This is a genomic window from Methanoculleus sp. SDB (assembly GCA_001412355.1).
Classification (GTDB): domain Archaea; phylum Halobacteriota; class Methanomicrobia; order Methanomicrobiales; family Methanomicrobiaceae; genus LKUD01.
Genome location: LKUD01000033.1, coordinates 1 through 56754, shown reverse-complemented (window position 1 = coordinate 56754; position 56754 = coordinate 1). Strand labels below are relative to the sequence as shown.

Annotated in this window: 60 protein-coding genes and 2 tRNA genes; 32 read left to right on the top strand and 30 right to left on the bottom strand. The window is 58.8% G+C overall.

Annotated elements, in window-relative coordinates:
• Positions 1 to 100: 100 nt before the first annotated feature.
• Together APR53_09230 and APR53_09225 are read left to right on the top strand one after the other, a co-directional pair.
• The gene (locus APR53_09230) at positions 101 to 730 is read left to right on the top strand and encodes a phosphate transport regulator (GenBank protein KQC04977.1); all 630 of its coding nucleotides are present in this window, start codon (positions 101 to 103) and stop codon (positions 728 to 730) included.
• A 6-nt stretch (positions 731 to 736) separates the two neighbouring features.
• Complete coding sequence (locus tag APR53_09225; GenBank protein KQC04976.1) at positions 737 to 1915, top strand: phosphate transporter; 1179 nt, start codon at positions 737 to 739, stop codon at positions 1913 to 1915.
• On the opposite strand, the gene APR53_09220 is transcribed toward APR53_09225, so the two are convergent.
• The 3 genes from APR53_09220 to APR53_09210 form a co-directional block, all read right to left on the bottom strand.
• Positions 1874 to 2560 (bottom strand): endonuclease III, encoded by a 687-nt coding sequence (locus APR53_09220; protein ID KQC04975.1) that lies wholly within the window; start codon positions 2558 to 2560, stop codon positions 1874 to 1876. The two genes, APR53_09225 and APR53_09220, sit on opposite strands and share 42 nt — an antisense overlap.
• 5 nt (positions 2561 to 2565) lie before the next feature.
• Positions 2566 to 2640, bottom strand: a tRNA-Pro gene (locus tag APR53_09215).
• 49 nt (positions 2641 to 2689) lie between these two features.
• Positions 2690 to 3394, bottom strand: a complete 705-nt coding sequence (locus tag APR53_09210) for a uridylate kinase (GenBank protein ID KQC04974.1) — start codon at positions 3392 to 3394, stop codon at positions 2690 to 2692.
• 99 nt (positions 3395 to 3493) lie between these two features.
• On the opposite strand from APR53_09210, the gene APR53_09205 reads away from it, so the two are divergent.
• From APR53_09205 to APR53_09190, 4 genes are all read left to right on the top strand, one after another.
• Complete coding sequence (locus APR53_09205) at positions 3494 to 5140, top strand: hypothetical protein (protein ID KQC04973.1); 1647 nt, start codon at positions 3494 to 3496, stop codon at positions 5138 to 5140.
• A 63-nt stretch (positions 5141 to 5203) separates the two neighbouring features.
• Positions 5204 to 5383 (top strand): hypothetical protein, encoded by a 180-nt coding sequence (locus APR53_09200; GenBank protein KQC04972.1) that lies wholly within the window; start codon positions 5204 to 5206, stop codon positions 5381 to 5383.
• Between the two features lie 17 nt (positions 5384 to 5400).
• Entirely contained in the window at positions 5401 to 6414 is a 1014-nt protein-coding gene (locus APR53_09195) for a radical SAM protein (GenBank protein ID KQC04995.1), read from the top strand.
• A gap of 34 nt (positions 6415 to 6448) precedes the next feature.
• Entirely contained in the window at positions 6449 to 6922 is a 474-nt protein-coding gene (locus tag APR53_09190; GenBank protein ID KQC04994.1) for a hypothetical protein, read from the top strand.
• Here the strand turns inward: APR53_09190 and APR53_09185 are convergent.
• Complete coding sequence (locus tag APR53_09185; protein ID KQC04971.1) at positions 6919 to 7341, bottom strand: hypothetical protein; 423 nt, start codon at positions 7339 to 7341, stop codon at positions 6919 to 6921. The two genes, APR53_09190 and APR53_09185, sit on opposite strands and share 4 nt — an antisense overlap.
• A gap of 152 nt (positions 7342 to 7493) precedes the next feature.
• On the opposite strand from APR53_09185, the gene APR53_09180 reads away from it, so the two are divergent.
• The 4 genes from APR53_09180 to APR53_09165 all read left to right on the top strand — a co-directional run bounded on the left by APR53_09180 (position 7494) and on the right by APR53_09165 (position 12210).
• Positions 7494 to 7769, top strand: coding sequence for a glutaredoxin (locus APR53_09180; protein ID KQC04970.1), 276 nt, complete (start codon positions 7494 to 7496; stop codon positions 7767 to 7769).
• On the top strand, positions 7769 to 8281 hold the full coding sequence (locus APR53_09175; GenBank protein ID KQC04969.1) for a ferredoxin:glutaredoxin reductase: 513 nt from the start codon (positions 7769 to 7771) through the stop codon (positions 8279 to 8281). The genes APR53_09180 and APR53_09175 overlap by 1 nt, the downstream gene beginning before the upstream one ends.
• A gap of 151 nt (positions 8282 to 8432) precedes the next feature.
• Positions 8433 to 11975, top strand: a complete 3543-nt coding sequence (locus APR53_09170) for a hypothetical protein (GenBank protein ID KQC04968.1) — start codon at positions 8433 to 8435, stop codon at positions 11973 to 11975.
• Positions 11976 to 11991: 16 nt separating this feature from the next.
• Positions 11992 to 12210: a hypothetical protein gene (locus APR53_09165; protein ID KQC04967.1), complete on the top strand. Its 219-nt coding sequence runs from the start codon at positions 11992 to 11994 to the stop codon at positions 12208 to 12210.
• Between the two features lie 8 nt (positions 12211 to 12218).
• Here APR53_09165 and APR53_09160 read toward each other — a convergent pair whose 3' ends face one another.
• Positions 12219 to 12785, bottom strand: coding sequence for a hypothetical protein (locus APR53_09160; GenBank protein KQC04993.1), 567 nt, complete (start codon positions 12783 to 12785; stop codon positions 12219 to 12221).
• A gap of 99 nt (positions 12786 to 12884) precedes the next feature.
• On the opposite strand from APR53_09160, the gene APR53_09155 reads away from it, so the two are divergent.
• From APR53_09155 to APR53_09100, 12 genes are all read left to right on the top strand, one after another.
• Positions 12885 to 13193: a hypothetical protein gene (locus APR53_09155; protein ID KQC04966.1), complete on the top strand. Its 309-nt coding sequence runs from the start codon at positions 12885 to 12887 to the stop codon at positions 13191 to 13193.
• Positions 13194 to 13227: 34 nt separating this feature from the next.
• Entirely contained in the window at positions 13228 to 14025 is a 798-nt protein-coding gene (locus tag APR53_09150) for an ABC transporter substrate-binding protein (GenBank protein KQC04965.1), read from the top strand.
• Between the two features lie 147 nt (positions 14026 to 14172).
• A complete protein-coding gene (locus tag APR53_09145; protein ID KQC04964.1) occupies positions 14173 to 14862 on the top strand; it encodes a polar amino acid ABC transporter permease in 690 nt (229 codons plus the stop codon).
• The gene (gene glnQ / locus APR53_09140; GenBank protein KQC04963.1) at positions 14852 to 15610 is read left to right on the top strand and encodes a glutamine ABC transporter ATP-binding protein; all 759 of its coding nucleotides are present in this window, start codon (positions 14852 to 14854) and stop codon (positions 15608 to 15610) included. The genes APR53_09145 and glnQ overlap by 11 nt, the downstream gene beginning before the upstream one ends.
• 12 nt (positions 15611 to 15622) lie before the next feature.
• Positions 15623 to 16291, top strand: coding sequence for an amino acid ABC transporter permease (locus APR53_09135; GenBank protein ID KQC04962.1), 669 nt, complete (start codon positions 15623 to 15625; stop codon positions 16289 to 16291).
• Positions 16292 to 16520: 229 nt separating this feature from the next.
• On the top strand, positions 16521 to 17717 hold the full coding sequence (locus APR53_09130; protein KQC04961.1) for a hypothetical protein: 1197 nt from the start codon (positions 16521 to 16523) through the stop codon (positions 17715 to 17717).
• A gap of 119 nt (positions 17718 to 17836) precedes the next feature.
• Entirely contained in the window at positions 17837 to 18322 is a 486-nt protein-coding gene (locus tag APR53_09125; GenBank protein KQC04960.1) for a hypothetical protein, read from the top strand.
• Entirely contained in the window at positions 18319 to 19302 is a 984-nt protein-coding gene (locus tag APR53_09120) for an ABC transporter ATP-binding protein (protein ID KQC04959.1), read from the top strand. The genes APR53_09125 and APR53_09120 overlap by 4 nt, the downstream gene beginning before the upstream one ends.
• A 2-nt stretch (positions 19303 to 19304) precedes the next feature.
• Positions 19305 to 20054 carry a multidrug ABC transporter permease gene (locus tag APR53_09115; protein ID KQC04958.1) on the top strand — a complete coding sequence of 250 codons (750 nt, stop codon included), beginning with the start codon at positions 19305 to 19307 and terminating at the stop codon, positions 20052 to 20054.
• A 120-nt stretch (positions 20055 to 20174) separates the two neighbouring features.
• Positions 20175 to 20687, top strand: coding sequence for a hypothetical protein (locus APR53_09110; protein ID KQC04957.1), 513 nt, complete (start codon positions 20175 to 20177; stop codon positions 20685 to 20687).
• 174 nt (positions 20688 to 20861) lie between these two features.
• Entirely contained in the window at positions 20862 to 22112 is a 1251-nt protein-coding gene (locus tag APR53_09105) for a histidinol dehydrogenase (GenBank protein ID KQC04992.1), read from the top strand.
• A gap of 203 nt (positions 22113 to 22315) precedes the next feature.
• The gene (locus APR53_09100) at positions 22316 to 22933 is read left to right on the top strand and encodes a hypothetical protein (GenBank protein KQC04991.1); all 618 of its coding nucleotides are present in this window, start codon (positions 22316 to 22318) and stop codon (positions 22931 to 22933) included.
• A 48-nt stretch (positions 22934 to 22981) separates the two neighbouring features.
• Here APR53_09100 and APR53_09095 read toward each other — a convergent pair.
• The 6 genes from APR53_09095 to APR53_09070 form a co-directional block, all read right to left on the bottom strand.
• A tRNA-Glu gene (locus APR53_09095) sits at positions 22982 to 23054 on the bottom strand.
• A 124-nt stretch (positions 23055 to 23178) separates the two neighbouring features.
• Positions 23179 to 24048 carry a branched-chain amino acid aminotransferase gene (locus tag APR53_09090; GenBank protein ID KQC04956.1) on the bottom strand — a complete coding sequence of 290 codons (870 nt, stop codon included), beginning with the start codon at positions 24046 to 24048 and terminating at the stop codon, positions 23179 to 23181.
• Between the two features lie 89 nt (positions 24049 to 24137).
• A complete protein-coding gene (locus tag APR53_09085) occupies positions 24138 to 25511 on the bottom strand; it encodes a cobyrinic acid a,c-diamide synthase (GenBank protein ID KQC04955.1) in 1374 nt (457 codons plus the stop codon).
• A complete protein-coding gene (locus APR53_09080; GenBank protein ID KQC04990.1) occupies positions 25508 to 26572 on the bottom strand; it encodes a hypothetical protein in 1065 nt (354 codons plus the stop codon). The genes APR53_09085 and APR53_09080 overlap by 4 nt, the downstream gene beginning before the upstream one ends.
• A 5-nt stretch (positions 26573 to 26577) precedes the next feature.
• On the bottom strand, positions 26578 to 27768 hold the full coding sequence (locus APR53_09075) for a hypothetical protein (GenBank protein ID KQC04954.1): 1191 nt from the start codon (positions 27766 to 27768) through the stop codon (positions 26578 to 26580).
• A gap of 7 nt (positions 27769 to 27775) precedes the next feature.
• Positions 27776 to 28177, bottom strand: coding sequence for a sirohydrochlorin cobaltochelatase (locus APR53_09070; GenBank protein KQC04953.1), 402 nt, complete (start codon positions 28175 to 28177; stop codon positions 27776 to 27778).
• Positions 28178 to 28256: 79 nt separating this feature from the next.
• Here APR53_09070 and APR53_09065 point away from each other — a divergent pair, with 79 nt between their 5' ends.
• The 4 genes from APR53_09065 to APR53_09050 are packed head-to-tail and all read left to right on the top strand — an operon-like array spanning position 28257 to position 31255.
• Positions 28257 to 28754, top strand: coding sequence for a Holliday junction resolvase (locus APR53_09065; GenBank protein KQC04952.1), 498 nt, complete (start codon positions 28257 to 28259; stop codon positions 28752 to 28754).
• Positions 28751 to 29887: a hypothetical protein gene (locus APR53_09060; GenBank protein ID KQC04951.1), complete on the top strand. Its 1137-nt coding sequence runs from the start codon at positions 28751 to 28753 to the stop codon at positions 29885 to 29887. Before APR53_09065 ends, APR53_09060 begins: the two co-directional genes overlap by 4 nt.
• Positions 29874 to 30680 (top strand): triphosphoribosyl-dephospho-CoA synthase, encoded by an 807-nt coding sequence (locus tag APR53_09055; protein KQC04950.1) that lies wholly within the window; start codon positions 29874 to 29876, stop codon positions 30678 to 30680. The genes APR53_09060 and APR53_09055 overlap by 14 nt, the downstream gene beginning before the upstream one ends.
• A complete protein-coding gene (locus tag APR53_09050) occupies positions 30668 to 31255 on the top strand; it encodes a hypothetical protein (protein ID KQC04949.1) in 588 nt (195 codons plus the stop codon). The genes APR53_09055 and APR53_09050 overlap by 13 nt, the downstream gene beginning before the upstream one ends.
• A gap of 112 nt (positions 31256 to 31367) precedes the next feature.
• Here the strand turns inward: APR53_09050 and APR53_09045 are convergent, their stop codons facing one another.
• From APR53_09045 to APR53_09020, 6 genes are all read right to left on the bottom strand, one after another.
• Positions 31368 to 31787 carry a hypothetical protein gene (locus tag APR53_09045; GenBank protein KQC04948.1) on the bottom strand — a complete coding sequence of 140 codons (420 nt, stop codon included), beginning with the start codon at positions 31785 to 31787 and terminating at the stop codon, positions 31368 to 31370.
• 52 nt (positions 31788 to 31839) lie between these two features.
• Positions 31840 to 32268 (bottom strand): hypothetical protein, encoded by a 429-nt coding sequence (locus tag APR53_09040; protein ID KQC04947.1) that lies wholly within the window; start codon positions 32266 to 32268, stop codon positions 31840 to 31842.
• 330 nt (positions 32269 to 32598) lie between these two features.
• A complete protein-coding gene (locus tag APR53_09035) occupies positions 32599 to 33042 on the bottom strand; it encodes a hypothetical protein (protein KQC04946.1) in 444 nt (147 codons plus the stop codon).
• Between the two features lie 2 nt (positions 33043 to 33044).
• Complete coding sequence (locus tag APR53_09030) at positions 33045 to 33332, bottom strand: hypothetical protein (GenBank protein KQC04945.1); 288 nt, start codon at positions 33330 to 33332, stop codon at positions 33045 to 33047.
• The gene (locus APR53_09025; GenBank protein ID KQC04944.1) at positions 33325 to 33777 is read right to left on the bottom strand and encodes an AsnC family transcriptional regulator; all 453 of its coding nucleotides are present in this window, start codon (positions 33775 to 33777) and stop codon (positions 33325 to 33327) included. Before APR53_09025 ends, APR53_09030 begins: the two co-directional genes overlap by 8 nt.
• Positions 33778 to 33861: 84 nt before the next feature.
• The gene (locus APR53_09020) at positions 33862 to 34662 is read right to left on the bottom strand and encodes a phosphomethylpyrimidine kinase (protein ID KQC04943.1); all 801 of its coding nucleotides are present in this window, start codon (positions 34660 to 34662) and stop codon (positions 33862 to 33864) included.
• Positions 34663 to 34772: 110 nt separating this feature from the next.
• Between APR53_09020 and APR53_09015 the strand changes: the two genes are divergently transcribed.
• On the top strand, positions 34773 to 36092 hold the full coding sequence (locus APR53_09015) for a hypothetical protein (protein ID KQC04942.1): 1320 nt from the start codon (positions 34773 to 34775) through the stop codon (positions 36090 to 36092).
• Position 36093: 1 nt separating this feature from the next.
• Here the strand turns inward: APR53_09015 and APR53_09010 are convergent, their stop codons facing one another.
• From APR53_09010 to APR53_08955, 12 genes are read right to left on the bottom strand one after another with little or no spacing between them, the layout of a single operon-like run.
• On the bottom strand, positions 36094 to 36810 hold the full coding sequence (locus APR53_09010) for a ubiquinone biosynthesis protein UbiE (GenBank protein KQC04989.1): 717 nt from the start codon (positions 36808 to 36810) through the stop codon (positions 36094 to 36096).
• A complete protein-coding gene (locus APR53_09005) occupies positions 36807 to 37802 on the bottom strand; it encodes a replication protein C (protein KQC04941.1) in 996 nt (331 codons plus the stop codon). Before APR53_09005 ends, APR53_09010 begins: the two co-directional genes overlap by 4 nt.
• A complete protein-coding gene (locus APR53_09000) occupies positions 37789 to 38520 on the bottom strand; it encodes a hypothetical protein (protein KQC04940.1) in 732 nt (243 codons plus the stop codon). The genes APR53_09005 and APR53_09000 overlap by 14 nt, the downstream gene beginning before the upstream one ends.
• Positions 38517 to 39380: a GHMP kinase gene (locus tag APR53_08995; GenBank protein KQC04939.1), complete on the bottom strand. Its 864-nt coding sequence runs from the start codon at positions 39378 to 39380 to the stop codon at positions 38517 to 38519. Before APR53_08995 ends, APR53_09000 begins: the two co-directional genes overlap by 4 nt.
• Entirely contained in the window at positions 39362 to 40513 is a 1152-nt protein-coding gene (locus APR53_08990) for a phosphopantothenoylcysteine decarboxylase (GenBank protein KQC04938.1), read from the bottom strand. Before APR53_08990 ends, APR53_08995 begins: the two co-directional genes overlap by 19 nt.
• Positions 40510 to 41379: a methyltransferase gene (locus APR53_08985; protein ID KQC04937.1), complete on the bottom strand. Its 870-nt coding sequence runs from the start codon at positions 41377 to 41379 to the stop codon at positions 40510 to 40512. The genes APR53_08990 and APR53_08985 overlap by 4 nt, the downstream gene beginning before the upstream one ends.
• A 6-nt stretch (positions 41380 to 41385) precedes the next feature.
• Positions 41386 to 42429 carry an NMD protein affecting ribosome stability and mRNA decay gene (locus tag APR53_08980; GenBank protein ID KQC04936.1) on the bottom strand — a complete coding sequence of 348 codons (1044 nt, stop codon included), beginning with the start codon at positions 42427 to 42429 and terminating at the stop codon, positions 41386 to 41388.
• A gap of 4 nt (positions 42430 to 42433) precedes the next feature.
• Complete coding sequence (locus tag APR53_08975) at positions 42434 to 42727, bottom strand: hypothetical protein (GenBank protein KQC04935.1); 294 nt, start codon at positions 42725 to 42727, stop codon at positions 42434 to 42436.
• Between the two features lie 56 nt (positions 42728 to 42783).
• Complete coding sequence (locus APR53_08970) at positions 42784 to 43608, bottom strand: hydrolase TatD (protein ID KQC04934.1); 825 nt, start codon at positions 43606 to 43608, stop codon at positions 42784 to 42786.
• Complete coding sequence (locus APR53_08965) at positions 43595 to 43930, bottom strand: hypothetical protein (protein KQC04933.1); 336 nt, start codon at positions 43928 to 43930, stop codon at positions 43595 to 43597. The genes APR53_08970 and APR53_08965 overlap by 14 nt, the downstream gene beginning before the upstream one ends.
• 57 nt (positions 43931 to 43987) lie before the next feature.
• Positions 43988 to 46084 (bottom strand): AAA family ATPase, encoded by a 2097-nt coding sequence (locus APR53_08960; GenBank protein KQC04988.1) that lies wholly within the window; start codon positions 46082 to 46084, stop codon positions 43988 to 43990.
• A 34-nt stretch (positions 46085 to 46118) separates the two neighbouring features.
• Positions 46119 to 47105 (bottom strand): Replication factor C small subunit, encoded by a 987-nt coding sequence (locus APR53_08955; protein ID KQC04932.1) that lies wholly within the window; start codon positions 47103 to 47105, stop codon positions 46119 to 46121.
• 316 nt (positions 47106 to 47421) lie between these two features.
• On the opposite strand from APR53_08955, the gene APR53_08950 reads away from it, so the two are divergent.
• From APR53_08950 to APR53_08940, 3 genes are read left to right on the top strand one after another with little or no spacing between them, the layout of a single operon-like run.
• The gene (locus tag APR53_08950) at positions 47422 to 48117 is read left to right on the top strand and encodes a hypothetical protein (GenBank protein KQC04931.1); all 696 of its coding nucleotides are present in this window, start codon (positions 47422 to 47424) and stop codon (positions 48115 to 48117) included.
• 5 nt (positions 48118 to 48122) lie between these two features.
• Entirely contained in the window at positions 48123 to 48893 is a 771-nt protein-coding gene (locus APR53_08945; GenBank protein KQC04930.1) for a phosphoesterase, read from the top strand.
• Positions 48877 to 51561: a DEAD/DEAH box helicase gene (locus APR53_08940; protein ID KQC04987.1), complete on the top strand. Its 2685-nt coding sequence runs from the start codon at positions 48877 to 48879 to the stop codon at positions 51559 to 51561. Before APR53_08945 ends, APR53_08940 begins: the two co-directional genes overlap by 17 nt.
• 32 nt (positions 51562 to 51593) lie before the next feature.
• On the opposite strand, the gene APR53_08935 is transcribed toward APR53_08940, so the two are convergent.
• A complete protein-coding gene (locus APR53_08935) occupies positions 51594 to 52148 on the bottom strand; it encodes a transcription factor (GenBank protein ID KQC04929.1) in 555 nt (184 codons plus the stop codon).
• Positions 52149 to 52250: 102 nt separating this feature from the next.
• On the opposite strand from APR53_08935, the gene APR53_08930 reads away from it, so the two are divergent.
• Both APR53_08930 and APR53_08925 read left to right on the top strand, forming a co-directional pair.
• Entirely contained in the window at positions 52251 to 53918 is a 1668-nt protein-coding gene (locus APR53_08930; GenBank protein KQC04928.1) for an acyl-CoA synthetase, read from the top strand.
• A gap of 109 nt (positions 53919 to 54027) precedes the next feature.
• The gene (locus tag APR53_08925; protein KQC04927.1) at positions 54028 to 55929 is read left to right on the top strand and encodes an acyl-CoA synthetase; all 1902 of its coding nucleotides are present in this window, start codon (positions 54028 to 54030) and stop codon (positions 55927 to 55929) included.
• Positions 55930 to 56754 lie beyond the last annotated feature (825 nt).

Here is a 56754-nt window from a genome sequence, read left to right as displayed (position 1 = left end):
CCTGTAATGCTGCACGGAAGCCGTCCACCGCATTACGAGCAGCCTTGGGGCACAACACATGGTTTATGACTCTGCCGCACCAATCCTACCGTGGTGCGTTGTGGGGATCAAAGAGTGGGTTGTCCCGCAGGACAAGGTTTTTTTCGATCTCTTCGAGGAGCTTGCGGCTAACGTGCGAATAGCCGCCGAACAGCTTGTCGTTCTGGTCGAAGACTATCAGGATATCAAGAACAAGTGCCATAAGATGAAGCAGGTTGAGCACAAAGGTGACCAGATCACCCACTCAATCTACGAACTCCTCAACCGGACGTTCATCACGCCGCTCGAACCCGAGGAGATCTCGCGGCTCGCTTCGGCACTGGACGATATTCTGGATTATATCGACGGCACGGCGAGGCAGATGTACGTCTATGACATCGCGGAATCGGACGAATACATGGTCGAACTCGCAAAACTCATCCTTTTCTCGGTAACCGAACTGGAGAGTGCCGTGAACAGTGTTCGCAACATGAAAAACGCGAAGAATATTGAAGAACGATGCATTGAGGTCAACCGCCTCGAAAACCTCGCGGACGATGTGCTGGGCCATGCACTCCGTAAACTCTTCCACTCGGATGACGCCATCCAGATCATCAAGCTCAAGGACATCTACGGGAATCTCGAGATGGCGACGGACAAGTGCGAAGATGCGGCGAACGTGCTTTCCGACATCGCAATCAGACATACGTGAACCGCCATGGAGATTGTCATCATCGCCGCCGGGATTTTTATCGCCCTCCTGTTCAATTTTGTCAACGGGCTGAACGATGCGGCTAATTCGATCGCGACCATCGTCGCCACGCGGGCCCTCTCACCGTTACGTGCCGTCCTGCTCGCCTCGATATTCAACCTTGTCGGGCCTTTTATCTTCTCGACGGCGATTGCAACAACGATCGGAAAGGGTATCGTCGATCCCGGTTTCCTCACCCCCCACCTCCTGCTGACGGGCCTTATCGGTGCCGTACTCTGGGTGTTTCTCTCGTCATATTTCGGGATTCCCGTTTCAAGCAGCCATGCGCTCGTCGGCGGGCTGGTGGGTGCGGGTATCGGTGCAGGCGGGGCGGCTTCCATACTGTGGCCCGATATCGGGACCGTCACGGCGCTGCTCGCGTATATGGTGATTGGCGGAGTGGCGGGTGCCGCCGTATACACGGCGTTCAATCTTCACCGGGGAAACCCGCTCCGGGATACTCTCGGGACCGGATTTCTGGCGGGAATGTCACTTATCGTGCCGCTGCTGATCATCCCGGGTGTTATCACGGTGAAGGGGATCCTCGCCGTCCTGGTGTTTATCGTGGTCTCCCCAATGCTCGGTTTCCTCTCCGCATTCTTTTTCGGCATTATCATCATGCGATGGTTCCGGAAAGTCCATCCCGCCCGCCTGAACCGTGCCTTCAAACCCCTCCAGATTTTCGCGGGATCCTTTCAGGCAATCGGCCACGGTTCGAACGACGCACAGAACGCGATGGGTGTCATTACGGCAATGCTCGTCGCCGGGGGTTTTCTCACCGATTTTTCCGTTCCTTTCTGGGTAATTCTGGTCTCCTGTCTTGCCATCGCACTCGGCACGCTCTTCGGCGGCTGGAGGGTGGTCAAGAAGATGGCAACGGGGATAACGAAAATCAGGCCGTATCAGGGATTTTGCGCTTCGACTGCGGGGGGCGGGGTGCTGTCGCTGATGACCGCGCTGGGTGTCCCGGTCTCGACCACGCATGCCATGAGCGGGGCGATCATGGGGGTCGGGGCAACCCGCGGATATTCGGCCGTGAAATGGGGGATTGTCCGTGAAATTGTCGCTGCATGGGTGATCACGCTGCCCGCTTCGGCGGTGGTGTCATGGGGCTGTTATCTCATGTATACGTCCCTCATCCCCTGACCGTCCGGACAGGTAGTACCGGCAGTGCCCCGAAACGGGGCATTCCGTGCACCTCGGTTTTTTTGCATCGCAGATACTGCGCCCGTGCCTGATGAAGAGATAATTGATCTCACTCCATGCCTTTCTGGGAAAAAGGACTGTGAGGTCTTTCTCGATCTCGTCGGGGTCTGTTTTTTCGGTGAAGCCGAGACGAGTGGAAACGCGCTTTACATGGGTGTCGACGGCAATTCCCGCGGTTATGTCATAGGCATGGTGGAGCACGATATTTGCCGTCTTCCTTCCCACTCCGGGCAGGAGAAGGAGTTCGTCCATTGAGGACGGGACGTTTCCGCCATGGCGGCTTTCAAGAATACCTGCCGCCCGTATGATATTCCTCGCCTTGGCCCGGAAAAACCCGGTGCTCCTGATAATCCGTTCCACCTCGGCGGGATCGGCCCGGGCGAGTGCGGCGGGATCCGGGTACCGGTGAAACAGCGTGTCCTTTACGGCGTTAACCGTCCGGTCCGTCGTCTGTGCGGAGAGGATGGTCATGACAAGAATCTCGAACGGGTTTTTAAAATCGAGAAAATGGCGCTCTGAAGAGCGGGTGACACCATAATACTCCCGGAGAATGCGATAGACCGTGCAGGCTTCGGACCGCTGCATGAAAATGGGGCAGGGCAGATTCGAACTGCCGTCAAAGCGTCCCAAACGCTCTAGGATGGACCAGGCTACCCTACTGCCCCGGGTGCTAGTATTTGTGGATGCGGTGCATAAAAATAGTTACCGGAATTTTCAGAGCGGCAACGGATTCCTTTTGTCGGGATTGACAACGCTGCCCCGAAACGTCACTCCGAGGAGTGCGTTTTTCAGGGTATCCGGATCCCTCCCGTCGAGCACCACGAGCGGGATCGAACTCCGCTGAATGACCTTTGCCGCCACGATGTCGATGACCGCATTGGATCCGGCATGCAGCCGGTCACCGGCAACGATGGCAATCAGCTCCTCGGGCGTCAGGGCGTCGTAGCGCCGGGCCGAAGGATTGGTCTTCGGATCGGCGCTGTATATGCCGTCGACAGACGTGGCGTTGACCAGCACGTCGGCGTGTACGCATTCGGCGAGAACGGCGGAAACGGCATCGGTCGTCTGGGCCGGCGCAACCCCTCCCATTACGACGATCTTACCCGATTCACCGAAGCGTTTGGCCTCCCGGCAGCTGCCCGGAATTGCCGGGTATGCGCTATCACCGAGCGCTCCTGCGAGCAACGCCGCATTGAGGCGTGTGATCTGGATGCCGAGCTCGTCCGAACCCGCCTCGTCCATCCCGAGGGAACGTGCAACGCTGATATACCGGCGTGCCTCCCCGCCGCCACCGATGACGACGTATAACCGGCATCGTTGTGCAATTTCCCGTAATACCGAAGCATACCGGCTGATATTGTTTGATTCAAGCGAAGGAACCAGAACGGATCCGCCGAGGGAGAGGACAATGGTTTTCATCTCACCTAGTGATTGTCACCCTTTCCATATATGTCTATAAGATGGAGAAGCGGGTGCTCGAAAACGATATGCTTATAAGAACTGCTGAATTTCCCCTTGATGGCAATGAAAACATCATCCGCAAAATCCGGTCCTGCACAAGACCGGTTCCGTGTTCCGGCGACGGTCAGGATCGGAGTCACCGGCCAGCGGACGCTTGCCGATGAAGAGCAGGTGGCAGCGGCGATCCGGCAGGTTCTGGAGCGCCTTGATCAGATCCTTCGCGACACTCCTCACCGGTATGCCGCCATCTCCTCTCTTACGGAGGGCGGCGATCGGCTCCTTTCCGGAGAGGTGCTCGCCTGGCCCGGACGCGGCATGGCGAGCGACGCCGAACTGCGGCTTTTCCTTCCGATGAAAGTCGACGAGTATATCGCCGAATGCTCCACGCATGCTTCGCGTGAAGCGTGCCGGTCACTCGTGGACCGGGCTTCCTCCGTCGAAGTGATGGTGCCGGAAGATACGGACAGGAGAGGTGCCTGTGAAGAGGTCGGGCATGCAATCGTCCGGTACTGCGATGTGCTCGTCGCTATCTGGGATGGAAAACCTGCCCGCATCCCCGGCGGTACGGCAGACATGGTCAAGTATGCCCGCATGGTCGGCCGGACACTCTTCTGGATCGATCTGACGACCGGTAAGGTCATGGAAGAGCGCCATGGTGATGGAATCCTCGAATCGTTCGAGTATCTGAACAGCTTTAACGGAGAAACCGTAGGCGGGGGAGAGATCACAGGCCTGTGCAGGGATATCTACGGCAGGTTTACCGAAAAAGCCAGAATATTCGGGTTGGATCCTGTGGTTATCCGTCCCCTTGCCGAAACACTCCTTCCGCATTTTTCCCGCACCGTTCTCCTGACGAAGCGGTATGAACGGAGATATATGCGTGCCGGCTCGCTCGTGTACGCACTTGCAGCGGCGGCGGTTGCGACTGTAGCAATCCAGACACTCTTCTTTCCCGATTTTTTAGAGCTACTCTGGATCGAAGTGGCGGAGATGGGTACGGTTCTCGTGCTTCTCATTGCGTCCCGTCTCGGTGACTGGCACCGGAAATGGATGGATTACCGGTTCCTCTCCGAAAGGCTCAGGACTGCTCTTTTCCTCTCGCTCTTCTGCGTGCGGGCGGAAACGCCGGATCCTGCCATGAAACCGATGCTTTCCCATACTCCGAACGACTGGATCGAAGCGGCGTTCACGCGGATCCTCGAGACGCGACCTCAGCTGTACTGCGAGCTCACCCCGCCGTTTGAGGAGCTGAAAAATTTCATCATCTCCGCATGGATCGACGACCAGATTTCCAGTTATACGACGATGAGCGGATGGAACCGCCAGAGGCATGAAATTCTGTCGCAGGCAGGAAATACGCTCTTTACCCTGACGCTTGTTTTTGCGGCGATGCATGCCTACGGCCTTGATCATATCTGGGCCGTCGGCCACGGTGACACGTCCTCTCTCCTTGCCGTGCTGACGATCATCTTCCCTGCAGTGGCGGCCGCACTTGGCGCAATCAGGATTAAACGCGAATATCTCCGTAATTCCGAACGATATGCGCATATGGTCCGCCATCTCTCGATTATCGGCCTGCAGATCAAACGGGTCCGCACAATCGGATCGCTCGTGGAAGCGCTGGAGGCCGCCGATGAGGTCACGCTTCGCGAACAGCAGGACTGGCGTGTGGTTTTCCGGTTCCGCGAACTCGAGACGCCGTAAGGCGCGGCGGCGACCACCCCGGAAAGATACTTTTTTGTCGGTTGCTTTCATTCAGACACTCATATGATCTGCTGTCCTGTGTGCGGGAGCACTGAAATGTATCTCGTTGCGGGCGGGTACACCGGCATGCTCTACCGGTGCAAGCAGTGCGGATACGAGGGGGCTCTCGTTGTTGAGGACGATCGCGATACGGAGGAGAGAGGTGCGAACGCACAGGGAAAGAATGAGGAGGATTCGTTGTGACGTCTGACCGCGATTCGATGCATGAGGCAACGCAGTATTCGGTTCTCGAAGGAACGACGGTGCAGTGCTCGCTGTGCAGCCACCGGTGCACAATCCGGGAGGGAGGGCACGGAATCTGCGGCGTCCGGTTGAACCGGCAGGGAATCCTCTATGCAGCGACCTACGGAAAGATCAGTGCGGAGGCGATCGATCCGATCGAAAAAAAACCCCTGTTTCATTATCTGCCGGGAACCACGTCATATTCCCTCGGAAGCGTCGGATGCAATTTTCACTGCCGCCACTGCCAGAACTGGCACATCTCGGCAGCCTCGTTTGAGGATTTCGCGCTTCGTGATCTCCAGCCCGACGAGGGTGTGACACGTGCCCTGGCAAACGGCTGTGCCAGCATCGCGTGGACCTATAACGAGCCCACGATCTGGCACGAGTATACGAGCGATATGGGCGCACTCGCACGCAAGCGGGGTCTCGGGACGGTCTATGTAACGAACGGATACATCACGGAGGAGGCTCTCACCTCCCTCTCCCCCATGCTTGATGCGTTCCGCGTGGATATCAAGGCGTTTTCAGACCCGTTTTACCGGAAAATCTGCGGGGCGCACCTCCAGCCGGTGCTGGACGCCACGGTCCGTGCGCATGAACTCGGGATGCATATCGAGACCGTGACTCTCGTGATACCCGGGCTGAATGACTCCCCCGAGGAGACGGATGCCCTTATCAGGTGGACATATGATACGCTCGGCCCGGACACGCCCATGCATTTCACGGCATTTCACCCGGATTACAAGATGACGGATCGTCCCGCCACTCCGGTGAAGCTGCTGGAGAAGATCTGCGATCGCGCCCGGGAGATCGGCATGCGGTATGTCTATATGGGAAATGTCTTCAGCCATCCGTACGAGCACACGTACTGCCCCGACTGCGGGGAGCTCCTTATCGAAAGGGCGGGATATTCGGTGCATTTCCGGCAGCTTGACGGGACGAATTGCGCCGGATGCGGGGCGAATATACCAATCCTCAGGCATGTCGGCTGACACGAACCCTCCTGTTCGCTTCGTTGCCGACCGGATGCTCGGCACGCTGACGCGGTATCTCCGGTTTCTCGGGTACGACACCCTGAGCGCCAACAGCATCCGCAGGGGAAATTCGCGCGAGGATACCCGGCTCCTCGGTATTGCGGAGACAAGCGGACGTATTCTCTTAACCCGTGACCGCGAACTCGCGCGGCGGGGCGGCCCGGGAGCCCTGCTCATCGAGTCCGAGGACGTTATCGAACAGATCTCGCAGTTAATGCGAAACAGGATCCTTCCCGAATCTCTGACCCTCCGGATGCAGCGGTGTTCGCTCTGCAACACGCCTCTCCGGCCGGCCTTGCCCCATGAAGTGGCGGATACGCCTTACTCGCCGAAGGAAAAGAAGGGAAAAGAATTTTACTGGTGCCCCCGCTGCCGGAAGCTCTACTGGATGGGCTCCCATGCCGAACATCTTGCAAAACGGCTCCGGTGTGCCGCGGATGCCCGCGGGGATCCCGACCGGAGCTAATCAGAGTCGATGGCGATTTCCACCCGGTATCCCTGATCGCATTCGCCGTTCAACCGCTTGACAAAGCTTTTACTTTCACCGGCATTGAACCGGGTAAATAATTCGCTCTCTGAATCGGCCGTTGCACCCGAGTCCTCGTTGACCAGTGATACGAGGACTTTCACGTTCGTTGCCGCCCCGGTGCCGGTGTTCACGAGTTCAATCCGGGTTTCCCAGTAACAGGTGCCTTCGGGAGTGTACCGCTTTTCAAATTCGATTATATTTTTCTCGAATACCGGCCCGGGCGACGGGGAGGGTGTCGCGGTCACCGCCGGAGTGCCTGTCGCAGCCGGTGTCGTCTCCTCGCCGTTCGTGCATCCTGCGGCAGCGAACATCGAGATCATGATGCAGACCAGCAGCAATCCTCGTATCATTCTCATGCATATCATCCCGGTATGCTGCGGTTATGCGGCAGTAGCATACGAAAAGGAATCTTTCGGCTCCTTCTATAATTACCTATCCCTAAATCCGGGGGATGCGCACCTATCATTCCACGGAAAAATCCTTATTCTCTGCCCCGATAGTAATCGCCATGGAATTCGAACGGGTTGAGGGGATCGACCGGGGTAACATCATCCTCTACGCCCTGAGCACGTGCCAGTGGTGCCGGAAAACGAAAGAACTCCTCGGCGAGCTCGGGGTCGCCTTCTCCTATATATACGTCGATCTGCTGGAGGACGATGAGATGAAAGAGGTGCTTGATGACGTCACCCGGTACAACCCCCGCGGGTCGTTTCCGGTGATTCGCATCGGCGACAGGGTAATCGTGGGTTTTCATGAAGACCAGATACGGGAGGCGCTTGCCTGATGAAGAAACTGCCTGACGTCAGTGAGGATGAAATTTCGGCGCGTGTGGCGCGTCTCCGGAACGAGGCTGAACATTCCGGGTACCACCTGAATCCCGATATGTCCGTTACCCGCCATCTTGTCCGGGGCCTGATAGCAAATGAGAAACGATACGGGTATCAGGCGTGCCCCTGCCGGCGTGCGGCAGGAAAGAGGGAGGACGATCTGGATATCGTCTGTCCCTGCGATTATCGTGATCCCGATCTTGCCGAATACGGATCGTGTTACTGTGCCCTGTATGTCTCCGACATGATTGCTGAGGGTCGTGCCGAAGCGGCCCCCATTCCGGAACGGCGGCCTGCAGCATCAGAACGGTCCGGATTCGTTCGCCCGCAGGAGACTGATGTGCCCCGGAAACTCGCATACCCCGTCCTGCGCTGCCCGGTCTGCGGGTACATCTGCGCACGGAACGCTCCTCCCGAACACTGCCCGATCTGCCATGCGACGGGGGAGAGGTTCAGAAAGTTTTTCTGAGCCGTGCGTGCGGGGTAGGCTCGCTCCGTTCTCCACAGTCCCCGAACAGAATATTCAAGATACTCCCCCGACAACAGTAATTTACATATCCGCCGCACAGCCCGGTCTGTTTTTTTACACCCGCCGGTGTGCGCCGGGAGGATGTCGCGGAATGGCGTTTTTTGGCAGATCTGCACCGGATATCAGGAAACTGAAGGATGCAGGGGACATCGACGGTCTCCTGAACATTCTTTCAGGAGCGGATACCGAATACCATCCCGGGGCTGCCACCGCACTCTTTTCTCTCGGTGCGCCTGCGATCCGGGCCGTCGTAGCCCGCCTCTCCGGCGGTTCCGGTTCGTCCGGTCTCGCCCATGCACTCTCGTCACCCGGCCTTCCGGCACTTCCTGCTCTCCTGCATCTCGTGGGGAAGGTGCCCGGGGAGGTTGCGGCAGATATTTCGGATGATGTCGCACGGCTCGGCACGCCGGCATTTGAGGCGATCACCCCGGCACTTATGCACGAATCTGCATCGGTCAGGAAGGGGGCAGCGATCATGCTCGGGTCCCTGGGAAAGAAAAATATGGACGCACTGCTCGCCCTTCGCCATCTCAGCTCCGACAGTAACCGCGACGTCCGGCGTGAAGCCGGCAATGCGCTGGCGCGGACAGGATGGGAACCGGAGGACGACACCGAAAAGGCATACCTCTTCTGTATCCGCGAGGAGTGGAAAGAATGCGTGAAGCTGAAAAAGGCAGCTGTTCCCGTTCTTCTTGAGGCGGCAGGCGATCCGGATCCCGGCGTCAGGATACTCGCCATCCGGTCGCTCGGGAGGATTCATGATCTTCGCGCCATCCCGGTTCTGCAGAAGGGGCTTTCTGATGACGATGCCCACGTACGCGCCGCATCGGCGGAGTCGTACGGGGAACTGGGCGATAACCGGGCACTCCCCGATCTGATGGCGGTGCTGGATGATTCCTATCCTCAGGTGAGGATGGAGGCGGCCTGGGCACTGGACCGGCTCGGGTGGAAGCCGGCGAACGCCCGGCAGCAGATCCGGTACCTGATCGCCAAAGAGCAGTGGAACGAGCTTGCCAGCTTAGGCAAACCCGCGATTCAGCCGCTCATCGAGGTACTGCAGGAAGCCCATTCGGGTGTCCGGCTGGGTGCCGTGGAAGCACTCCGGAAGATCGGTAATCCCGCACATGAAGCGCTGCTGGCCGCCCTCTCAGTTCAGGATTCGGTCCGGAAAGAGTCGGCCCGCCGGGCGATTTCTTCGATAAAAAAGAAAAACGAGGAGGAATCCACCCTCGCACGCAAGAGTGTCGCCGATTCGGAGACGTTCAGGCGCGAGTACGATGATTCAATGGGCGCCCGAAAAAAATTCGATGAGCAGCGGATTTTGGAGGGCAGACTCCCGGTTCGTCCCGGCAAAGCAACGGAGGATGCCCGGCCTCCCTTCCCGAAGCAGGTTCCCAGTCCGGCAGAGCAGAAAGAGCTCCGGCAGATGATTGCCGAGAGCGAACGAAAAGTGAACGAAGGGCTTGCAGCAGCCGAGCGGAAACGGCAGCGTGCGGAAAAGCCGGAGCCTTCGGTGAAGCCGGCGGAGGGTGCCGAACCGACGCCTGAAGACATTCGCGGGATGGAAACATTCCTGAAGGAACGTTTTTCCGCGATTGAGAGGGAGGAGATGGCTGCCGCGCAGGAACGGGCCCGTGCGGAGGCGGAAGACGCCGACGATGTATGGGCCACGCCAGCCGCCGCTCGTGCGGAAGGGCCGGCCGATCTCATCGATTACGACTCGCACACATCGATAACCTTCACCGGCGAGGATCCCGCAGTGAAGGAGGACCCCGTTGAAGTGCTGCTCCGCGCCTTAAAATCGCGGGATGAGTCGATACGTGCCACCGCAATCGAATCGCTTCGTGAAATGGGTGATCCGGCGATTGAATACCTGATCAAAGCGTTGCAGGACGAGACGTACACCGTGCGGCTTGCGGCTTCCGATGCGCTCGGGGAGATGGGAAGCCAGAAGGGCGTGGGTCCTCTCATTCAGGTGCTCCGCGATCCCTATGAGGATGTACGCATCTCCGCCTCTCTCTCCCTCGGGAGCCTGAAAAATCCGCTTTCAATACCGTTTCTCGTGGAGCTCTTCAGTGACGAGTACAACGGCGTACGTTTCGCGGCCGCGGATGCGCTGGTGGAATTCGGCACTGCGGCACTCACTCCCCTCTTAAAAGCGCTGGAGAACTCAAATGCCCTGGTACGAATCAGTGCCGCCCGTGCGCTTGCAAAGCTCGCCGATATCAAATCCATCCCCGCCCTGATCGAACACCTCGGGGACGACGTGGCGGAGGTGCGCTGGGGGGTTTCGCAGGCACTGTCCGAGATTGGAGTCCCTGCCATCATGCCGCTGACATGGGTGCTGAAAAAAGGCCTTTTAAAGGAGCGCCTTGCCGCGCTCGATGCCCTCGGGACGATTTACGATCACCGGGCCGAGGAGGCCATCCTGATCGCTATGCAGGATCCCGACGAGGAGGTCCGCGATAAGGCGGCACGCGTCATGAAAAAGCGCGAAATCCTCAACGTCTGGCGTGATGCGTGGATGAAGCGGGTGGAGGTCGAGGAAGAGCAGCCGCAGCTGATCGGTGCGATGGAAGAGAACGACGCGAAAGAGTTCGACAAGGACGGAGCTCAGGAGATTGAAAACCTGATTATCGCCCTGAAAGATCGCAACGGAACCTCCCAGGTGGCTGTCTCGATGCGGCTGATGATGATGGGCAGGCCGGCGGTCGAAGGGCTCATCCGTGCGTTGAGAAACGAGGATAGTGAAATTAAAAAGGCGGCTGCGGAGCTGCTCGGAGAGATGCGGGAGGTTGCCGTCGATCCTCTCATGAACGCACTCCGGGACGATAATACGTTCGTGAGGACGGTGGCGGCACGCAATCTCGGCAAGATCGGGAACGAGCGATCTATCGACGCCCTGATCGAGGCGATGAATACGGAACGGAATTACCGGGTGCGTGCGGTCATTGCCGAGGCACTCGGGTATATGGGCAACCGGAGCTCGATCGATCCGCTTATTGTCGCCCTCCGTGACCGTGACGAGGAGGTACAGATGGCCGCTGCCCACTCGCTAGGATATATCGGGGATCGGCGGGCAATCGAACCGCTGATACAGGCTCTCAACGATGTCGACTACCGGGTCAGGCACGTTGCACTCGAAGCCCTCAGGGATCCCTCGGGTATCCCGCAGGACCATCTCGTCAATGCGCTGAAATACGGCGAGAAAGAGTTTAAGCAGGGTGTCGCCGAGGCGCTCGATCAGCTTGGATGGGAGGCGGGTAACGATACCGAGTACGCATATTACCTGATAGGCAAGGATCGGTGGGGCGAACTCGACCGGCTCGGACCGGCGGCCATCGGGCCGGTCACCGAAGCACTTCAGGACGAATCGATTGATGTCCGTCTGATCGCTATGAAGACGATGTCCCGCATCGGCGGGGCACAGGTGGTCGCACCGCTTATCGAGACTCTGGGTGACTCCGCACCCGCAGTACGAATGGGTGCTGAGCGGGTATTGATCGAGATTGGCGAGCCCGCGGTGGCTATGCTCCGGGCCGCAGCGGCGATGGATGAGAAGCGTGCGCCTGTTATTGACCGGATAGTAACGGCGATTGAGAAAAAAAGGAGTAGTCCGGTAAACGGAACCTGATGCGGGAGAATGCGGAATGGAGGACGAGGATTGCTATTACTGCCCGACGTGTGAGGAAAGAATGCTCACGGTGGTACACCATGACATCAACAGCGTATTCCTTACATGCCGCGCATGCGGACGGAGTCTGGCACTGAATCGCAGGCTTTGGGCTCTTTTTCTGGAGAAACCCGATGATCGGCTTTCCGATTTTCTCATGCTCGCACATGCGTTCGGGTATACCGGGACGGATTAAGTGAATTTTCAGAACGGGAGTATTCCAAGGTGATCGAAGAGGATTTTCAGGCCGATTCCTATGAGGATGAGGCCTCCACCGGTCTCCGCGTATTCTCCGACATGGTGGCCCCACCTGTCTCCGATGAAAAATCCGCCGTATGATATCAGGGCGGTTATCACGCCGATAAGGAGTGCTGCGGTAAGGATCGGGACATTGAGGAAAGCAAAAGTGAGTCCCACGGCAAGCGCATCGATGCTTGTGGCAACCGACAGGAGAAGGATCATCCAAAGCGTTGCACTATTCAGGTTCTTTTGCTCTTCGTCTTTCCTGCCTTCCCGTATCATATGAACGCCGATGAGCGCAAGGAGCAGGAAGGCGATCCAGTGGTCGATGCCCTCCATGTATGAGCTGACAGCCTCCCCGAAAGCCCAGCCGATTACGGGCATGATTGCCTGAAAAGCTCCGAAGAAGAGTGCAAGAGTCAGGGCGTTTTTCCATCGTGAACCCCGCATGGTAATGCCTCCGGAGATGGATACGGCAAATGCATCCATGGCAAGGCTCACGGCGATGGTAACGAGTGTCGGCAGGTTCATGCGAGCAGATACGCATATGTTCTGTTCCGTAAAATATCCCTCTTTCCCGGCATGCATGTTCTTTCGTGACGAATCTTTGGATTACGGAGGAATAGAGTGATGATCGTCCCCCTCCCTCCGGTGGAGAGATGGGGAAAATTCGGTACCGAGTTCGAGCAGGGCATTCCCGCTGTTATCGGCTCTGCCGTCGGTCCCGGGAATCTCTGGCGTTTTCCCTGCATGGACTGCGAAAACGGCGGTGGTGCATCTCTCATTCCGTATCGGATCGCCCTCCTGTCAGCCGCATCCCCCTCCCGATTATCGAAACGGGTGTGGGGTTATCGGGCGCGTGCGGGTGCTCCGCTCGCGTTTCGGCGCAGGTCCGGGAGAGGAGATGAGGTGAAATTTTCCCTGCGCAACAATTCATAAAAGATAAGTTCCCTTCCTGCAAACACATGGTTCAATGAACATAAAATTTCTTGGTGTGTTGTTGGTCATCGCAGTTGTCGTTTCGGCCGGTATCGCCGGCTGTACGGGCAGCACGGAACAGTCTCCCGCAGAGTCTGGATCGGCGGTTGAGGAAAAACCGATGTACATTGTCGGTGTGGACGGTGAATATCCCCCGTATTCCTATCTTGACAAGGATGGAAATTACCTGGGACTGGATGTCGAATCGGTCCGGTGGATCGCCGACAAAATGGGATTTAATGTGGAAATCAAGGCAATGGCATGGGACGGAATCATTCCCGCGCTGAATGCCGGGAAGATCGACATGGTCTATTCGGGCATGACGATCACCGAAGAGAGGAAGGAGATGGTCAGTTTCTCCATCCCGTACCAGACGATCAACCAGACGTTCGCCGTTCACGACGATTCGGCAGTGACTCTGGACGACATTCTGGCAGGAAACGCGATTATCGGTGCCCAGAGGGGCACGACCGGTGCTTTCTGGGTGGATGAAAACCTGATTGAGACCGGTCTCATGCCCGAGGAGAACCTCAAACTCTATGACAACTTCCCCCTTGTCGTTACCGATCTCCAGAACAAGCGGATTGATGCATCGATCTACGACAAACCCCCGCACGTGAATGCGATTGCGGAGAAGCCCCTGCACATCATCGGGGAGATCTACACCGGAGAGGATTACGGTGTTGCCATCAGGAAGGAGGATACCGAACTCCTCGCAACCATGAACGATGGGCTTACCCTCCTCATGAACGATCCCTACTGGGATGAACTGCTCGTAAAATACGAGATGTAGTGATTTTCTTTCATGAAAAAAGCCTGTTTCCGGTGTGGGGGGTATCCGCATTCCCCGCTCCCGAACGGGCGTGATGGTTATCGCATGATTGTATGAAAGTACTGCGGACGTCCGGAAGACTGCAATCCGCTCTCAGAGAATTTACCCATGGATGCCGTATCGATCCTTATTGAATGGTTCCCGTATCTGCTAAGCGGGGTGGTATTCACACTCGGCCTCGTGCTCGCATCGCTCGGGCTCGGAGTGCTGTTCGGCCTCCCGATGGCCCTCGGACAGGTGTACGGGACACGTTTCGTCAGGGCCTGCGTCGGGATCTTCGTCTGGTTTTTCAGGGGACTGCCGGTGCTGGTGCTGCTGTTTCTCTTCTATTACGGGATATTTCCGAGCCTGCACCTCGATCTGCCGGCGTTCGTCGTCGCCATCGTGGTGCTCGGCCTGCGCGGGGCAGCCTACCAGTCCCAGATCTTTCGCGGCGCCATCCAGTCGATCAGCGAAGGCCAGATGATCGCGGCCCGTTCGCTCGGCATGAGCAGGTTTCAGTCGATACGATCGATTATCCTTCCGCAGGCGATGCGCATTGCGCTTCCCGGATGGTCGAACGAATACCCGAACGTTCTGACGGATACGGCTGTCTGCTATGCGATCGGGGTAATGGAGCTCCTGACACGAACGTCGCAGATCGTCTCGCAGACGTATGTGACGATGCCGATCTACCTCGCCGCAGCCGGCATCTATATTCTCCTGAACTATTCGGGGATGAAGTGCCTGCAGGTAGTTGAGAACAAGATTAAGATCCCGGGTTTCGGGCATCAGAGTGAGGAATCACATGCACGATGACGAGTATATCCTGAAGGTCGAGAACATCCGCAAGTCGTACGGTCAGACGGTCGTGCTCGACTCGGTCTCCTTTAACGTCAGAAAAGGAGACACCAAGGTGTTCATCGGGCCGTCGGGAACAGGAAAAAGCACGCTGCTCAGGTGCATCAACCAGCTGACGGTGCCCGACAGCGGGCATGTCTGGCTGAACGGGGAAGAGGTGACACATTCGGGTTCACGCATCAACTACTTCCGCCAGAAAATGGGGATGGTCTTCCAGAACTTTTACCTCTTCGATCACCTGACCGCTGTCAGGAACGTGGAAATCGCCCTGATCAAGGTGAAGGGGATGCCGGCGAAGGAAGCGCGGAAAAAGGCGCTCCTGGAACTCAGGCAGGTGGGAATGGAAGACTGGGCGGATCACTATCCCGCCGAACTCTCCGGAGGACAGGCCCAGCGTGTATCAATCGCCCGGGCGCTCGCGATGGATCCCGATGTCATGCTCTTTGACGAACCGACGTCGGCGCTGGATCCCGAACTTACCCGTGAAGTGCTCGAAGTGATCAAGAATCTTGCCCGTGACGGAACCACGATGCTCGTGGTGACGCACGAGATGGGATTTGCGACATCGGTCGCGAACGAGATCCTGTTCATGGATAAGGGACGGATTGCCGAACAGGGATCGCCGCAGGAACTCCTATCGGATCCGCGTTTTTCCCGGACGAAAAATTTCATCGGACAATTCCGGGAATTCGACCGGGAAAAGTGACGGGAGGTATTCATGGACACAATGCTATTCATGACGGACGTGCTTATTCCGGCACTGCTTCAGGGGCTGGTCATCACCCTTGAACTGATCGTTGCAGCGGCCCCGTTCGGCTTTGTCTTTGGCATTGCGCTCGCAGTCGGAAGGACCTACGGCGGCCGCCTGACGTCGTATCTCTGTCGGGCATTCGTCGCGTTTGTCAAGGGATGCCCGCTGCTTCTGCTGCTCTTCATCCTGTACTTCGGGCTGCCGTCTGCAGGCATCTCGTTTTCTCCCGTCGTCGCCGCGGTAATCGGATTCATCTCCTGCAATGCCGCCTATAACTCCGAGTATATTCGCGGCGCCCTCCTCTCCGTCAAAGAAGGACAGATGATTGCCGCACAGGCGCTCGGGATGACGCGCCTGCAGGGTATATGGCTTATCGTGCTGCCTCAGGCGCTCAGGCGGGCAATCCCCGGCATCACAAACGAATTCATCTATCTCATCAAGTACTCCTCGCTTGCCTACATGCTGACGGTTATCGAACTCTCGGGCGCCGGAAAGATCGTGGCAACGAAATATTTCACGTACAACGAGACGTTTATGATGGTCGGTGCGATCTACCTCGTGCTGGTGACAATCACCACGATCGCCGCAGACATGATCGAAAAGAAGGTGGCCGTGCCGGGCACCACCGGCCGCTGACACGGGTTCCGGCTCCTGTCGTTACGGGGGAGTGCGGTGGCATTTCCTCCCGTTTCCGCACTATCAGGGAACCTGAACCGATATCCGGCATGCCGGTTCAGAAACTGCTTTCTTCCGCAAGTCACAGATACAGTACAGGTACAGGGAAGATCCTCAGGGCAGGCATCCCTGTTTTTTCCGGTCCGAAAATCACCCCCCGATACGACGGTTCTTGCTTGAAAGGTGCATAATGGCTTCCCGTTCTCCCCGTACTACGATATTCCTTCTTCTTCTGGCCGTCTCCCTGCCGTTCGTGTGCGGCTGTACGGATTATGGCGGACAGGGCGTGGAACAATGGTCCTCCGACATACCCGGCGGCGAAGCCGGTGATGCAGTTTTCAATACTCCCGTACAAAGTGCCTTTACCGGTGAGGATGAATCCGGCACCGGGTTCGCCCTTCAGCGCATCCAACCCGTCATGGACGGGGCTGCCGCTACCGAACCGCGGATGTTTCCCGTCAAATTCGAGACCCGGGAGTATGAAATCGATATTGACGTTAACAGGTCCGTATACGAGGGCGCCCGGACGGTGGATAAGGCGCTCCCCGCTGAGTACTGGTACGACGAGTATCGGATGCTCGGGTACTACTCTTCATTTATCGGCGATCCCGCAATCGTAACATTTCTCGACGACGTGCTCAGCCCCCTGGAACGGATCCGGCGAAGCGACAACCTCAATGACGAGGAGTTTCTTGAGCTGATGGTTACGTTCGTGCAGCAGATCCCCTATGACAGCGGCGCCCCGGTCTACCCCCGGTATCCGGTCGAAGTGATCTATGACGGGAAAGGGGATTGCGATGAAAAGAGCCTTCTCCTTTTGGGAATGTTGTCCCGCGCGGGCTATGATGCGGCATTGCTGCTCTTTCCGGAGATGCATCATGCGACGGCGGGCATTCGGATCAGCACGAATGGAAATCCTCCTTTCCGGACGTTCACGACTTCAAAAAACGAGAAGTATTTCTATATCGAAACGACCGTCCCCACTTATATCGGGCTTTATTCCGAGAATTACGAGGATGCAGAGGCTTTTGTTGTCCCGCTCGGGAACGGTGAGAAGCGTTTTACCCGGGTGAACTACGTCTGCCATATCACGGAGAGCTACCAAAAAATTGCGGACAGGCTTGTCTTCATGGAAGCCACAATGGCCGAGTGGAAACAGGAAATCGAAGATATGAAATCTGATCTGCAGTACGGGACATACGATACGCAGGACGCATGGGACGATGATTATGCGTCATACACTGCGCTTGTCGGGGATTACAATTCCTACGTCGAAAAGTACCGGAAGTACGCGGAAATATATGTCTATATCCGGGACCGCCCGTACGATATCGCCGGTGTCTACCGGCGCATCGAAAACAGTAATGTGATGGATATTACCATCTGAACGGCGCGTCCCGCGTGCTTTTTTCGGCGCCTGCACTCCTGCCGTTCCGGGCATAATAGTTCGAATATGAACGGTTCGGAATCGAAATATTAAAGCCGTCGCCGCCCGCATGAAGTACTGTGAACGGACTGTGGAAATTTGGTGCCGGGAACGGAAAAGAGCGGGGACTCCTTGCTCTGTTTATCTTGCATTCCCTCGACCGGGAACCAAAATCCGGATATGCCCTGCTGAAGGAAATTTCCGATAAAACCGAAGGTCTCTGGATTCCTTCCAAGGGAACGCTGTATCCTGTGCTGAAACAGCTGGAGGAGGACGGCCTGATACATATCGTCGAAACCGGCGCCCGGTCAAAAAACATTTTCGAACCGACCGAAAAAGGCCGGAAGACACTTTTGTCGATAAAAAAACGGAAGAAGGAGTCCCGGGAAAAACTGCTCCGGTTTTCGAACCTTCTGGGCGAAATTTTTGGAAAAGAAAAAATGGCTGCCCGGGGGCTTCTTTTCGACATCAGGGAAGCGATCGAGAATCTGCCTCCCGGGAAAATTCCGGAAGCGGTGGATATTCTTGAGCGGTGCGTCGGCGAACTCCGGGGGATTCAGTCTTGACGGCAGTACACGTTAAGGATCTGACGAAGAAATTCGGAGAATTCGTTGCGGTCGACCGGATATCGTTTGATATACGGAGCGGAGAGATCTTCGGCCTGCTCGGCCCGAACGGGGCGGGCAAGACAACAACGGTGTCCATGCTCGCGACCCTTCTCCGGCCGACCTCGGGCACTGCGGAGGTCTGCGGCTATGACGTGCTCCACGGTCAGGACGCTGTCCGGAAGTCCATCGGCATAGTATTTCAGGACCAGAGCCTCGATGAGGAGCTGACCGCATGGGAGAACATGGATTTTCATGGCCGCCTGTACCGCATTCCCCGGGATGTCCGTGAGAAGAGAATCGACGACCTCCTGGAGCTTGTAGAACTGGACGACAGAAAGGACGGGCTTGTAAAGACATTCTCCGGGGGCATGCGGAGGCGCCTTGAGATTGCCCGGGGGCTCCTCCACGAACCGAAGGTTCTCTTCCTTGACGAACCGACTCTCGGCCTGGACCCTCAGACAAGAAACCACCTCTGGGAGTACATCGGGAGATTGAATTCGGAGAAGGGGATCACCATCATCCTTACCACGCATTATATGGAGGAGGCCGACAGGCTGTGCGACAGGGTCGCTATCATCGACAGGGGAGCAATTGTGGCTCTCGCGACCCCTGAAAAACTGAAGGAAGAGATCGGCGGCGATGTAATCACCATCGCGTCATCCCGGACCGATGACATCATGTCCCTCATCGAGGCGCCCTGGATTACCCGCATGGAGCCGCATGACGGCGTTGTCACGATCCATCTCGAAAACGCTGAAAAACATATCTCCGAAATCATACAGCTTCTGGCGCAGCATGTCATAGATATCGGATCGGTCTCCATACACAAGCCCACGCTCGAGGACGTCTTCCTGCACTTCACCGGGAAGACGATCCGCGAAGAGGAAGCCGACAGCAAAGCGCAGATGCGTATGTTCATCAAAGCGCGGAGGCGCTGATTATGGATATCGTCTATACGCTCTGGCTGCGGAGCATCAAGCGCTACCTCAGGTCCCGGAGCAGGATTGTCGGAAGCCTCGGCATGCCCGTCTTCCTTCTGCTGGTGCTCGGGTTCGGTCTCAACTCCGTCGTGCGGATTCCCGGTCAGGATGCCGGATATATGCAGTTTATTATCCCGGGAATCGTTGCGATGAGCGTGCTTTTCACGTCGGTCTTTTCCGGTATCCAGATCATCTGGGACAGGCAGTTCGGGTTTTTGAAGGAGACGCTCGTTGCACCTGTGTCACGCATGGAGATCATGCTCGGCCAGACGTTCGGCGGTGCGACGACAGCGTGTATTCAGGGGATCATCATCCTCGTGATCTCCCTCTTTATCGGGCTGCAGATATCGAGTGTCGCAGGCTTTTTCATCGCGTTTGCATTCATGATCCTGATCGGGATCTCGTTTTCCGCGTTCGGGATTGCGATCGCCTCGAAGATGGAGGACATGCACGGATTCCAGCTTATCATGAATTTCGTGATATTCCCGATTTTCGGGCTTTCGGGAGCGCTGTTCCCGATAGAGAGCCTGCCGCCCTCCGTTGCGGGACTCACGCTCCTGGATCCGCTGACCTACGGCGTTGAGGGGATACGGTACGGTCTTGCCGGGACATCTCAGATAAATCCGGTGATAAGCTTCATCGTGCTTTCGGTGTTCACCGTTGCCATGATTGCCGTGGGATCATACCTCTTCAGGAACACAACTCTCTGATTTTTACTCCGCGGAGGACGGCTTGGGTCCCCGGAGCCCTGCGGAATACTTCTTTTTTTTCGCTATCTCCCCGGCAGCACCATCTTTATCATCCCTGACCCCGGATATCGAACTGTTGCCATGAATCTTGATGTCTTTGACCGGATGAGCCGGGACGAACTCATACGGTATCTCGAATTTCTCCTCTGGCACTACCGCGTGGTAGACGCGTTCTGGTTCATCTATGTCGCGGAGAAATATGGCCAGCCCACCGCGGAGGAGATCAACGAACGTGTCTGGGGACGGGTCGCCTCGATGGCGGCACGCGACCTCGCCGAGCGGTTTTCCATCACACAAAAAGGGCTCAGGGGATTTGTGGAGGCGGAAAAACTCTTCCCATGGTCCATTATCGTCGATTACCGGTACGACGAGCGGGACGACGAGGTGGAAATCTCGGTTCCGTCATGCCCGACGCAGGAAGCACGGCTGCGCCGCGGCCTCGGGGAGTATGTCTGCCGGGAGATGCACCGGGCGGAGTTTACGAGTTTTGCAATTGAGATTGACGAGCGAATCCGTGTCGAATGCATCCACGCGCCGCCTGACCCTCACCCGGATGATATGTTCTGCCGGTGGCGGTTCACTCTGGAGGAATAATCCCGACGGGTGTACCCATCGGGTCTGCCCGACGCGTGAATCGCCGGAGACGCGCTCCTGCGGATGCGGGCATCCGTCACCTGTCCTGACCGCCTGCCTGCATCAGTACCTGCTCCATTCGTCTTTCCCCAGCGGCACGCATGCTTATGACAGTACACGACCAACCAGATGACGATGTTCAAAGCGCTTGATGTTGATGCCTGGGTCACGGAACGACGCTCCAGCCTTGATGAAGCGAGGGATGCCGTTACCGGGATTATCCGGACCGTCCGGGAGGAGGGTGACGAGGCCCTGCTCCGGATGGCGAGAAAATACGAGCCCGATATCACCTCCGTACGAGTCACGGACGAGGAGCGCGATGCCGCCTATGAAAGCGTGGATGACAAGCTCCTCACGAGCCTTATCGAAGCTGAGGCACGGATCACCCGGTTCCACGAGCTCCAGCGGGAAAGAGACCTCTGGCTCGAGGAGGTCGAGCCCGGGATTATTCTCGGCGTCAAGACAACCCCGCTCGACCGCGTCGGCCTCTATGTTCCCGGGCGGCGGGCGGCTTACCCCTCTACCGCACTCATGACTGCGGTTCCGGCGAAGGTCGCCGGTGTCCCGGAGATGTGTGCCTGCACCCCTCCCCCGGTACTCCCCCTGACACTGGTCGCGCTGGATATTGCCGGCGTGGACGAGATCTACCGGATTGGTGGTGCGCAGGCTGTTGCCGCGATGGCGCTCGGGACGGAGACGATCAGACCGGTGCAGAAGATCGTCGGGCCGGGGAACGTGTACGTGACTGCGGCCAAGATGATGCTGCGTGATCATGCCGAGATCGATTTCCCGGCCGGGCCGAGCGAGATCGGGATCATCGCGGATCGTTCGGCAAACCCGCAATTTGTCGCAATCGACATCCTCGCGCAGGCCGAGCATGATCCCGATGCGGCGTGCGTGCTCATCACCACCGACCCGTCGCTCCCGGAAAAGGTCGAAAAGGAGATCGGCCTGCTGATGGAGAAGGCACCGCGGAAGGAGATCATCACCTCTGCGCTTGCACAATCGGGATATGTCGTCACCCCGGACCTCGACGAGGCGGTCTCTCTCATGGACAGGATTGCGCCGGAGCACCTCTCCATCCAGGTCGAGGATTCGCTCTCCGTCCTCAATGCGGTAAAACACGGCGGCTCCATTTTTGTTGGGGCATACGCGCCCGTCGCGTGCGGCGATTACGCCTCCGGCACGAACCACGTCCTGCCCACGGCGGGCTATGCGAAAATTTACTCGGGCCTTAATGTCGGCCACTTCTGCAAGTCCTCCACAGTCCAGGTCATCGACCGGAGAGGGCTGGAGGCCATCGGGGACGTTATCGAGACGATTGCCGATGCGGAGGGGCTGTACGCCCACGCGGAGTCGGTGCGGATCCGGAGAAAAGGTAAATAATTTTATGCTGTCTGCCGGGACGCTTTTTGTGAAGGTTTTCGGCATGACCGGCTTTTATTGGGCTGACACAGGCAAAGCAGTCCCCTCTCCGGCGACGGGTGCCTTTGGAAATTGATTTAATTATCAAGATAGAAGTAAAATTTAATAAAATATTGGCATACCATGAGCAATTCAGAAAAATCACAATAAAAAAAGGAAAAATTATGGCAAAATATCAGGATTACGTGATAAAAGACGGAGAATTCATCGGAAAATTTGAAGAGATGTACAGGGAATTCGAAGATCCCTGGCATCAGAGCGAGGGACTGGATTTCTCATTTTCCCGAAGTGCAACGATAGGCCTGATAAAGAAATTCGGAATAAAATCGATGGTGGAATTCGGATGCGGACTGGGACATACCACCCATCTGATAAAGGAAAAAACCGGGATTAATATTGCAGGCGTGGATGTGTCCGAAACGGCAATCAAAAAAGCACAGCGTAATTACGCAGATATTGATTTTTTTGTAGACAATATTGAAAATATTGCACACTACGGCGCATATGAAAATATTTTATTCGCAGAGATTACCTGGTACATTCTCGAAGATGATCAGATTTCCAGAATATTTGATAGTATGATGGATAATTTCAAAAACAATTATTTCATCCATAATCTCGTCTTTTATCACGGTCAGCAGAAATATGGAAACAACTATTTCACTTCTCTTGATGAATTCATTGAATTTTGTCCTTTTCAGTATATCGGGTCCGTAATAAGTGATTTTATCGTAGACGAAACATCTGAGACATCCTCAATTTATAAAATAACAAAAAAATAACGTATATTTAGCGGAATACTCTGCAAGAAGGTTTTATCGTTATAAGAGTGCTGCTATGGGGATTTGAACCCCAGTCGTCGGCGTGAAAGGCCGACATGATTGGCCCCTACACTATAGCAGCTCAAAATGAGTTAAGTGCCTTACACTATACGCCGGATTCCGATAAATAGGTTGTGGAATGCGTGCCGGCATCCCGCTCCGGCGGGCCGGGATTCCGGAAACCGGACGGGAGCCGGGGGCCGAGTTCAGGGAAAGATCTCCGTCCCCTCGTTGTCGGCGATGGCCCGGAAGGAGGCCATCAGCTGCTTTGTGATGGGGCCGGGTTTTCCGTTTCCTATCGATCTCCCGTCAATGAGTGTGATGGGCGCGACCTCTGCTGCGGTGCCGGTGACAATGACCTCGTCGGCGGTATAGAGGTCATAGTAGCCGAGGTTCTGCTCTTTTACGATCAGGCCGAGGCTCTCCGCGATCTCGAGCACGACCTGCCGCGTGATTCCCCGGAGGTTGTTGAGAGTCGGCGGGGTGATCAGGAGACCGTTTTTCACGACGAAGATGTTGTCGCCCGAACCTTCGGAGACGTACCCGTTCGTGTCAAACATGATCGCCTCGTCTCCTCCCTTGTAGTTCGCCTCGATCTTTGCGAGGATGTTGTTGAGGTAGTTGAGGCTCTTCACGTTCGGGGGCAGCGATTCGGCGGGGTTTCTCCGTATCGAGACGCCGACGGCGGTCAGTCCCTTCTCGTAGAGATCGCCGTACATGGCGCCCCACTCGATCGTGATGCAGATGACGGTCGGTTTCGGGCACTTGGTCGGATCGAGCCCCATGGTGCCGGGACCGCGGGTGACGATGGGACGGATGTAGGCGTCTTTTAAGTCGTTCCTGCGCAGCGTCTCGAGAATGGCCTCGGCGAACTCTTCCTTGGAGATCGGGACCTTCATGTCGATTGTCTTTGCCGAATCGTACAGCCGGTCAAGGTGCTCCTGGAGGCGGAACACACGGCCATTGTAGGCGCGGATTCCTTCAAAAACCCCGTCGCCGTAGAGAAGGCCGTGATCGAAAACCGAAACCTTGGCTTCGCCCTCGGGGACGAACGCTCCGTCAAGGTATATGAGCATACATTATCTGTGAATCTTCATGATAGGTATTGTTTGCGTTCTGCAACGCCCCGGGTGGTGCACCACCTCAGAAGCGGGCGGTGCTCCGCTCAGTCTCTCGTCCGGCAGATTTCCGTGAACCGGGCGAGCATGCCCCTGCTGGCGACCGGGTGGAGGTGCGTATAGCTGCCCTGCGTACGGCCGATCACGGCACCGTCTAAAGTGTCCCTGATGCCTTTTCCCCGGGTAAGGCGGTAGGCATAGTGCGTGTCCGGTGCGAGGCGCACGTCGGTGTGGTGAAACTCGTGACCGGCGAACCGGGCGGGGCCGAGCGGGCTTGTGTCGTCCGAGAATCCCTCGACATACCCGATCACCCTCCGGGAAGGCATCCGGGTTTCACCCGAAAATACGCCGCACATCTCGTACTCCTCGTCACGGTCACGCTCCTGGTACCCCTTTTTCAGGACGATGCGGTCGGTGAGGTACAGGAGGCCGCCGCATTCCGCGTAGATAGGCACCCCTGCCCGTGATGCGCCGAGGATCGCCTCCCGCATGGAATCGTTCGCCTCCAGCTGCTCCGTGAAGAGCTCGGGATAACCGCCGCCGAGGATATACCCCTCCGCATCGGGCAGCCGGTCGTGGATCGGGCTGAACGGCACCGGTTCGGCGCCGAGGGAGGCGAGCATGTCGAAGAGGTCCGCATAATAGAAGTTGAATGCCTCGTCGACCGCGATCCCGATGCGCAGGTCGGCGGGTGCGGTTTCGTAGATCGGCGGGATGCCTGCGGGAAGAGCGATATCCCCCGCGAGGCCGAGGAGGGCGTCGATGTCCACATGGTTGCCGATGATGTCGACGACCGATCCGATGCGCTCCAGGAAGGTCTCGCTGCCCTTTCCCTCGAGGTAGGGGACGAGGCCGAGGTGGCGCATCGTGAGCTTCATCTCATCGCTCCTCGGGATGGCGCCGATGACAGGAATGCCGCAGTAGTGCTCGATGGCGCGGACCGCCTTGTCCCGGTGCGTGTCGCTCCCGATGTTGTTGAGGATGACACCGCGGATCTTCACGCCCGTGTCGAAGGCGGCGAATCCCTTCACGATTGCGGCGGCGCTTCGCGTGATGCTGGCTGCATTCACGACGAGGATGACGTTCAGGTCGAGCTGTTTCGCGATATCGGCGGTCGTTCCCCTGTCGGAGAGTGCTTCCGCGCCCTCGAAGAGGCCCCGAACGCCCTCGACCATCACGAAGTCGGCACCGGCACATCCGTAGGTAAAGACGTCCCGGATCTGCCCGCTGTCGAGCACGAAGCTGTCCAGATTCCGGCACGGCCGTCCCGTCACCCCAGTGAGGTACGAGGGGTCGATATAGTCCATGCCCACCTTGAAGGTCTGCACCGCCATCGTCCGGGCGAGAAGTGCCGAGAGGGCAAGCGTGATGCTTGTCTTTCCGCTCCCGGAGCGGTCACCGGTGATCAGGAGCCCCTTCATCTCATGCTCCTCACGACGGCTCCGAACTCGCTCTCGACGATATGGCGGACTCCGAGCGTCTTCGGGTGGAGGTCGATCTCGACGACGACGTGGGCATGCCCGATATCCCGCAGCGGTTCGACCTGCCGCGGCCCGTTCGTCACCGAGAAGATCTCGATGCCGCCGGTGTACTCGGGCGGGACGGCATGGGGAACCCCGGCAAGGAGAGCAAAATCGGGCTGAATCTCACGAATTCGCTCTCCGACTGCATCGCCGTTCGCACCGTACTCGTCGAGCGCCCCGAGAAGTTCGGGGACAAGACCGCGCTCTTCCATCCCCTCGCGGATGATTCGCGCATCCATGCGGGTCTTCGGCAGCCCCCGCTCTTCGAGGTTGGCGATATAGGTGATCTCCGCCTCCGGACAGGCCTCGTGGAGCGCGATGAGGGCGTCTGCAAACATGTAGGCGGTTTCTTTTTTTGCGTTCAACACTGCCACACCACGTTTTCCATCACGGGCGAGGGCGAGGAGCCGTCCGGCGACAGTATGCTTGAGATCGCCGCGTGAGGGTTCGATATAGGGTTTGTACGCCGCACCGCGGAGGCGCTCTACCTCGTTTGCCTTCGCGAGCAGCACCTTCTGCCGGGAAAGCTCCTCAGGGGATATCCACCCGGCACCGGCGGCCTCTTCGAGCGTTGCCATGACGCCGTCGATGTTTTCCCGGAATCCCGCATGGATGTCCACCGCGATCGTCGGGGTGGTGACACCGGAGTCGGCGACCGCGGCGTGCATGTCCTCGCCGATGATCATCGACACGCAGGTGCCGACGACGGCCATCCGCGAGGGGTGAAACGTCTCCTCGGCGTAACGGAGCACCTTTTCAAGCGTTGCCTGCCCTCCGAAGATGAATTCGTTGTCTGCAAGGGATGTGGTGAGCACCCGCATCCCGTCCTCCTCGAGCAGCCGTGCGTGCTTGAACGAGCATCCGGACGGCCCGTGAAGCACGGCGACGTCGACGCCGAGATCGCGTGCCGTGTAGAGTGCCGCAACGATGGAACTTGGTCGTGGCTGAATATACTGCATCTTTCTTACCTCCATGTCTTTACTGCAAGGACGATACTTCCTTCCCCCGCTACGGACTGCGCCCGGGCCCGGCCTTTCGCGAAGTCCGCGGCCTTCACCGCGCCCGGAATGTCCGGCAGTTCCGCCGGGTCTCCGACCAGCACCACCCGGGACGGCCGGGTGGTGCGGATGGCGCGTTCGATCTGATCGGGAGGGAACCCTTCGCATATTGTCTGCGCTTCGGCCCCGATCACGAGGGTGACCGCCTCCTCCCCCGAGATTTCCCGGGCGAGACGCACCGCTTCGATCGCCCCGTCGGCATTTGTCCCGCTGTTTGCATTGTCGACGACCAGCATGCCTCCGTCCCGCGATACCGCCATTCTCCCGGGAAGGGCTTCGAACCCGGCAAGCGGGGCGGGATCGATGCCGAGGACACACGCCGCCGTGGCAGCGATCGCAAGAGCCGCCTGGTACCCGGGCACGGCGCAGAGTACGTTTTCAAAACTGCCGGAGATATCGTTCCATGCATAGGAGGCGGTCGTGCCCGACCATGACACGACATCCCCGGCATAGACGGCGTTCTCCATTCCACGGGGCACGCCGGGACCCGCGACGACCGTCCGGCAGCGGGCGAGCGACCGGATCTTCTCGGCACGGGCGCTCCGTTTCCCGGCGGCGATTGGGTAGTCCCCTCCCGATGTCAGCACACCAACCTCCCCGGCACCGCTGACGCCAAGGGATTCTTCGGCAATCAGCCACCCGCCGCTCTCGCGGGCGCGGATGGCGGCATCGATCACGGAGGCGGGAGTGATGCTTCGTTTCCAGAGCAGAGTTCGCTCTGGCATCTCCCACGTTCCCCGGGACGTATGGACGATACCCTTCCCCGGCATCAGCGCGGCAAGGGCGCATGCGGTCGTCGTCTTTCCCTGCATCCCGGTAATCTCGACCATGGGGGCGGGCGGATCTGTGCCGAGGATGCGGCGCACGGCATCGTGGTGGGTGATTACCGGTGTCTCCGCCGCACGAAGCAGAAAATATCCGGGATCAAGGTGAATCGGGGCGATAATCAGGTCATAGGTCCGCGATGCGGCGACGGTGGCCGGTATCCCGGCATGTCCCCGGTATACATCCACCGTATCAACATCATGGCCCCCGGCGCGGAGATGCACGGCGATCGCCTCACCCCCGTGGATGGTGTCAAGCACCAGAATTTTCATGCGATAATCAGATCAGGTCAAGAGCAGTACGGGCGTTCTTAAGCATAAGTTCCGCCAGCAACGGATCGCTGCCGATTGGCTGAGCGTACACGAGCGGGATCTCGCCTGATTTCAGAGCGAATGTCCCGCGATACGTCCCTTCTTCGAGGCCCAGGATTGCAGGGATATCTTTGAGGATATGGACTCCCTTTGCAAGAAAGAGGGGGACGACAACGAGCGCATCGATCTCCTCGTCCCTGAATTCCTCGAGCTTTTCCTCGACGGACGGGGTGTTGATGCTCATGAATCCTGCTTTGACGACATAACCGGACTCCTTCTCGGCAATGATCCGTGCGGTGTCTTCGATGAGTGATTTGTTGAACGGCATTTTGCTGCCGTGGCCGACGAGTAGCAATCCTTTCCTAGCCATATATTACTATGTACTACGATTCGATAATAAAATAATTATCAAATGGTTTTTGGTATTCGGCGTTTTAAAGGTATATGACATGAGTGATTTCGAACGGGAAGTGGCACACTGCATCAACGCCTTTCTCGACGCGCACCATATCCGGGGTTTCGCTTATCGCCTGAAACAGTCCAAGTTCAACACCCAGTACGTGGATCTCCTGGTGGACTCACTGGATCCGCGGTACTATCTTGCTATCGAGTGCAAGTCAATCCGCGGGAAAAAGCTTTATTTCTCCCAGCATTTTCACGAGGACCGCAATAATATCCACCAGATTGATGCCATCACCGAGTTTCTTGAAAAAACGGGACGGAAGGGAATTCTTGCCGTCGAATTCAGGGCGGGGCCGGGACGGCCGAAGGAGGCCTATTTCCTGCCGTGGGAGCGGGTGAGGCAGATGTATGAGCGGCAGCCCGGAATCACAATCGAGGAGTTCAGGGACGGAGTTCCACTTTCCCGGTGCTCTGACCGGTATGTGCTGGATCATCTGTACCCAAAGGACTTTCACGCACCATCGCCAATATCAGGGGAATTATGATGGATCCCTATGATCGGTTCGAGCTCCTGCTGAACGACAGGGTAGTGAAAACCCCGATTGCGCTTGCCTCGATGGCAGGAATTGTTGACGCGGGATATGTGCTTGAGCGTTCCGATCATGCCGGTGCGGCATTCATCGGCGGATATTCGATCGACGAACCGGCGATTGCGGCAAGCCGTGTTATGGCCGGAGAAGGAAGAAAGGAATTTCTTCCCGACGACCCGATCGAGGAGATCGGCCGGCAGCTGCTGCTCTTACACGAATCCGATGTCGTGACCGGTGTCAATCTCCGGGGGGGTTCTCCCGACTCGTTCCGGGCGGTGTCGGAGAGATTCGGTGATCGCGTTATCTACGAGATCGATGCCCACTGCCGCCAGCCCTCCATGATCGGAGCCGGATGCGGAGAGTATCTGCTGCAGCATCAGGAGGCGCTCGCAGCGGTGATCGAAGGGCTGAAAAGTGACGGTGTCACGGTTTCGGTGAAGATACGGGCCGGTGTTGCGAAAAACGATCAGGATCTTGCCCGGACTATCTGGAAGGCCGGTGCGGATATCATCCATATCGACCTGATGGATTTCGGGCACGCAAAGCTCAGGCAGATCCGGAACAGCTGTCCTCTCGCGATCATCGCAAACAACGGCATCACCACGTTCGCCCGCGCGAAGGAGATGTTCTCCCACGGCGCTGATCTGGTCTCGCTCGCCCGCCATGCGGATCCTGCGACGCTTGCGCGGCTCGATTCCGCGATCGCGGAACTTGCCGACGATGTCGGGTGGTACAACGCCCCCAAGCAGCTCTGCCGGGGCGGCGATATCCGGGCGTTCTGCTTCTGCTGCATGCCGGTCAAGGACTGTCCCCTCCTCCCCGCGCTCCGGCGGATCGGGATGGAGCGGAGCGAGTTCATCGTGATGAAACAGGAAGGGGTGATGAATACTCCGCTCGTACACGGGGAACACACCTGTTTCGGAAGCCTTGCCTGGTGCTGCAAGAGTTCGACTCCCTGCATGTTCCGGGATATGACGCTCGGAAAACTGGGGCTTTCCAAGCAGGACTATATGCGGTACAAGCACCGGCTTGCCGATACGATTATGGCGAGGATATTCAGTGACGACAAACCGGATGACACGGGCTGAACGGGCACAGCTCGCGATGATGCTTGAGGTGTGCGCCTATCCGAAGCCCGGGAATGTCGACCGGTGCCATGATTACGACGATACGCGTCTTGAGCATTTTCTCGCCTCGGCGCTTTTCGTCCGCCCGGCATTCGACCGTGCCGAAGAGGGCGGTCCGGGGCTCGGGGCGCTGATCCGGGAGGCCACGTCCCGGACGAGCACCCACGGCGGGGGCAACACGCATTTCGGTGCATACATCCTTCTCATCCCCCTGATTGCGGGGGACGGGATTTCCGGCGCATCGGCGGCCGTGAAGAAGACGACGGTCGATGACGCGCTTGACTTTTATGCGGCGTTTTCAATGACGCAGGTGCGGATGCATCATAGCGACGAACTCGATGTCAACGACCCCGCAACGCTCGGGATCATCCGGGATCGTGGCATGACGCTCTATGATATCATGGCGCACTCGGCGCCGGGGGATATGGTGGCCCGGGAATGGACGAACGGCTTTGCTCTCACGCGCAAAGCTGCCGATCTCCTGCACGAAGCCGGTTGCGGCAGGCATGCGATCGTGGAGGCATTCGTCCGGCTGCTTGCGTCGGAGACTGACACTTTTATCATAAAGAAGCACGGGAGAGAGGTCGCGGAGCGTGTCCGTGAGCAGGCGGCGGAGGTGCTCGCCGGCACCCGCAATCTCGAATCTTTTGACAGCGATTGCATCGCCGCGGGCATTAATCCGGGATCTGTTGCGGACCTGATCATTGCCGGCATCTATGTTGCGCTCGGGGAGGGCTGGAATTGGGACTGCTGAGGGAAGGCATCAACGAGGTGATTGCAACAACGCACCGGAATGCCGCACCCATTGGTTTTATCTGCCGCGACGGCAGGGTGTCGCTCGTGCTCTTCCACGGGAGCCATACGGAGGAAAACGTTCGTGAGCACGGCTGGATTGTTGCGAATATCGTTTTTGATCCGGTGCTGTATGTGCGGACCGCATTTACGGATCTTCCGCCCTCCGCCTTTGTTACGGAAACCGTGGCCGGCATCTCCGTCGAGCGGCTTCGTGAGGCCGAAGCGTGGGCGGCGTTTTCGATTGCGGAGGCCCGCGATACGGGGGAGGCGCTGGTGGTGCGGCTGCATCCGCTCCACGAGGAGATCATTGCCCCGGTGGTCCGTCCGGTCAACCGCGGATTTTCGGCAATCATCGAGGCGACGGTGCATGCAACGCGCTATATCTTTTCCCGCGATTCGGCACTGAAAACCCTCATCGATCACCACGCAGCCCTCGCACGCAAATGCGGCGGCCCGCGGGAGTGGGAGGCGCTTGATCTCCTGCAGGATTTCATCGGGAAGGCTTTAACGGCGGATGAAAAGGAAACTGCCTGAATCGGTCCGGGAATTTAGCCGTACGGTGTATCGGTAGAATCACCGGTGAGGATAGCCGAAGAAACGCCGATGGAAACTTTCGTTTCAGATCAGCGAAGCGAAAAAGAGTGAATCAGACGTATGTGTCGAGAATGACCGCTTCGTCATCATCCCAGTACCGGGCCGTGATGATTACGTGCTCGAGCCCGCCCGTAAGCGGCTGGGCGCTGATAAGATTGTAGGACTGCCCGACAACGGGCCCCGTGATGGTAACCTGGCCTGCCTGGGTGCCGTCCGTCGCATAGAGCGTTGCGGTAATATCGGCAATTTCGTCCGCCCTCGGCGGTCCGATATACGTGATTTTCACGGTAACTGCATCGGCCTGCGCCGCGGAAATGCCGATCGGCGTGTCTGCGTGCAGGTTCTGCGGTACGGCAAGCGTGTAGCCTACCATGACTGCGGCGAGAATGACGGTGATGGCGACCATAAGAATAACGCCGATGACCGGCGAAACCGCCTCTTCGTTTCGTTCTGGTGTGCGGTTGGTGTGCATGAGATCCACCCCGTCAGGGCCATGTCGGAAAGAAAAAATTTTTGTGTTAGGGTTAGAGCAGGTTGTCGTAGATGACCTGTGTGGTACCGTCAGAGAAGGTTGCGGTAACGATAATCTGGTCCTGACCGGTGGTGCCTGCGTTAGCGAGAGCCATCGTACAACCGACAGTTGGTGTAGTAGAAGTAGTGGTTGAGGCGTGCGTGCTGGCGGTGCCCGAGTCATAGAAATAAACGTTGCCGTTGCTCGGGTTCGTAGCCTGAATAGACTGCACGCTTGAATGGTCAGGTCCACCCTGATAGGTAATGTTGACCCAGGTATCCATCTGCTTTGCAGTAACAGCCACAACTTTGGTCGTCTGTACGTCACCAGCCATACCGAACACGAACACAGCGATGACCGCTGCGAGAATGACGGTGATGGCGACCATGAGGATCACGCCGATGACCGGCGAGACTGCCTCTTCTCTCTCATGATAGTTCATATTTTTTTCACCTCGTTCAGGTGCCCCCGGAGGGCATCTTTGCAATTATCTGCTTGTCGAGATTCAATATATAAAGGTTGTGCAGAATTAAGAAATGGAAATAAAATCTCTACATTCTGCTAGTTTTTTGGAAATTATTTTTCCTTTATTCTTTATATTTGAAACATTATTCGATTTGATTGAACTTGTTGATTATCAATCATGATTTACTGTATGGATTTACTCCGACCGAAATTGAATGCAAAACCCCCTTTCCTGTCATCTGATTCGGCCGGATCGGGAAACGGGTGTGAATTCACCCGTTTCTCTCCGGTGCGGCGGGATGCGGCATCAGGCAGAGGCCAGATCCACCACGAGCACGTCGTCCCGGTCGCTGATATGGGCCGACCGGGAAACCGCATGCACGAAGCCGGAGATGAACGCGGCGGCGATTGATGCGTCGCATCCCCCGTCGCCGAAGAGGCTTCCGCATTCCTTTTTGATATAGAGATGGGGCTGCAGCTCCTCCGTGTCGAGTTCGCAGGAGATGCCGGTCAGCAGGAAAAAACTCTCGAGCACCGAGACGCCGTCGATCCCCTCCGGCATCCTCGAAAGAAACTCCTTCCCATCCTCGAACCCGAGGGTGTAGGCGATCTTGTTCACCGCTTCGACGACATCGGGCGGGCCGTCGGCCGTCAGCCTCCCGAGGATCTTTCCGGCGACATCATGCGGGTGCCAGGATCGCGACAGCTTGATAAGGTGCCAGTCCCGTGCAAAGGAGCCCCGCTTGACCATGGTTATCCCCTCAGTACCGCATAGATCATGACGCCGATGCCGACGATCTCACCGATGCGTGAGATCACTGCCGCCCAGAACACCCCTGCGGGCGTGGGTGCCGCAAATCCCGCCACATCGGGAAAAACGATGGCGAGCACCAGCACGAACAGCCCGACGATAAAGATAAGGAGCGTGGGCTGCCGGACGACACGATACGCGTCGTAAATAAAAATTATGAGCGCCCCGCCCAGAATCAGGGTGATAAAGGACAGGATCAGCTGGATGAGTTCTGCATACAATTCAATCATAGCGCCTCAGACTTCCGAAATGTTCTTTGACTCTCCTGACGGTGAGGATCGGCCGGATCTCCTTCATACCGTCGAACTTGCTTAAGGGTATGAGGACCTCCTTTTTGAGCTGGGTGATCGTACCCACCCGCACTTTCGCGATAAAATCCGCAGGTTCGAGCGTTTCATAGACTTCGAGTATGCACTCCTGCTCTGTCAGAAACTGCGAGATCGCATCTTTTTCATCGGGATCTACCTTGATGGTGAGAAACGCGATGAGGTGCTCCTCGAGGTAATCGGTGTTGATGGCAATCGTGAAGCCTTCGATCACTCCGCTCTTCTTCAGCTTTTCGATGCGTTTGAAGACCGTTGAGGGCGCGATATTGAGTTTTTTGCCCAGTTCGGCCATGGAAATGCGGGCATCGTGCTGCAGTTCGCTTAAAATGATCGTGTCGACCTCGTCCATCAGGTACACCGGTCCCTGTAAACGTTACTATCTGTCCCAGATCATATAAATCTGCCAGAACAGGACGGGCGGCGGGCGGAGGCGTCAGCGGCCCTGCCGGGCCGGCCGGGGATTCACCATGCGCCTGCCCCCAGCGGAGACGACGGCCTCCCTGATGGCGCAGGCGACGAAGGATCTGGCGTCACCGCATGCCTCCGCCACGGTGCGCCCCCGTGCGAGCGATGCCGTGATCGCCGCGGACAGGCAGCATCCCGTGCCGTGCACCTGGCCGGGGTACCGCTCACCCGAAAACCTCGTCACCCGGTCCCCTTCCACCAGAACGTCGATCGACTCCTCACCGGCGAGGTGTCCGCCCTTGACGAGCACGGCAGACGCTCCCCGTGCGCAGATGCGCCGTCCGGCCGTGACCATCTCCTCCACCGATCCGATCGTATCCATCCCGGCAAGCACCTGCGCCTCGGGAATGTTCGGTGTCACCAGCACTGCCCGCGGCAGCAGGCAGGAAACGAGCGCCCCCACGGCATCCTCCGCGAGAAGGCGGGCGCCCGACGTTGCGATCATCACCGGATCGATGACGAGCGCTCCCTCGAAGGGCAGCGCATCCGCTACAGCCCTGATAATCTCCTCGTTTGCCAGCATCCCGGTCTTGAAGGCACGAATGGGAAAATCGGAAACAACCGCCCCGATCTGGCAGCTCACCGCTTCGGGCGGCAGCACCCATGACCCGCGGACTTCCCGGGTGTTCTGGGCGGTCACGGCCGTGATCACCGTGCACCCCCACACTCCCAGTGCCGCAAAGGTCTTCAGGTCCGCCTGGATACCCGCCCCGCCTCCCGAATCGGAGCCGGCAATCGTACAGGCGACAGGAAGGTCGTTGCCGTTCATCAGGATGGTGTGTGCATCATGAAAGTACTTCTACCTTTCTTCTTTTCCCGCCCGTGCCGGGGCGGTAAAGCCGCGTTCTTTTTGGGGTGGCAGCACCAACGCGGTATACAATGGACGTGGAGGAATTCGCACGGCGGACGCTTGCCGGAGGAATGACGGAGACCGGGGCGGCCGGACTCCTGCGGGACCGCATCCTCGAGATCAAGGATGTCCCGCCCGATTATGCCCTCGCCTTTGCCCGAGCGGTCATCGAAGAGGTGCGCAATACGACCGGCCTGTCCGGCGATCTCTTCGTGTATGAGCCTGCGGGGGTTACCATGGGCGAATTCGGCGTCGGATCACGCGGAGAAGGGGATTTCTTCGCCCACCGGCAGCTCATTCCGATCATCGGGAAGACGGGGGCTGATGTCGGCGTCGACGAGATGGACGACGCGGGAGCAGTCCGCGATCACGGAAAATATATCATCTGCACCGTCGACGGCATGCACTCGCGCCTCTCGGACTTTCCGTTCCTTGCAGGATTTCACGTGACCCGGGCGACCCTCCGCGACGTCTATGTCATGGGCGCCCGCCCCGTCTCCCTTCTCTCCGACATCCATGTCGCAGACGACGGGGACGTCGCAAAGGTCTTCGACTATACCGCGGGCGTTGCCGCTGTCGCCGACGTTATGGGCGTGCCGCTGGTGACGGGCTCCACGCTTCGCATCGGCGGTGACATGGTGCTCGGAAACCGGATGACGGGCTGCGTGGGTGCCGTCGGTGTCGCGGAGCACCTGACGGCGCGGCGGACGACCGAACCCGGCGACGTCCTGCTCATGACCGAAGGAGCGGGAGGGGGCACGATCGCGACGGCCGCACTCTACTCCGGGTTTCCGGAGGTGGTGGAGCATACGATCAACCTTCATTTCCTCAAGGCGTGCGAGGCGCTGCTGGCAAGCGACGTGCTCCCGCGGATACACACGATGACGGATGTCACGAACGGCGGCCTCCGGGGCGATGTTTACGAGATGGCGGATACGGCGGGCTGCCGTATCGTCATCGACGAGGCACCCTTACGAAGCCTCGTGCAGCCCGACGTGCTCGCGATGCTCGACGCCCTCTCGATCGACTACCTGGGCGTCTCTCTCGACGCACTGCTGATTGTCGCACCGCCTGATGCGGCGGACGCGATATGCCGTGTCATCCGGTCCGCGGGCGTCAGGATCGAGCGCATCGGCCACGTCGAGGCGGGAGCTCCCGAATCGGTGCTGATGGTGGACGGGGAAGAGCATGATTTCCTCCCCCGGTTCCGCGAATCGGCATATACGCCTGTCAAGAAGGTCGTGGATACGGAGCCCGGAAATATCGACGAGATGAAGCAGCGTGTTGCCCGTGCGGCCATGGCGGCACGTGAGAAGAAGGACCGGATCGTGCGCCGGCTTGCCGGCTGAACTATCGCTCCGGCTTTTTTCCGCCCACACAGATATTATAGGCGAGTTTCGGGAGCCTGTGCTCGACGATTGGCTCCACTTTTTTTGTCAGGTCAAATACGAGGTCGCCCGTATTCACGTGTGCGACGGACCGGCGCTGCACCTGCACGTCGATAAATCCGATCCGGTGAAAGAGGTCGCCAATCTCCTCTTCGTCATAGTAGTGCTCCCCGAAATAGGCCATGCCGACCCGGCGGATCTTCAGCACCTCGCCGACACGGTATATGAACGGGACGAGAGCAGTCAGCACGTTTTTGCCGAGGGTGATGATGGCGATGGTGCCGCCGGGCCTGAGCACCCGGAACGACTCCCTGAGCATCGATTCGGGATCCCTGAGGTAACTGAACGCGAGAACGCTCGTTATCGCATCAAATGTCTCGTCTTTGAAGGGCAGCCTTTCAGCGTCCCCCACCGTGACCACGCTCCCCGGGCATCGCGACCGTGCGCGGATGATCATGCCGCGGCTGATGTCGAGGCCCGAGGCGGTGCCGCCGGTGCCGAGGTACCGCCGCATGAAAAGGCCCGTCCCGCAGCCGAGATCCAGGATCTCCCCTCCGGGGGGCACGGCGGAGAGAAGATAATCGCAGAGGTGGGAATAATACGCCCTGCCCCGTCCGTCATCGTACTGCCGGTCGTATATATCCGCCATTTCATCGTAATGATGCTGTATTTTATTCAGAGAAACACCTCCGCAAGGATTCTCGCGAGCAGGGCGTCGAGCTGGAGATAGTCGCTGCCCGCATGGCCGAGCACAAAGTCGGTATCGGCGAGAGCCAGCGTGATCCGCTCGTCGTTGTACTCCCGCCGCGCCACGGTGCGCAGTTCGGAAACGATCTCGCGGCCGGAAAGGCCGTATTCCAGCATGAGCAGTCCGACGAGATGCTGCGCCTTTTCGAGATCCCGTGCCTGAAGCGCGGCAAATGCGGATGATGCAATCGCCGTCGTTTCCGACTGCGAGACCTCGGCCAGATCGGTCTCTCCGCCTTCGGCGAGAAGCTGGAGATACATCACCGCTTTCCGGAGGTCTCCCCGTGATGCCTGGATGATGAGATCGCAATCGTCGGACGGCACCTCGCGCCGCGGTCCGTGCTCCCGCGAGATGATGGAGGCGAGGTGCGCATGGATGTCGTCCGCCGCGACGGGGGCGAAAAAGAGGGGCAGGCAGCGCGAACTGATTGCAGGAATAATGCTGCTCTGCTGCGTGGTGGTGTAGAGAAACCTGCATGTCGCCGAATACCGCTCCATGATCCGCCTGAGTGCCTGCTGCGCCTCGAACGGGAGCGACGACGCATCGTCGAAGACCATGAGCTTGAATTCAGTGTCAAGGGGGCGGAGTGATGCGTATTCCTTCACGATGTGTTTGAAATTCGTAATCAGCCCAGCGTCTTTCCGGTAAAGGTGCGAGAAACGCTCGTCGGCCTCGAGGTACTGCTTTCCCTGAAGAAAGAGATCTCCCGTGCAGAATATGGTCGTGTTCTGCTCCCATGCGTCACCGTACAGCCCGCGTGCAAGGCACTCGACGGCGGCGCTCTTCCCCGTCCCGTGCCGGCCCACGAGCAGAAGGTGGGGAACGGTGCGTCCGGCCGCAAACCGCCGCAGGTGCCGCACCACTTCGGGCTGGCCGCAGATTTCGTCGAAGGTGCGGGGCCGGTACTTTTCAATCCAGAGCATGGCGAAGCCTCCGTGTCATCTCCTCGACAGCCTCCCGCAGAAACACCCTGTTATCGAAGCCGCGGACCAGCCGCTCACGCTCGCCGGGCGTCAGCGTTTCGCACCCTTCGGTGATGCGCGGCAGCGCACGCGTCAGTTCGTCCACGATGGTGAGGGAGGCGGTGCGTGCCGTCCGGGAGAGGGGGTTGAGGTCGATCGCGATGACGGTCTTTCCCATGTCGCGGAGGGCGGCACACCGGTCACCGTCCTCCAGCGGGACGAGGACGACGTCGGCCGCGTAGATGCCGTTTCTGAGGCAGAGGGCACGGTCGTGGGAGAGCGGGAGCAGCCGCTCCGCCTCTCCGTCCAGCACCCGGGCGCCCGCATCCCCGAGAATCGCGGAGATCTTTTTAATCCTGCTCTCGGTCCGGTGAAACAGGTTGACCTCCACGGCAGCACCGCATGCCCGCTGGAGCGCGGCAACGCCGTCTGCGGCAAGAGCGGCGGTATTGCCGTTGACGGAGATAACCGGATGCCCTGCGGCGAGGAGAAGCGCTGCCGCCGTCCGCTCGGCCCGGGCGGCGCTATCGGTCGTCGTCTCCCCGATCAGGTAATCGAAGGCCTCGCCGCGCCCGTGGGCGGCAACACCCTCCATCGCCACCACGCCGTGCCGGGCGCATGCGGCAATTCGTTCCCGTGCCATCAGGGAACGGTACCGCGGATGGTCCTCCGGGATCATGGCGTGACCTCCAGCATCCGCACACCGCTCCGGGCGACCGTCATGACCGCCACATCTCCATACGGCGACAGCACCGCGTATGCGGTGTCGCCGTACGCGAACACCCCGTTTCCGAGCATGGTCATGCTCGCCGGAACCCCGGCACGGTCGCAGGCGCGGAGAATATCACGCACACCCGGCGCGATCAACCCGCTATGCTCCGCAAACTGCCGGGAAAGCCGGAAAAAATCGAAAATATCGGCGGGACACCGACCCGGATATGCCTCCTCCACTCGTGCCATGGCTCCGGGCGACCCGATCACGGAGGGCGTCTCCAGCGTCCCGAGCGTGACGGTGGAAATCTCACCCGGAACATCGAGGAAACGGGTGATTCGGGCATGAATGCCTGCGACCGGGCGGCATTCGAGTCCTCCTCCCTGGCACGCGGCAACGTCCCCGAGCCCTGACCTGTGGCCGATCTCGGTCTCGTGGGCGAGCCGGATGATTTCACGGCTCCCCAGACCGAGGCCGTGCAGTGCGTCGAGAGCGGTGATTCCGGCGAGCAGGGCCGCGGCGGAGAGCCCGAAGCCTGCCTCCAGGGGAAGGCGGCATTCGGTGGTGACCGCCGCGCAGACGCCCAGCTGCGCCATTGCGGATTCGAGAGGCTTCGATCCGCTGATACGGGCTATTTCACGATTGTGCGTATCCGTGCGCCTGATCTCGACGGACGGTTCCTCCGCCTTCAGCGCTCTGGCGCGTACGCCCTCGGAGATGACGATCCCGGCACCCGTACTCCCGGTTGTCTCGACAGAGTCGCCCTCCACACGCCTGAAATACCCTGAAATATGCCCCGGGCAGAACGCTACAGCACTGCTGACCATACGGCCTGTGCCACCTCCTCCTTGCTCCCGGCGATCTCTGTCGTTTGAGCGGCGGTCAGGACGGAAAACACGCCCTCGTCGCTTCCGAGCACATCCGGGGTGTTCACGACAACCGCCCGTGCCCCCGCTGCCAGCAGTGCCGCCGCCTTGTCGCCTTCCTGCCATCCCAGTTTGAACGCGACGGTGATCGGCGACCACCGCTCCAGTACTTCGGGAAGAAGCTTCGGCTGGGGTGCAAGCCGGATGGTGACGGGGCTCCCGCTCGGGATCTTTCCGTCCGCCCGTTCCGGCGCGAAATCGGAGAGCGCGGCGGCGCTTACATAATAGTCGACGTTTCGCGTCGTGCAGATGTCATGGACGGCGTTGCGCATGTCGGCGGCACTTATGGCATGCACATTCCCGACACAGGGGAACCTGTCGCGGTGCACCACCCACACGTCGGCTCCCAGCCTGAATGCCTGCAGGGCAATCTCCCTGCCCATGCGTCCGCTGGACCGCGTGGTCATGACCCGGACGTCGTCTACCGCCTCTTCGCATCGCCCGCTCGTGACGAGCACCGTCTTCCCCGTCAGGGGCCCCTGCATCACGGCACGTTCCGTATGAAGGACGATCTCTTCAACCGGGGCGATTTTTGCCTTTTCTTCCTCGATATGGGGATCAACGACCGTGATGCCCCACGACCTCAGCCGTGCGATGCTCTCCCGGACGGCGGGATGGCAATACATGCTTTCGTGCATCGCGGGCACGACGACGACGGGCATCCCGCGCCCGATTGCCGTCGTTGCGAACGTCGTCACGGGCGTATCGTCGATACCCGCAGCAATTTTGGCGAGCGTATTTGCCGTGCAGGGTGCGATGAGCAGCACGTCCGCGCTGCCCCCTACGCCGCAGTGCGTCACGTGCTCGACCAGCCCCCCGCACCGTGTCAGCGTGGGCCGTCCGGTGGCATAGGTCACTGCATCGGGATGGATGATGCCGGAGGCGGCCTCCGTCATCACTCCCTGAACGGACGCCCCGCGTCGCCGGAGTGCATGCGCCAGTTTCACGGTTTCCACCGCCGCCACGCTTCCGGTGATCCCGAGCACAATTTCGCGGTCCTGCAACGTCTGTCCCGTCCGTATCGGTTCGGTCATCCAAGCACCACATCCCACACCTTATGCCACCGTCCGGGTGCATATTTTTTTACCCGCCTCTCCGTGATTACTGCCGCGAAACCCGCCTCCCGTACGGCACGCCGGATAGCGGGTTCGGCGGGGCTCGTGCCGTGGACGTGAAGGGTGCTGCCCGGGCCCGTATGGGCGAGCGCGTCGGTCATCATCGACGGGGAATCGAAATGGCCCATAATGACCCGCGTATAGAATCCCCGCAGAAGATCACGGCAGTCGCCACATTCCGCCCTGACACGTCCCTGCACGTCGTTTTCGATGATATTCTGCCGCAGATAGAAAAAAGCCTCCGGATTGAGTTCCATGGCGTGGACCTGCGCCCCGGCCCGCGCACAGGGGACCGTGAAGTACCCGATCCCGGCAAACATATCCGCGATCCGTTCGGATTTCCCTGAAACGGAAGCCATGCGTGCCTTCTCTTCCCGGTTTCCCTGTGCAAACATCACCCGTTCCGGGTCGAGAACGAACGTGCAGCCGCTTTCGCGGTGCCTGACGACACCTCCGGTACCCCGGAGACGCGTGCACACGGGGATGCGCATCGGGCCCGCATAGCCGCCCACGTGGATCACACCGCGGGGGCGTGCCCACCCGACCAGAGCGTTGAGATCCGCCGGTGTCGGGAGATCGCCGTGGATCAGGGCGATATCCCCCACCATCTGATAGCCCCGTCCCCGGTACGGCATTCGCTCCGGGAGTTCCGTTTCAGCTGAAAACCCGTCTTTCACGGGAATGAAGGCGCGCTTTCCGTCGACGTAGGGGCGCCGTGACCGGTCCACCCACGGCTCCCCGGCGATCCCGTCCAGATCATCGATCGAAACGCACCGTGCCCGCATATCCTCTCACCCGATGAAAATGAACCTCTCCGTTTCCGGATCCCGGAGCAGGAGCACTTCCGTCCCTTCCGAAAGGGGCAGCCACGGCGGGGCGGGAAATTCCCGTGTTTCGAAGGATTTCGGGTCGAGTATGCCCACGATATCCCCGTCCCGGAAGGCTACGAGGGCCCTTTCGGCCTGCCTGATGTTGCCGAGAAGCCTGCCGCTGCAGTCTTCCGGGATCACCCGTGAGCTGCCGTCGGTGAGGTCGAAGACTTTCATGGTAGAGGAGGCCATTTCGCGGATCTCGTAGGGGCGCTCACCGAGGACGACCACGTCCCCTTTCTGGTAGCAGGGGAGGCGGATGAGATAGGTCACCCGGTAGACCGCCTTTCCGTCCTTTTCCCCGGCGAGTTTGGGGTGCGTCGTCACACGGCCGCCCAGTTCCCGCACGATCTCGCGGGAGATCCGCTGCCCGATATGCTGGCTGGAGATGACGATGTCAAGTCCGTCCCGGTTCTCGTCGGTGCGGGTGATAAACGAAAGGCGTTCCCCTGCCTCCTGCATTGCGTCCTCTACCGACCGGGCGATCGCCATCGCCCGCCCGATCTCAAAGGGATCGGGTTTTCGCCTCGTCGCCCGCAGCTGCAGGACACCCTCGTAGTATCCGCCGGCGAACATGCAGCATCGATCGCATTGCTCCTTTTTCCATGCGATCTCGATCGTGCACGCACCCTTCACGGGCACCCCGTAGAGGATTCCCGCCACCGTTACCTGCGCCATCGTCCTGTTCGGGCCCGTATCGCGGGTGGCAATACCGATATCCGGGTGCCGGACGTCCTCGTGGAGGTGCACCGCGCCGAGGGCAAGCTCCTCCGCCGTTTCCTGAAGATCACGTTCCGTATCCGTCCACCTGCTGCCGTGTTTGAGCGACCCGCAGGTCGGGCACCTCACCGACGAGATGCGGGGATCGCATACGAGCCACTCCGTCTGCTCGGCCCTGCATCGTCCGCAGAGGCCACCTTCGGACGGCCCTCCGCATTTCGGACAGAATGATTCCTGAATCGACATCGCATTATATCCTGACAATCTGTACGTGGGGAACGTTGCCGATCATGATACCGGATCCTGCTTCGATGAGGCCGAGATCAACTGCGATCGCCACGCACCGCTCACCCATGAGATTGATATTGGACGCTCCCGTGAGTGCCCGGCGGACCTCCTCCTCATCTGCCGCGGCGGAGCCGTAGAATTTCTCACTCACACAGACTTCAATCTCTCCGTGTTTCAGTGTCCTGTTCAGGAGCCCGGCATCGCAGACGGCGACGACATCCCCGGCTCCCGGAGCATGGTGGACTTTTAAAAACATTGTGGGAATATTTTGGATGCGATTGATAAAAAAGGTGAGCGCCAGTTGACATGCGGCTATTCGATTTCGACACCGTAGATGCGTGACGGTGCAATGGCATGGATGCGGAATGCATCCTCTTTGGTTATCGCGCCCTCCGAAAGCAGGCGCCGGGTGAAACGCGGTACCGATTTCGGTCCGATAACGGCACCGGGGCGGCTGTTTTCATCCATATAATCGCTTTCCATGGTAAAGAGGCGTCCCGAGGCGGCCAGCACAGGGATTGCCTCGTGCTTTGCGATCAGGGACGGGGTGAGCGGCGTGTCGGGTGTGGCGAAGTGCTTCACCACGCGAAAGACAGGCATTCCGGCAGCGTCCGCCATTGCCACGACATCGGTGCACGGTCCGCTTTCGGCATGGATCTGGAGTGCACACCCGAGCGAGGCGCTCAGCCGGAGCGCGTGGGACATCACGACATTCGACGCATCCATGACCTCCGGATCGACCGGGTAGTGGGGGCGACCGCTCTTCAACGCAACCGCCTTCCCGTCCGCGACATACTCCGCGGCCAGATCGAGGCCTTCCATCATGATCGCGGGGGCACGCTCAGCCCCGACGCGTCCGGCAAGGCGTGTGATCTCAGCCGGGTGGATCCCGAGAACCGGAAAGACGCACAGCCCGATCTCCCTGATTCGCTCCGCAACGGCGATCGTCGCATCGAACACGTGCCGGTAGTCCTCTCCTGCATTCGGTTCGATGCCGTAGGACCACGAGGGCTTGGTGACGAGAAAGAGATGCGTTCCGCCCGCACGCATGAAATCCTTTGCCGCCTCGATTCCGCGGCCGTTGACCGGATCGATATGGATGTGATCGTCGGTGACGGGGATATCAGGATTCTGCATGGCAGTCGATGATCTTCATCAGCGGGTAATCCCCGTCAAGTTTCAGCTGCGCCCGGCAGACTGCGCTTCTCACCCGGGTGACAATCTCCACATCAAACATCTTCCCTGCGAGCTCGCTGTACCCGAAGGCGTTCGGCACCATCAGAGAGGTGTCGATGCGCACCCGCACCGACTCCACGCACGGCTGCAGCGCAACTGCCTGCTCGATCGCCGTCGCAACGGAGGGCGCAGTTGCGGGAGAGACCGGGGTTCCCACGAACTGGTGGTAGAGCGCACCGAGTTTGATGCCCGCTTCGAAGGCGGCTTCTGTCGCATCCAACATATGAATAAGAGTGTGAGGGGAGGAGAAATGAAGGCAGCGGTATTTTGTCCCGGCTTTTCAGAGCAGGCGCAGAACTCCCTTCCGCGGCTCGAGTGCCTCTCCCCCCCGTTTGAGATCCTCGATTCGCCGCTCGATATCATCCCTGTTGTATCCCTGCGACAGAAGCGTCTCCGTGACCTGATCCCGCTGCGCAATCCCCGTCTCGTCGGCCGTGCTGCGGATGACCTCCTTGATGGACCGCAGGAGATCCTTTCTCTGTTTCGGAATTCCCGTGACCAGTTTATCGATATCGAACGTTCCCGTCTGCGCATCATAGGCGACCTGTCTCAGGCAGGTGTCCACGATACGGATCACCCGTTCGGAATCCGAGATATCTATCTCGCGGGAGAGGCGGATACGTGCGCTTGCCTCGGCGAGCCGGATCAGCGCCTCGAGCTGCCGCGCCGTGACGGGAACCGGCTTATTCGCGTCCGCAAGGCTGCGGAGGTTGAGGTAGTAGTCGATCAGTTTCTCCTTTGCGTCGGGTGTCAGGAGGGGGAAGCAGTTCCGTTTTGAGTAGGCGATATACTTCCGGAAGGTCCCGGGATCGATATCGGGCGTCACCGGTTCGAGCTCTTTTTTGATGTATTCATCGTCCACGCCCTCGATCGGTGTCTTCCGGTGATGCTCGATGAGTTCGCCCACGCCATGCGACTTGAGGATGTGATCCGCAATCGCCCGGTCAAGCTGCGGGTTCGGTTTGTCGGTGAGAATGAATATCAGGTCAAACCGGGACAGGAGAGATGGTGGCATATTGATCTGGTCCGCAATAGGCGCAAACTCGTCAAACCGCCCCATCTTCGGGTTTGCCGCCCCGAGCAGTGCGCACCGGGAACGGAGCGTGGCCGTGATTCCTGCCTTCGCTACGGAAATGGACTGCTGCTCCATCGCCTCGTGCAGCGCGCTCCGGTCTTCTTTCGCCATCTTGTCCATTTCATCGACTGCTGCGATTCCCATGTCCGCGAGTACGAGGGCGCCGGCTTCGAGTGTCCATCTGCCGTCGCCGAATTCGTCCTTGACGGCGGTCGCCGTCAGCCCGGCAGAGGTGGAGGATTTTCCGCTCGTATAGATCCCGCGGGGCGAGAGTTTGACCACGTACCTGAGCATCTGGCTCTTCGCTATCCCCGGATCGCCCACGAGCAGCATATGGATATCGCCGCGGAGGTGGCTGCCGTCGGGCATCTCCTTTGCAATCCCCCCGAACAGGATGAGCGAAATCGCTTCCTTGACCTCTTCGTTGCCGAAGATCGTGGGTGCGATCGAGTGCGTTATCTTGTAGTACAGGTCGGGATCCCGGGAGAGTTCAAGGATTTCCTTCTCGTCGTCCTCGTCGATCTCCACCTCCTCGAACTCCTTTTCCGAGACTTCGACGGAGTTGCACTCGAGGTAGATGTCAAACAGCGTCGACTTCGTGCCCTGCGACACCCGCTGAATGGACCGGAGGATTCCGTTCAGAACGACCCGGTCACCCGGCGCGACTTTGCCGGTGAGGTCGTCGGTCACGTCCACATCGAGCGTCTGCGGCTGTTCACCGCCGCGAAGACCTTCGGGCGTCTCCTGAATCCGCAGCTTTTCAGAATCGACAAATGCGGAGAGGTTCGGGACAAGCTCCATCTTGGTCTGCCGCTCGCACTGGGTGCAGGGGCGGTAGGGGTCCTGAAAGCGCCCGTAGTACTGTTTATAGGGCGCCGTCGTCTTGCCGCACTGGAGGCACCTGAAGACGGCGCTCGTCAGGCGCGGACGGACTTCGGTGGTCTTCCTGATGATTCCTTCCACCGAGATGAAGGTGTTCATGTGGTGGGATCGGATATCCCGCACCGCCACCTTCCGGGGGAGATTGGTGAACCTGATGTTCACCCTGTCGGCCTTCGCCTCGTCGTCCTTGGTAAAAATCAGGTTGTACTGCTTGATTGCGTCCTTGACGTCCCCGATGACCTTCCCCGGCGTTTTGAGCAGTTCGTCGGCAAGTTCGAGGCCTTTTTTCCCCCATTTCTCCAGTGTCCGGTAATCGATGGTCAGGGATCTTTTGTGAGGATACTCGCGGGTAATTTCTCCGAATTCCTTCCGGTAATGCTTTTTCAGGAATTTCTGCCAGTCGGCCGCGCGATCCGTTATCTGTGCCCCTCCGGTCTCCTCATCCACGCCGAGTTCACCTCCCGGGCGGCACTGCCCCGTGCATTCGGGCGGAAAGTACGCACCGTGCGAGCAGAGCCTCCATCTGGATATCGCTCGTCGCCCCTTCGGACAGCCGGAAGTCGGCCTCCCCGAGGTGGCTGATCAGCTCGACTTTCAGAGACCGGTCGATGGATGCGGCCACAAGTGCGCGGTAGCACTGGTTGAGCAGCTCGTTGGGTGCGATGCCGCGTTCGGCAAGCAGTTCGTGAAGCACTCCCTCGGCCCGATCGAAGTCCCCTGCAAGGACAACGTCAATCAGCGCCGTAATCTCGTCGGGGCGGGCGTTGGATGTGATCGCGTAGACCATCTCCCCGGAGATCTCGTCGGCGAGGAGCGCCGCCCCCTGCAGGGCGTTGATCGCTTTCCGCATATCCCCCTGGGCGATGTAGATCATCGCGTCGATCGCATCGGGACTGACGGAGATCTTCTCCGCGGACGCGATACGGCGGATCTCCTCGGCGATTGAGTCGGAATCCAGAGGTCTGAACCGGTAGATGGCGCAGCGGCTCTGGATAGGATCGATGATCTTCGACGAATAGTTGCAGGAGAGGATGAACCGGCAGTTCTGCGCATAATTCTCCATCGTCCGCCGGAGTGCGGCCTGTGCATCCGGTGTCAGGGCGTCCGCCTCATCGAGGAACAGTATTTTAAACGAGGCGCCGCCGAGCGCGGTGGTCCGGGCAAACTGCTTGATCTGGTTCCTGACCACATCGATGCCCCTTTCGTCCGACGCGTTGAGCTCACGGAAATTCATCTGCCATGTATCCCCGTAAAATTCCCGCGCAAGTGCGACTGCGGCCGTTGTTTTCCCGATACCTGCCGATCCGGTGAAGAGGAGGTGCGGGAGGGTGCCCGTCTGCAGGTACGAATGCAGCCGCGAGACGATATCCTTCTGACCCACCATGTCCGAAAGTCTCCTGGGCCGGTATTTTTCTATCCAGATGGTAGTGCTCTCCTCCATACGTTCCACCAGAGGTTTTTCCGGGGAGGCATAATGCCGCTGCAGCCGCGGGCATCCGCCGGAACCTGTTATGCATATTGACTCCCGGTATACATACAAGTTTCAGTGGCACCCCGAAAATGAGTGAAGCACTCCCGTGGCATCCGGAGCGCGGCCTATTCTGTCGGGCCTCTTTTTTCGCGATCGGGGCGCGAAGTGCAGGGAAATCCGTACAGAGTGCATGCATCCTGTCCCGGCAGAGTCGTTTACCTGTTCAATCATTTTTTAGGGGGAAGAACGCCAACCTTTCCGTATATACGGAAGGACGGGTGAGGGGATGGAAGGAGCAGTACGAATCTACGCCGGGGAACTGAACCGTTCGGCAGGGGTAGCGCGGCACGACGGGGCGGTGGTGCACACGCCCTCCGGGGCATCATGTTCGCGTATCTATTTCGTCGGCGTGCTCACGGAAGTCAACCGGGCGGGCCACGGATTCCTGCGTGCCCGCGTGGCCGATCCCACCGGCACGATCGATATCGCCGCCGGAAGGGATGCGCCTCAGGTGACGGAGACGCTGGCCTCGCTCACGCCGCCCGCCTTCATCGCTCTCACCGGCACCTTCCGGATCGATACATGGCTTCCCGAACCGCACATTGCCGTCCGGCCCGAGGCGGTCAGGATTGCGGACCGGGACGAACGGGACCGGTGGCTGCTCGTGACGGCGGACCGAACCCTGCGGCGGCTGGAGGCACAGCACCCCGCCGACCGGGATGAGGGGGTCGCGCGGGTGGTGGAGCGGGCGCTTGCGGTCATTCCGGAGACGCCGGAGGGCGATTCGCAGGGTGGCGTCAGGCAGGCGGTGATGGCTACCATCGACCGCTATTCCGGACCGCGGGGAATGGACGTCGCAGACCTTGTCCGGTACGTGCAGGAGTGCGGGTACCCCGAGCCGCACATCCGTGATGCGATCCGCGGCCTGCTGGACGACGATGAATGTTACACACCGGCATCAGGATGCATCAAGCGCCTCTGACACCCATGCACCCCCGTTTCATCGTGCCGGGCCCGGCACTCCTGATCGAACGCTCGATAAAGGTCCTCGTTGTCGCCGACCCCCACTTCGGGGCAGAGTCGGGGCTTGCACGCCGCGGTGTGCACATAGAAAGCTACAGCGCCGCCCGTTTTGAACGACTGTGCGCATGCATCGATGCGGCGGAGCCGGATCTGCTTGTACTGCTCGGCGATGTGAAGCACAGCATTCCGGGAACGACGCGGCAGGAGCATGCGGAGCTGCCCGGCATTCTGGATGCCCTCCGGAACCGGGTGCCGCTCCGCATCCTCCCCGGCAACCATGACGCGGGAATCGAGCGGTTCTGCGAGCCCGGTGAACTGCTCCGGAAAGAGGGCGCGGTCATCGACGGCACGGGATACCTCCACGGCCACACCTTCCCCGCGCCCGATCTCCTCGGCCACCTGCTCGTCGCCGGCCACCACCACCCGGTCGTTCATATCTACGATGACGTGGGGTGTGCGCTTCGTGCGCACCCGGCATATCTCCTTGCCGAACTCGACGAGTCGTGCCTGAAGATGAAGGCGCCCGCACCCGCACCGTGCGCGACGCGGGTGCTCCTTGTACCGGCATTCTTCGAACTCGCGGGAGGGCTTGATGTGCGGGAGATCCCTGCAAGCGGGTTAAGCCCCCTCTCCCGCTGTATCCGGACAGATGATGCGGAAGTATTCCTCCAGGACGGGACGTATATTGACACGCTCGGATCACTCACGGCACAGGACGATTCTCAGGCGGCTTGATCCCCGCATACGGGACGCTATCCTGAGCCGTGGCTTTGCAACCCTTTCCGAGGCGCAGGAGAAGGCTATCCCGCCGATCTCGGACGGCCGCCACGTTCTCCTGATCGCCCCGACCGGAACGGGGAAGACCGAGAGTGCCATGCTCCCGGTATTCGACGCACTTCTCCGGGAGACCGGCCCCGGCATCAAGGCACTCTACATCACCCCGCTGCGGTCGTTGAACCGCGACATGCTTTCCCGGCTTGAATGGTGGGGAAACGAGCTCGGCATCTCCGTCGGTGTCCGGCACGGCGACACATCGGCCGCCGTCCGCCGCAAACAGTCGCTCTCGCCACCCGATCTTCTCATCACCACACCGGAAACACTCCAGGCACTCTTTATGGGGAAACGGCTCAGGGAGCACCTCCGGCAGGTCAGGCATGTCATCGTCGACGAGATCCACGAACTCGCCGGCAGCAAGCGGGGGGCGCAGCTCGCGGTCGCGCTGGAGCGCATCGTCTGTTACGCGGGCGAATTCCAGCGGATCGGGCTGTCGGCAACGGTGGGAAATCCGGAGGAGGTATGCCGGTTCCTCTCCGGTGCCCGGCCTTCGGAGCTCGTGCACATCCCGGTCGCCCCGCACCTCGATCTCGCAGTGCGGTTTGCCGGCGAGGAGTTCGAGGATCAGGCCCGGTATGTCGGGAACTGTCTCGGCACCCACCCTTCAAACCTCCTCTTTGTCAACACCCGCGTCACGGCGGAGGCGCTCGGGCACCGGCTGTACGACCGGGGAGACGTTGAGGTCCACCACGGCTCCCTCTCGAAGGAGGTGCGCATCGATGCCGAGGAGCGCTTCAAGGGCGGCCGAATCCACACCCTCATCTGCACCTCCTCCATGGAGCTCGGCATCGATATCGGCCATGTGGAGCATGTCTTCCAGTTCGGGTCACCCCGCGAAGTCTCCCGCCTCGTGCAGCGCGTCGGGCGGGCGGGGCACCGGCTCGACACGGTCTCCCGCGGCACCATTCTCGCCCTTGGATTTGACGATCTCATCGAATCGCTGGTCATTACCCGCCGTGCCGCCGCGAACGAATGTGAGGAGATCACCATGGCCGTCAACGCCGCCGACGTGATGGCGAATCAGGTGGCGGCGCTTGCCGTTGAATACGGCGAAATCACCCTCCCCCGGATCCGTGAGATTTTCGAGCACTCGGCACCCTTCTCCGGGTGCGGCACGCTTCTTTCCGAGGTATGCGCCCAGCTGGCCTCGCACCGCCTGATCGGGTTTGACGGCACAACCGTTACGCGGTGGGGAAGAAGCCGCGTGTACCTCACCTCCCATCTCTCGATGATCCACGACGAAAAGAAGGTCGCGGTTTTCAATATCGTCTCCCGGCGGACGGTGGGGACGCTTGACGAGTCGTTCGTTGCCGGATGGGTGCATACCGGGGCGGTGTTCATCACAAAAGGGCAGCTCTGGCGGGTGCTGGATATCGAGGAGGGAAAGATATTCGTGGAGCCGGCAAAAAAAGCACGCGGGGAGCTTCCGTCCTGGGAAGGAGAGCAGATACCGGTTCCGTTCGCCGTCGCCCGCGAAGCCGGCCGCATCAGGAGGACACGGGACCTCGCACCGTACCGCGTCGACGCGCCCTCCCGGTCTTTTCTCGGGAATTTCTTCGCCCGCATGGATGCCGAAGGGGCCCCCGTGCCGTCCGACGACCTCATCACTATCGAGCAGGCGGAGGACGGGGTGGTGCTCAACATCTGTGCGGGGCACAAGGCGAACGAGGCGATTGCCCGGGTACTGTCCATCCTGCTCTCCGCCCGGTACGGGTCGAGCGTGGGGATGGAGATCGGTGCGTACCGCATCTATCTCCGTCTCCCGTCCGCCGTCGGTGCCCTCGAGGTGCTTGAGCTCTTCCGGTCACTCGATCCGGCGCATATCGAAGGGATCCTGACGCTCGCACTCAAGCGTACGGCCATCTACAAATGGAAGCTGGTGCAGATAGCGAAAAAATTCGGTGCGATCGATACCGACGCCGAATACCAGAAATTCAGCATGCACCGGCTCGCCGATCTCTTCGACGGCACGGTCGTGGCACGGGAGGCATACCGCGAACTCTTTTCGGATTACATGGACGTTGCCGGAGCCTCCCGCGTGCTCGCTCTCGTGCAGGAAGGGCGCATCGCGTGCGCAACGGGACGGCTGAGCACCATCGGCCGGGAAGGGCTGTTCTCCTCACGCGATCAGGTTCCGCCCCCCTCGGCCGATCAGGCGGTGATTGCGACCCTGAAACGCCGGCTCGAGCACGACAGGGTCATCCTCTTCTGCATGCACTGCAGGGACTGGAAGCTCACATGCGAGGTCGGGCGGGTGCCGGACTCACCCCGGTGCCCGAAATGCGGTGCACGTCTCATTGCCGCCCTCAAGCCCTACGAGGATGATCTGATCCGCGTGCTGAAGAAGAAGAAGAAAAACGAGGAGGAGAGGGCCATCGAAGTGAGGATGCTCAGGAATGCCAATATCGTGCTTTCGAGCGGGAAGGCTGCCGTCACGGCGCTTGCAGCGAGGGGGGTCGGGCCCGATACCGCATCCCGCATCATCGGCGCGATGCAGGAGGGGGACGGGTTTTACCGCGAAATCCTCAAGGCGGAGAGGAATTACATCCGCACCCACAAGTTCTGGTAGAAAAAAGAATCCGGGAAAGAGTATCGCCCGGTTTACATGATATTGTCGAGTTTTTGCTCGAGGAAATCAAGCCCGCGTTTGATATCCTCCATATTCTTCCCGCCGGTGAGGATGATCTTTCCGGAAGAGAAGAGGAGCGCAACAATTTTCGGGTCTTTTATGCGGTAAACAAGGCCGGGGAACTGCTCCGGTTCGTATTCGATGTTTTCCAGATTGAGGGTGATGACCACCTTGTTGAGATTGATGTAGTTGCCGAGGTCGTACGAACAGACAATATTTGTAATAGCGACCTGCGGCTCGTCGTATGCGTCGACGCCTGCTTCCTTTAAGGACTCTATGATAAGATTCAGGCCGGTGTGCAGATCTTCCTTGTTCCTGATGCCGGTGAGCACCACTTTTCCCGAGGAGAAGATCAGGGATGCGATTTTCGGGGATTCGATGCGATATACCGCGCCCGGAAACCGTTTGGTGTTCAGTTCGCAGTTCGCGATTTTTTTGGATACATCTTCGAGGTCGATCGAATCTGCAATGACTCCTGAGGCGACAATATTTTCGATTTTTAGTGACTCATACCTCTTGTCATCCATTAACTATCCATTCAGTCTGTCACGCCATAATACTAACTGCCTTTGCAGGAGCGCATAAAACCCTTTAAACATTTCAAAGCCCCATTTTTATACGGAAATTGCATGCCAAAACGCAAGCATAACATGGTGGACTACGAGAAAGCCTGCAGGGAATTCTCGATCGAGGTGCCCGAGCACTATAATTTCGGGTTCGACGTCATCGATGCATGGGCAGAGAAGGACCGCAACAAACTTGCGATGATCTGGGTCAACCAGGATGGAAAGGAGAAGAAATATTCGTTCCGCGACCTGAAGAACCTCTCAAACCAGGCCGCGAATATTCTCCTGAAATACGGGGTCCAGAAGGGAGACCGCGTCATGCTGATGCTCCCCCGGATTCCCGAGTGGTGGATTTTTACAATCGCCCTCATCAAGCTGGGTGCGGTGGTGTGCCCGGTTCCGACGATGCTCACCCCGAAGGATATCGAATACCGGGTCAATGCCGGCAAATTCAGGATGATCATCACCAATCTTGATAATGCCGACAAGGTCGAGGAGATCTGCAATGCATGCCCGTCGCTGACCTCGAGGTTTCTGGCAGACGGCGAACTGCCCGGCTGGGCGAGTTTCCCCTTCGAACTCCTCTACCCTGCCCCTGTATCCCGACGGTCCGTGAGCATGCCCGTCGGGAGGACAACCCGGGCGACCGACCCGATGCTGATCTACTTCACCTCCGGCACCACCGGACAGGCAAAGATGGTGCTCCACGACAACAGTTATCCGCTCGGGCATACCGTCACGGCGTCGCTCTGGCAGGATGTCACGGAAAATGACCTGCACTTTACCTTCTCTGACACGGGCTGGGCCAAATGCGCATGGGGCAAGATCTTCGGCCAGTGGATTGCCGGCGCCTGCCTCCTCGTGTACGATATCTGGGGGAAGTTCAAGGCAACCGAGATCCTGCCCCTCATCGAGAAATACGAAGTCAGCACGTTCTGCTGCCCCCCGACGGTATACCGGATGCTGATCCTCGCCGATCTGGACAAGTTCGACCTTCGCGACCTCCGGCACTGCTGCAGTGCGGGGGAGCCCTTAAACCCGGAGGTGATCCGTGTCTGGCAGGAGGGCACGGGACTCGCCATTTACGAGGGGTACGGCCAGACGGAGACCGCCTGCTGCATCGCGACGTTCCCATGCATGGAGGATAAGCCCGGTTCTATGGGCAAACCCTCTCCGGGCTGGAACATCGAACTGCACGATGACGACGGCATGCCCGTGGGAGTCCGCGAGGAAGGGCGCATCGCGGTGAGCCTCAATCCCCGCCCGGTCGGCCTGTTTGTCGAGTACCTGGACAATCCGCAGGCAAACGCCGAATCGTTCCAGAACGGTTTTTACTATACCGGAGACAAGGCGTACAGGGACGAGGACGGGTATTACTGGTTTGTCGGCCGTGATGATGACGTCATCAAGAGCTCGGGGTACAGGATCGGGCCTTTCGAGGTGGAGAGTGCCCTCCTCGAGCACCCGGCGGTGCAGGAATCTGCGGTCGTCGGGTCGCCCGACCTGATCCGGGGCATGATTGTCAAGGCGTTCGTCGTCCTCAATCCGGGATTCGAGCCCTCCGAGAAGCTTGTCAAAGAGCTCCAGCAGTATGTCCGCCACACCACCGCCCCGTACAAGTACCCGCGGGCGATCGAGTTCGTGCCCGAACTCCCCAAGACACTTTCCGGCAAGATCATGCGCAATGTGCTCCGTGAGCGCGAACTCTCCCGCCGTGCCGGCAAAGAATAACCCCTTCTTTTCCACTGCACCATTTTTAGCCGGTCCGTAGTTTTTGTATGGTATGTGGTGCTGTTTTATTCCGTAACATTGATATGGTGCACCGGATGACTCTTATTATATGGTGCGCTACTCCGTCACAATGAATGACGACCTGACAGAAAGAATTGACAGGGAAGCTAAAAATCGCAAAATATCCCGTTCGGAATACATAACCGAGGCCTGTGCTGCCCGGCTCCGCGAGGGCGGCGAAGGCGTCCCCGGTGGTGCAGACCATGCCATCCTTCCTTTCGTCTCTTCCCGGAGCGAGCCGGTGGGCAATATCGGCGATTACGAGACAACGTACCGGGATTTCAGGATCGATGTGCCCGAGTTCTTTAATTTCGGGTTCGACGTGATCGATGCGTGGGCGAAAAAAGACCGGAACAAGCTTGCCATGATCTGGACGGACCAGCAGGGAGGGGAGAAGAAGTTCACGTTCCGCGAGCTTTCCCGGCTTTCGAACCAAATCGTCAACATGTTTATCAAATACCGGATTACCAAGGGTGACCGCGTGCTCATCATGCTGCCCCGCGTGCCCGAGTGGTGGACGTGCACGATCGCGCTGATCAAGATGGGCGCCGTCTACTGCCCTGCACCGACGATGCTCACCCCGAAGGATCTCAAGTACCGCATCAACGCCGCGGATATCAAAATGGTGATAACTGACCGGGAAAACGCCCCCAAGGTGGACGAGATATTCGACCAGTGCCCCTCGCTCGAGAGCAGGATGGTCGTAGACGGCGAGAGGGACGGGTGGATCAATTATCCCGTCGAGCTCTCATGGCCCGCTCCGGTCTCCAGCAAGATCATCAACCTGCAGGGCATGAAGAAGACCCGCTCCACCGATCCGCTCGTGATCTTCTTCACGTCCGGCACTACCGGCGAAGCGAAGATGGTGCTCCACGACCACAGCTACCCGCTCGGACATATCGTGACCGCACGGTTCTGGCACGACGTACGGGACAACGATCTTCACTTCACGCTCTCCGACACCGGGTGGGCGAAGAGTGCGTGGGGCAAGTTCTACGGCCAGTGGATCGAGGGGGCCTGCGTCTTCGTATACGATATCAGGGGCAAGTTCAACGCGACCGAGATTCTGCCGATGATGGAGAAGTACGGGGTCACCACCTTCTGCTGCCCGCCCACCATCTACCGGATGCTGATCCTCGCCGATCTCGACAAGTTCGACTTTACCGAACTGCGCCACTGCGTCAGTGCAGGCGAACCGATCAACCCGGAGGTGATCCGGGCGTGGGAGGATGCGACGGGCCTTACGATCTACGAAGGGTACGGCCAGACCGAGACGGTGCTCTGCGTCGGCACCTTCCCCGGCATGGAGCCGAAGTTCGGGTCGATGGGGAAGCCCTCGCCCGGGTGGGATATCCGCCTGCTCGACGAGCATGGTAATCCCGTGGGCGACAAGGAGGAGGGGCTCATCGCAATCAATACCAAACCGCGCCCCGTCGGCCTCTTCAGGGAATATTTCAACAACGAGGAGGAGAACCGCCATGTCTTTTCCGGCGACTGGTACTACACCGGCGACAAGGCGTACCGCGATTCCGACGGGTACCTCTGGTTCATCGGTCGTGACGACGACGTGATCAAGGCGTCGGGATACCGCATCGGGCCCTTCGAGGTGGAGAGCGCCCTCATCGAGCACGAGGCGGTGCAGGAGGCGGCGGTCGTCGGCTCGCCTGACGTCATCCGCGGCCTGATCGTGAAAGCGTTCGTGGTGCTCGCACCGGGCCATTCGCCCTCCGAATCGCTTGTAAAAGAGCTCCAGAAGCACGTCAAGAAGGTCACGGCCCCGTACAAGTACCCGCGGGCCATCGAGTTCGTCGAATCGCTCCCGAAGACCATCTCCGGCAAAATCCGGCGAAACGAACTCCGGGAGCTCGAAATGAAGCGGAGCACGAACGGCCAGTGCGAAACGGAAACGCCCGCCCATCACCCCCCGATGGAAAAATCGGACCGTAAATAGAGATTAAATCCCCTGAATAACTTTTCTGAATTCCAACAGAGTAGGATTTGTTTAAGTACTATCTTCCAAGTTTGTACATGACTCGTCTCACAATACGCAAATGGTAGGATCGCCAATACCAAACGAGTGCGGATGACGACAATCATAGCCTTCAATTCCTGGATAAAGTCCAAATAGAGGAGTATAATGACACACTAACACACAAGGAAGAGATTCCTATTATGAAGTAGTAATTCTCTTTAAGTTCATGAGATTCTCTCTTATCGGAGTAGCATTCTGCCAGTAAAATCTCATAAATAGGTGATGTTTAACACTGCAATCCCGCAGTGCTTGCAAACACCAGATAATATACATGAATTTAGACAACTAAACACAGTTTATATACTGTTTTATTGTGAATTGAAGTTCATTAAACCAGACAGTTACCTGAGTGTCCGTTCCTGCTTCAGATCCCTTAGTGTCTCCAATGAATACAAACCTATCAACAACTCCTCCCCCCATGAAAAAAATGTCTTCTGCATGATCATCATCGGTATATTCTATCTCTTCATGTTCGGGAACCACTTTTATAACCTTCCAACCAATTGGTGGAGTATATATTGTATAGTAACGACTGCCGCGAGCAGTTGTCCAATCTGACTCAGTCTCTTTTGCTTCCATGAAAACACCCGCCTGAACATAATCTCCGCGATTGAAAAGATGCACTACACATACTACAGATGGACCATTTCCATCGAATTCTCTATCGCCATAGGTATGAGGTGGAACATAGGTGATGTGATTTGGTCTGAATCGAATATTGTCAGTTTTACATTCTGGCAGAGA

Coding starts and splice junctions, on each gene's coding strand:
- APR53_08980 (KQC04936.1), bottom strand. CDS start 42,429: ATGTCGATTCAGGAATCATTCTGTCCGAAATGCGGAGGGCCGTCCGAA.
- APR53_09205 (KQC04973.1), top strand. CDS start 3,494: ATGGCAATGAAAACATCATCCGCAAAATCCGGTCCTGCACAAGACCGG.
- APR53_09185 (KQC04971.1), bottom strand. CDS start 7,341: ATGAGAATGATACGAGGATTGCTGCTGGTCTGCATCATGATCTCGATG.
- APR53_09065 (KQC04952.1), top strand. CDS start 28,257: ATGAGTGATTTCGAACGGGAAGTGGCACACTGCATCAACGCCTTTCTC.
- APR53_09005 (KQC04941.1), bottom strand. CDS start 37,802: ATGCTCTGGATTGAAAAGTACCGGCCCCGCACCTTCGACGAAATCTGC.
- APR53_09075 (KQC04954.1), bottom strand. CDS start 27,768: ATGAAAATTCTGGTGCTTGACACCATCCACGGGGGTGAGGCGATCGCC.
- glnQ (KQC04963.1), top strand. CDS start 14,852: ATGCACGATGACGAGTATATCCTGAAGGTCGAGAACATCCGCAAGTCG.
- APR53_09100 (KQC04991.1), top strand. CDS start 22,316: ATGGCAAAATATCAGGATTACGTGATAAAAGACGGAGAATTCATCGGA.
- APR53_08925 (KQC04927.1), top strand. CDS start 54,028: ATGGTGCGCTACTCCGTCACAATGAATGACGACCTGACAGAAAGAATT.
- APR53_09035 (KQC04946.1), bottom strand. CDS start 33,042: ATGGTCAAGCGGGGCTCCTTTGCACGGGACTGGCACCTTATCAAGCTG.
- APR53_09155 (KQC04966.1), top strand. CDS start 12,885: ATGATCGTCCCCCTCCCTCCGGTGGAGAGATGGGGAAAATTCGGTACC.
- APR53_09180 (KQC04970.1), top strand. CDS start 7,494: ATGGAATTCGAACGGGTTGAGGGGATCGACCGGGGTAACATCATCCTC.
- APR53_09045 (KQC04948.1), bottom strand. CDS start 31,787: ATGCACACCAACCGCACACCAGAACGAAACGAAGAGGCGGTTTCGCCG.
- APR53_09200 (KQC04972.1), top strand. CDS start 5,204: ATGATCTGCTGTCCTGTGTGCGGGAGCACTGAAATGTATCTCGTTGCG.
- APR53_09160 (KQC04993.1), bottom strand. CDS start 12,785: ATGAACCTGCCGACACTCGTTACCATCGCCGTGAGCCTTGCCATGGAT.
- APR53_09150 (KQC04965.1), top strand. CDS start 13,228: ATGAACATAAAATTTCTTGGTGTGTTGTTGGTCATCGCAGTTGTCGTT.
- APR53_08950 (KQC04931.1), top strand. CDS start 47,422: ATGGAAGGAGCAGTACGAATCTACGCCGGGGAACTGAACCGTTCGGCA.
- APR53_08970 (KQC04934.1), bottom strand. CDS start 43,608: ATGCAGAATCCTGATATCCCCGTCACCGACGATCACATCCATATCGAT.
- APR53_09225 (KQC04976.1), top strand. CDS start 737: ATGGAGATTGTCATCATCGCCGCCGGGATTTTTATCGCCCTCCTGTTC.
- APR53_09165 (KQC04967.1), top strand. CDS start 11,992: ATGGAGGACGAGGATTGCTATTACTGCCCGACGTGTGAGGAAAGAATG.
- APR53_08995 (KQC04939.1), bottom strand. CDS start 39,380: ATGGTCAGCAGTGCTGTAGCGTTCTGCCCGGGGCATATTTCAGGGTAT.
- APR53_09020 (KQC04943.1), bottom strand. CDS start 34,662: ATGAACGGCAACGACCTTCCTGTCGCCTGTACGATTGCCGGCTCCGAT.
- APR53_09030 (KQC04945.1), bottom strand. CDS start 33,332: ATGATTGAATTGTATGCAGAACTCATCCAGCTGATCCTGTCCTTTATC.
- APR53_09190 (KQC04994.1), top strand. CDS start 6,449: ATGCTCGGCACGCTGACGCGGTATCTCCGGTTTCTCGGGTACGACACC.
- APR53_09145 (KQC04964.1), top strand. CDS start 14,173: ATGGATGCCGTATCGATCCTTATTGAATGGTTCCCGTATCTGCTAAGC.
- APR53_09210 (KQC04974.1), bottom strand. CDS start 3,394: ATGAAAACCATTGTCCTCTCCCTCGGCGGATCCGTTCTGGTTCCTTCG.
- APR53_09080 (KQC04990.1), bottom strand. CDS start 26,572: ATGCAGTATATTCAGCCACGACCAAGTTCCATCGTTGCGGCACTCTAC.
- APR53_09025 (KQC04944.1), bottom strand. CDS start 33,777: ATGGACGAGGTCGACACGATCATTTTAAGCGAACTGCAGCACGATGCC.
- APR53_09090 (KQC04956.1), bottom strand. CDS start 24,048: ATGCTCATATACCTTGACGGAGCGTTCGTCCCCGAGGGCGAAGCCAAG.
- APR53_09040 (KQC04947.1), bottom strand. CDS start 32,268: ATGAACTATCATGAGAGAGAAGAGGCAGTCTCGCCGGTCATCGGCGTG.
- APR53_09195 (KQC04995.1), top strand. CDS start 5,401: ATGCATGAGGCAACGCAGTATTCGGTTCTCGAAGGAACGACGGTGCAG.
- APR53_09110 (KQC04957.1), top strand. CDS start 20,175: ATGAATCTTGATGTCTTTGACCGGATGAGCCGGGACGAACTCATACGG.
- APR53_09170 (KQC04968.1), top strand. CDS start 8,433: ATGGCGTTTTTTGGCAGATCTGCACCGGATATCAGGAAACTGAAGGAT.
- APR53_09130 (KQC04961.1), top strand. CDS start 16,521: ATGGCTTCCCGTTCTCCCCGTACTACGATATTCCTTCTTCTTCTGGCC.
- APR53_09015 (KQC04942.1), top strand. CDS start 34,773: ATGGACGTGGAGGAATTCGCACGGCGGACGCTTGCCGGAGGAATGACG.
- APR53_08955 (KQC04932.1), bottom strand. CDS start 47,105: ATGGAGGAGAGCACTACCATCTGGATAGAAAAATACCGGCCCAGGAGA.
- APR53_09220 (KQC04975.1), bottom strand. CDS start 2,560: ATGCAGCGGTCCGAAGCCTGCACGGTCTATCGCATTCTCCGGGAGTAT.
- APR53_08975 (KQC04935.1), bottom strand. CDS start 42,727: ATGTTTTTAAAAGTCCACCATGCTCCGGGAGCCGGGGATGTCGTCGCC.
- APR53_09060 (KQC04951.1), top strand. CDS start 28,751: ATGATGGATCCCTATGATCGGTTCGAGCTCCTGCTGAACGACAGGGTA.
- APR53_09055 (KQC04950.1), top strand. CDS start 29,874: ATGACACGGGCTGAACGGGCACAGCTCGCGATGATGCTTGAGGTGTGC.
- APR53_09000 (KQC04940.1), bottom strand. CDS start 38,520: ATGATCCCGGAGGACCATCCGCGGTACCGTTCCCTGATGGCACGGGAA.
- APR53_08930 (KQC04928.1), top strand. CDS start 52,251: ATGCCAAAACGCAAGCATAACATGGTGGACTACGAGAAAGCCTGCAGG.
- APR53_09135 (KQC04962.1), top strand. CDS start 15,623: ATGGACACAATGCTATTCATGACGGACGTGCTTATTCCGGCACTGCTT.
- APR53_08935 (KQC04929.1), bottom strand. CDS start 52,148: ATGGATGACAAGAGGTATGAGTCACTAAAAATCGAAAATATTGTCGCC.
- APR53_08965 (KQC04933.1), bottom strand. CDS start 43,930: ATGTTGGATGCGACAGAAGCCGCCTTCGAAGCGGGCATCAAACTCGGT.
- APR53_08985 (KQC04937.1), bottom strand. CDS start 41,379: ATGCGGGCACGGTGCGTTTCGATCGATGATCTGGACGGGATCGCCGGG.
- APR53_09070 (KQC04953.1), bottom strand. CDS start 28,177: ATGGCTAGGAAAGGATTGCTACTCGTCGGCCACGGCAGCAAAATGCCG.
- APR53_09105 (KQC04992.1), top strand. CDS start 20,862: ATGTTCAAAGCGCTTGATGTTGATGCCTGGGTCACGGAACGACGCTCC.
- APR53_09175 (KQC04969.1), top strand. CDS start 7,769: ATGAAGAAACTGCCTGACGTCAGTGAGGATGAAATTTCGGCGCGTGTG.
- APR53_08990 (KQC04938.1), bottom strand. CDS start 40,513: ATGACCGAACCGATACGGACGGGACAGACGTTGCAGGACCGCGAAATT.
- APR53_08945 (KQC04930.1), top strand. CDS start 48,123: ATGCACCCCCGTTTCATCGTGCCGGGCCCGGCACTCCTGATCGAACGC.
- APR53_09115 (KQC04958.1), top strand. CDS start 19,305: ATGGATATCGTCTATACGCTCTGGCTGCGGAGCATCAAGCGCTACCTC.
- APR53_09085 (KQC04955.1), bottom strand. CDS start 25,511: ATGAAGGGGCTCCTGATCACCGGTGACCGCTCCGGGAGCGGAAAGACA.